The following is a 57671-nucleotide window of genomic DNA, read 5'->3' as shown; positions in this document are numbered from 1 at the left end:
GACCCGCCCGATATCCTGTTGCGGATCGCCGAAACGGCCCAGGGGGACACGTCTGAGCATGGCTTCCTCGACACCCGGATTCGCCTCGATATACGCGCTGACCCCTTCGGTGAGTGCCAGCGGCGAGATCACGTTCACGTTGATGTTGTCGGCGGCCCATTCGTTGGCTGCCACCCGGCTGACCGCGCGGATCGCTTCCTTGGCCGCGGCATAGGAGGCCTGTGTGGCCTGCCCCTCGATACCGGCGCCCGAGGCGAAGTTGATCACCGAGCCCGCTGTCGCCCGCAGATGGGGGTATGCGGCTTGCATCAGCCGCACCGTCGGATAGAACCCGGTGCCGAACGAGAGGTCGAACATCTCCTGAGTTGTCTCGACGAGCCGGGCCTGGCGCGAGGCGTGTGCGTTGTTGACGAGAATATGCAGTGCACCGAAGGTTTCGATCGCGGCCGCACAGATCTTCTCGGCACTGCCCTCCTGCGCGATATCGATGTCGACGTACTTCCCCTGGCCGTCGAGTTCCTGCTCGAGCGCACGCCCCGCCGCGCCGTCGATATCGGCGAAGACGATCGATGCTCCTTCGCCGGCGAAAGCCCGGACGATTCCGCGGCCGATCCCACCGGCTCCTCCGGTGACTATCGCGACTTTTCCGTCGAGTCTCACCTGTGCTCCTTCCGTCCCGGTTCCACAATTCGCCCGAACAACGTCGGTACCAATGTCATTCGGTCGGCGGCGGAAGCAGCTTCTTCGCCGAGGCCCGCGCCTCCAGCAGCAGCTCGGCCCGGTTGTGCCCGCTGTTCTTCTCGGCGACCGGTTCGAACTGCTTCACCACGACGACGGGGCCGTTGGCCAGATTCGCCAGGCCCTGTGCGGCGACATCGCGAGGTTCGGAGACCAGGAGGCCGGGCCGGTCCATTTTCAGCCCCGCCCGGTCCATGGCCGGCGTGCGGGTGAGTCCCAGCACCAGTTCCAGGACATCGACGTCGTAATCCTTCATCTCGAGCCACAGCCCCTCGGCGAAGATGCGGCCGAACGATTTGACCGCCGAGTACACACTGATCTGGGCCGATCCCAGATAGCCGCTGAGCGAACCCACCAGCAGGATTCCGCCGCGGCGTCGTTCCTTCATGGGCGCACCGAAATGCTGCACCAGTTTCAGCTGTGCGGTGATGTTCAGATCGATAACAGCCTGGAAGCGTTCGAGATCGCCGGTCACGAATTCGTGACCGTAGGTGTTGGCGCCCGCGTTGTAGATGAACAAGCCGACGACGAGATCGTCGGTGGCCTCCCGGATACGGTCGAAAGCATCCGCGGCGCACAGGTCGACCGATAGGGTACGAACCTCGGCGCCATGCGCACGGCAGGCTTCGGCGGTCGCCTCCAACGGTTCCGGTTTACGGGCCAGCAGCACCAGGTTCATCCCCTGCTCGGCGAGCTGGACCGCGAATTCGGCACCGACGCCTTCGGAGCCGCCCGCGATAACGGCCCATGGCCCGTACTTCTGCATATCCACGTGTTTCACTCCTCGTTCCGAGCCGATGCCGGGCTGGTATGTCGCCGATCCGGGTCGGCGAATCCCGGCAGAACCGTTCCCGAGGCTAGAGTCGGCGCACGGATCAGCGGCGCCGACTCCCACTCAATGGATCCGCCGCAGGACGCGGAGTGGGGTGGTGGGAGCGTCCGGCTCAGCGCTGAGCGGAGCGCATCGCCGCGACCCGGGCCCAGACCGCCGGGTCGGTGCGGGGACCGCCCGGAGTATCCGCGCCGTAGCGCTCGATCTCGGCCGTGAGGTCCAACGGTGCGGTCATCGCGGCACCGCGGAGGGATTCCTCGACGTGTTCGTCGGGCACGAGCCAGCACACCTCGAACTCGATACCGTCGGGGTCGCGGCCGTAGAGCGCCTTGGTCGACCCGTGATCACCCGCACCGGTCAACGCCCCGGCACCGGCCAGCCTCTGCCGGTACGCCGAGAGCTCGGCCAGCGTGCCGACCTCCCATGCCACGTGATAAAGCCCGACCGATCCAGGGGCCGGGACGGCCGCGTCCCGGGACTCGAACAACCCCAGATCGTGGTCGTTGGCCGAACCCGCGTGCCGCAGGAACGCGCCCCCGGGAAACCCACCGGGCAGGCGTTCGAAGCCGAGCACCTGCTCGTAGAAGTCGAGGCTGCGCGCGAGGTCAGAAACATACAGGACGATATGGTTGATTCCGCGCATATCCGGTAGACCTCCTCGGCCGTCGGTTTCGTCCGCCCGGCCCGCCCAGCGGTGACGGACCCATCGCCCACCATCATGCTCCACTCGCCGGTCGATCCGGCAGCCCCTTCCCGGCGGCCGGAACACCGCCGCGACGGGATACCGGGGCGGGCGAGGGGGTGCCCGAAAAAGTTTCCACTCAACGGTAACCGGAGAGACAACGCGACCGCTCGGTCGATACGTTCCGGAGTTGTCCACCGGGTTACGGCTGTATCGGATGGACCGGAGACGAAGGAGGCCCATGATCTCGGCGGAGACGATACCGCTCGACCGGGTGCCGCAGGGCCCGGTCACATCCTTCCGTTGCCGGGTGGAGGAGTCGTGGATCGACTTCAACGACCATATGAATGCCATGTACTACGGGATCATCGTCTATCGCGGGCAGGCGGAGTTCAGCGCGATGATCGGGATGGGCGAGGACTATGTCGACCGCACCGGGCTGGGAAAGGTCGTGGTCCAGTCGTCCCTCAGTTACGAGCACGAGGTGCGCCGCGGAGACGAACTCGAGATCCGCTCCTGGCTGCTGGGCGTCGACGATAAACGTATCCACGTCCTGCACGAGGTGTTCAGCCTGGACACCGGGCGCCGAGTGGCAGTGGGTGAGCAACTGGACCTGCATTTCGACCTGACCTCTCGGCGTTCCGCCCCCATGCCGGCCGAGCAGCGGCGCTACCTGACGGAGTTCAGCCGGATTCAGGCCGAGGCCGGACTTCCCGACGGAATCGGCCGGATCGTGCGCGGACCGCAAGCGCATACCTCCTCTGTGGTGTAGGCGCTCGCGCAGGCCCGGCACGATTACCGCGGAAACCCGGGTCCTGTCACGCGGCGGGACCCGGGTTCCGGCGTTCTCAGCCGAGGCTGAACGGCTGCCCCCAGACGGTGACGATCTCCTTGACGGCGGCGGTTTCGACCTCCACCTCGGTGAATGCCCGGGCCTGCGCGTAGCCCGCGCAGCCCGAGAGCCCGATGGTGCTGTTGGCCCAGCTCACGCTGCCGCTGGTACCGGTGATCGAGGAGAAGGGCCGATGCGATTCCGAACCGAAGGCGTCGGGGGCTTCCAGGTCCAGCAGGTAGAACTTCTTCGCCTGCCCCGGTCCCAGGCTCAGGTTGCCACCGAGACTGCCGCCGGCCGACTGCTTCTGGCCCGTCGAATCCGTGCTGTAGTTCGCGCCGCTGTTGGCACCGCCACCGGCGATATTGACCTGGCAGCCGACCACATAGCCGGGTTTGATCTTCGAACGGGCCGGGGCGGACAGTTCGACCTGGGCACTGGCCGACACCCAGGCATTGCGGTGCAGCGGGGTGGCGCCCATGGACGGGCTGATCGTGGCCGATTCCCCGACGATACGCAGCGTGACAGCTGTGCCGTCGGCGAGGGTTTCGGTGACCGCCGCCCCGGGCAGCGGTACGAAGGTGTCGGCGCCGGCGCTGCCGGTGGCCATCAACCCCACCGATGCGGCCGCCACGAATGCGGCGCGGACGAGTTTCTTGGGATCAATCATTGCGAAAAAACCTCTCCGGGTTCATGACTTGTCGAGAAGACGAGCGGTCGGAAATCGGACCGTGCTCATCCGATACTGAACGGCGCCCCGTAGAGAGTGGTCTTCGAATAGTGATCGCCGATGATTTCCACGACCGTGTAGGCCCGGGCCTGCGCGTAACCGCCGCACCCCTGGATCTCGATCTCGAAATCCCGGTATCCGACACTGTAGACACCGGGCTTCAGAATATCTTTGAAACCGACCCGGACGAATTTCACCTGCCCCGGGCCGAGCTGGATACCGGCCGAACCGCTCAATCCGCCACCGTTGGTGCTGACATTGCCGGAAAGTCCCGCGGAGATCGCACTGTCGCCGATGCTGACCTGGCATCCGACGATATAGCCGGTGTTCACCTGTGAAGCGCCGTGGGTCGACGAATTGTTGGTACCCGGCATATCCGCCGGCGTCGAATAGGGCCCCGGGCGTTCGACCGTCGGCGTATGGGTGACATCGGCGGTGACGGTGCCCGATACCCACACCACTCGTCCCACCCCGTTGGCGGCCATCGACGGGGATATCACGGCATGTTCGGCCGTCCGGGAGATCGTCGCCCCGGGGGCGGCCTGATGGCCGTCGGGTAGCGGTACGAAGGTATCGGCCGTGGCGTGGCCGGCGGCCAGCATTCCGACGGCCGCGAATACCGCACTTACTCCGCCCAGGCGCATACCGCGGGCATACGGGTGGCGTGGGACATTTGCTTTCATCTGTTGACCCTCATCTCGATCGAAAGCGGTCATGCCGGCATCGGCATTGTTTTCCGGAATGTCGCCGGAAGAATATGGACGGGTCACTACGCCGCGTATCGTGCCGATCGGCCGGGCAATGAGCACATGGGATTTCCCGAACTCACCCAACGGTGCGGGCGAAGTGAATCCGGTCGACCGAACGAGGCTGTTCGGCGATCGGCACAATGGATGCGGCGATATCGCCACGCCGATGATCAGGCCGTGGCGATATACCACCGCCCGGGATTACGGGCGGTGGTATGCACACCGCAACTACTCGGTTATAAGGATTGGGTTGCGGTCATGATGTTCCCTTCTTCATCCTCCGCCGGGCCGCGTGGCGCGCGGATATGCGCGTCGTATGCGGAGGTTCGCGACGACCGGCCGGCTGTTCCCGTTCGGCCGAATGCCGAGGCGGACGGAACAGCGCGGACCGGCCGCCGCGTAGCGGTCGGCAACCGTATGTCTCGACCGGTGCGGATACCGGCTCCGGGCGGTATGGACCGCTTCGTGAGGCCGGCGCGTTCCGGTCGATTCGATGTCGACGATAAGTCGCCGCCGTAAAAGAGACCATCGCCACTCCCGCTGAGCGAGAATCACCTTGGCGGGGCTGTCCTGGACACCGCAGAGCCTCGGCGTACCAGCCGTGTCGGCGTACCGAAAGGGACGCACCCGGCAGGTACGCCGGCCGAGTACCGCGGTTCGCCGGTGGACAGCGCGGCCCGGGCCAGGCTCAGAGCTTGAACCGCCCGGCGAAACTACGCAGGGGCAGGTCCGCGCTGGTGATGATGCCCGGACGGGCCGCCACCACGGACCGCAGCGAGTGCAGTGCGGGCATACCGGTGACGGTCATCCCGATGGAGGCGAAACTGGCGGGGTCGGACAGGTCGACGCCCTTGCGGGGAAACACCATATGCTTGCTGTAGATACTGGGGTCGCCGGTGATCTGGGTGATGTAGCAGCCCTTGATCTTCCAGGCCGGGTCGGTATGCGGGGTCATCTGCCATTCGAGATGGGATTCGACCCGCGGTACGCCGTCGACCATGCCCTGGTACTTGATGTAGTTGGCGCCGAGCGACCCCTTGGGCAGGAAATACCAGCCGAGATCGACATCTTCGGTGCAGGCGCCGAGTTCGTAGCCGAAGGTCACCTCGTCGAGTTCCAGACCGAAGGCGTCGGCCATCAAATACACCGAATCGGCGAATACCGCGGTGTATTTATGCAGCGATTCCGGAATGGTCGGATCGTCGACCGGGCGGCCGTATCCGACGGCTTTCCAGGTGTCGACGGAATGATGGCAGGAGACGTCGACCGATTCGGTGACGGTGACGTTCTCGATCTCGGCGACATCGGCGCTGTGCACGATCCCGAGGATCTGGGCCAGGCCCGGGTTCATTCCGGTGCCGTAGAACGTCGCGTTACCGCGCTCGCAGGCGGCCGCGATGACCTCGCTGACCTTGCGGCCGGAGGGATGCGGATGGTTGGTGTCGCGGTGGTAGCCGGTGATCCAGTCCGCGGTGGTCACCACGTTGATCCCCGCTTCGAGAACTTTCTCGTACAGCTCTTCGTCCGGGAAGACGCCGTGGAAGGTGAGCACATCGGGCCGGGCGGCGATGATCTCCTCGACCGTCCCGGTGGCGATCACGCCGACCGGGTCGATACCCACGATCTCGCCCGCGTCGCGGCCGATCTTCTCCGGGGTGTAGCAGTGCAGCCCGACGAGTTCGAGGTCGGGGTGGTTGCGGATCCGGCCGATCATCTCGGTGCCGAGATTGCCGGTCGCTACCTGGAATACCCGGATCTTATCGGTGCTCATGGGAGGCCTTTCGATCTGACGAGACTGGTTCTTCGAGCGGGCGGGTTACGAAGGGTCGGCCGCAGGCCGGACGGCACCGCTGTATTGCCGGTGCGGATCGGGGCCGGCCTGCCCGGCGCCGGGGTAGAACTGCCGTGCCCATTCCCGGAGGGCGGTGAACCCCTGGTACTCCTTGCGGGACAGCGCGGGCGGATCCGAATACCGCTGGTGGGACCAGATCTCGATATCGGCCTCGAACTGTTCGATGACGAAATCGGCCATCGTCTTGCCGTACCGGGTGATCTCCGGGGCATCGTCGCCGGGTTTGCGCCCGATCCACACCGTGAACCGGACGTCGGAGGTGGATTCGTCCACCGGCGTCACCGCCGGCATGGTGCGATTGTCGACCATGCCCCAGCTCTTGGTGATCGAACAACCCAGCCCGGCATTGATCGATTCGACACCGCTGTTGACCTGGTCCGCGGCCACCGATTCGTCGAAGGCGATGGTGAAATCGACGTAGGAGACAGGACCGGAGAAATCGTGGCGGGTGAATTCCGGGACGAACGGGGTTTTGTGCACGAACTTGAAATGGGCGAAATCGACACCGTTCTCCATGACGTACTGGGGATGCATCTCCAGTCCCGTCCGGAACAGGGTCGCCGCGGGGACCGGCGGGTAGTAGTCGGCGGCGGTGCGGCCGTCACCGAACGCGGTGAACATATCCGGCACCTCGAAATACGGCGGCCGGCCTTCGATATCGAACCAGATCCACACCGCCTCGTTACGTTCCACCACGGGATAGCTGCGGATCCGGCGGCCCTTGTTCGGATGGCTCTCGTACGGGATGCAAACGTTGCGTCCCTCGCGATTCCACTCCCACCCGTGGAAGGGGCAGACCAGGTTCTCGCCCTCCACCCGGCCGCCGTATCCGAGGTGGGCGCCGAGATGTTCACAGTAGGCGTCGAATACCGCGACCCGCCCGGATGCCGAGCGCCAGGCCACCATCTCGCGGCCGAAGTACTTCATCTTGTGCACCGCACCGGTGGTGATCTCACTGCACCAGGCCACCTGGAACCAGCCCGTCGGCTCCATCGACAGCGGCGGTTTCGCCATCTGCACCCTCCACGCCTTCGTGAGCTGCCCGGATCGGCCGATCCGGCCACGCGCCAACCGATGATAGAACCCTCTACGAAAGAATACAAGAGGCCTATGTGAAACTCGGCGGGGTCGATCGGCGCCGGTAGAATCGCTGCTCGTGACGGAAACGGCGGCAGGTGAACGGCGCGCCAACAGGCGTGGAATCCAGTCTCGGGAGAGCATGCTCGAGGCCGCGATCGTTTCGCTGGCCACCGGTGATCCCGCTGCCGTCTCCGGTAACCGCATCGCCCGCGATATCGGCGCGACCTGGGGCGTCATCAAATACCAGTTCGGCGATATCGACGGCCTCTGGGCGGCGGTGCTGCGGCGCACCGCGGACAAACGTGGTGATCTGCCCGCCGGCATCAAACCGGACGGCACCCTGCACGAGCGGGTCGCCGCCATGATCACCGCCATGGCCCGCGGCCTGCGCAGCCGGGAATCCCTGGCGATCGAAACCCTGCGCGCGGCCCTCCCTCGCGACCACACCGAACTCGAACGCGATTTCCCGCTCACCGCCGCCGAACTGGCCTCGTGGAAACCGCACTGGGATACCGCCTGCCAGAAGGCCTTCGCCGACCTCGACCTCGACCCGGTCAAGGTGCGCAAGGTGGCTGCCCTCCTCCCCGCCGCGATGCGCGGTATCACCTCCGAACGCACCCTGGGCACCTACGGCGACCTCGACGACGCCCTCGACGCCCTGATCGGCGGAATCGTCAGCTACCTCGAGGTATGACGGAACCGTCGACCGGCACCGCCGAAACCACGCCGAGAGTTCGGATCAGCGTGCGAATTACCGTTTCCCGACCGGCACCGGCGTTGCTGTAATGCGGCTATGCCACAACCTTCTCCTGCCGGGCGGCGTCAGCTCGCCCTGAACGCGTTCATCTATCCCGCGGGCCATCACGAGGCCGCCTGGCGGCATCCGTTCAGCCGCCCGGACCGGATCTACGATGTGCGCTACTACCAGGAGATCGCGCGTACCGCCGAAGCCGCGGCCTTCGATGCGGTCTTCTTCGCCGACGGTCCCGCCCTGCGGACCAGTGTGGCCTACAACGCCGCGCCCGGTCTGGAGCCGATCACCCTGCTCACCGCGATCGCCGCGGCCACCAGCCGGATCGGGCTGATCGCGACGGCGTCCACCACCTATTACGAGCCCTACAACCTGGCCCGGCTGTTCTCCTCGCTGGACCATATCTCCGGCGGTCGGGCGGGCTGGAATATCGTCACCACCGGAACCGATCTGGCCGCCGCCAATTTCGGTCTCGACCACCATCCCGGCCACACCGAACGCTACGCACGGGCCCGTGAATTCGTCGACGCGGTAACGGCACTGTGGGACAGCTGGGAGGACGACGCCGTCCTGCTGGACCGCACCGCCGGCCGCTACGCCGACCCGGACAAGATCCATCCCATCCATTTCGCGGGAGAACATCTGCGGGTGCGTGGCCCCTTCACCGCGGCCCGCACTCCGCAGGGTTATCCGGTGCTGGTGCAGGCCGGCGCCTCGAATGAGGGCCGGGCCTTCGCGGGCCGCTACGCCGAGGCGATCTTCACCGCACATCAGCGGCTCGGCGATGCCCAGGCCTTCTACACCGATATCAAACGCCGGGCGGCCGAATTCGGCCGCGACCCCGGCCATGTGAAGATCCTGCCCGGCCTCAGCCCGTTCATCGCGGCCACCGAAACCGAGGCGAAACAGCTCGAACGCGAGTTCAACGAGCTCACGGTTCCCGAATACGGTCTCGACCAGCTCGAAGGGCTGGCCGGTGAATCATTACCTCGCCTGCCGCTCGACGAACCGGTCCCGGCCGGCTTGTTCGCCGACGCCGGCGATGTCACCGACAACACGGCCAGCCGGCGCCAGGTCGTGGCCGGTATCGTGCGCCGCGAACGCCCCACCCTGCGCGCCCTGCTGCACCGTCTCGCCGGGGCCCGCGGGCATCGCGTATTCGCCGGAACCCCGGAGCAGGTCGCCGACACCATCGAGGAATGGTTCTGCTCGGGCGCCGCCGACGGTTTCAATGTGATGCCGCCCTACTACCCCGGTGGCCTGGAGACCTTCACCGCAACCGTGGTACCGATCCTGCGGGAACGTGGCCTGTTCCGCACCGAGTACACGGGTACCACGCTGCGCGACCATCTCGGTCTGCCGAAACCCGCGAGCCGGTTCGCGTCCGTACCGATACCCGGTTAGCGGGAACGACTCGCTGTACGACTCCTCCAGTAGGAGGCGCGCACAGCAACGGGCTCCACGGGCAAGAGCGCTACGCGACCGAGCCGATGTTTCTGTTCCGCTACTGCCGGTTGTCGGCGAACAGCAGAGTTCCGCCCAGACCGATCATCATCGCCCCGCCCGAGGCGCCCGCCATGGAAAGCCGCCGCGGCGACCCGGCGAACCAGCCCCGCGCGGCACCGGCCAGTAACGCCCACGCACTGTCACAGGCGAACGCGACCGCGGTGAAAACCGCACCGAGCACCAACATCTGAAACGGAACATTGCCCGCGTGGAAATCGACGAACTGGGGCAGGACGGCGACGAAGAAGACGATGGTCTTCGGATTCGTCGCCCCCACCGTGAAACCCTCACCGAACACCCGCCACGGAGAGAGCGCAGCGGTATCGCCGGCGCCGGGCGCGTCGAATCTGTCTCGGCGATGACGGATGGCCTGAACTCCCAAGTAGGCCAGATACAGTGCGCCGAACACTTTGACAACCGTGAACAATACGATCGATTTCGCCACGATCGACCCCACCCCGCCGGCGACCAAGCAGATCGGCACCAGGCCTCCCACCTCGTTACCCACCACGCTGAGCAACCCGCCCCTACGTCCCAGTGACAGCGACCGGCCGATCACGAAGAGCACACTGGGGCCGGGGATCACGATCAGGACCAGCGAAGCCAGTCCGAAGGTCAGCAGCGCATCGCCGTCGGGCACATTCCGAGGCTAGCACCGGACCGGATGGCCACGACACGCATTCCCGACGCCACCGGCAACTACGGCGGCTTCCGTCCGAAGGCCGGACGAAGCCGGGGGGCGGTGTGCCCGGGCGCGGATCACTCACCGGCCTCCCACATCTTCGGCCAATCCTTCGCGTGCAGTGCCGCATCGGTGCCGCCGTCGGCGAAGAGCACGGAGCCCACCAGGAACGTCGACTCGGGTCCCAGCAGGTACGCGATCAGCGAGGCGATCTCCTCCGGCCGGCCGCCGCGTCCGACCGGAATACCGGCCAGAAACTCCTTCATTCCGGCGCCGACGGCCGGGTCGTCGACGCTGCTGTCGGTCAGCGGAGTATGGATGAAACCCGGTGCGACAGCATTGATCCGGATGCCGTCTTTGATGTATTCACCGGAGTTCAGGCGGGCGTGGTATGCCAGGGCCGCCTTCGTCGCGGGATATGCCTGCATCGAGGCGAACTCGCCATACGACTCCGCCAGGCGGCAGGCCGCGGCTTCGTCGCCGGTCAGACAGGCGTCGGCGAGTTCCGTCGGCCAGCCGGGCTGGCAGGTCGTCGAGTTCGAGCTGACGAGAACGACCGAGGACGTCTCCCGCTGGGCGAGCAGAGGTCGCAGCCCGGCCAGGAGCTCGACGGCGCCGAAGTAGTTCACCGCGACCAGTAGTCCGGCCGGGCGCCCGGTGGCCGGGCCGACCCCGGCAATCGGCGCGAACCCGTCGATAGGGCCATCGGCCAGGTCGGTGATCGCCGTGATTGCCGCCGCCCGACCGGCCGGTGTCCCGAGATCGGCGTCGATATCGGCATTCTGCAGATCCACGCCGATTACGCGGTGACCGCCGGCCTCCAGCCGGGCTTTGGTGGCTGCTCCGATTCCGGAAGCTGTGCCGGTGAGAACGTAGGTGGACATGATATTCCTTGTCGTCGAATGGGGAGGGTGCGCCGCAGAACCTCGCCGGCACCACGCTTCGGGGGGAATCCTCTCGATTCTTCGGATGATGTTCAGTACGTACCGCCTCAACCTTTGGGCGCACAGTCCCGGCGTCCGCACAGTGGACATCGCACCAGTGATCTGGTGGACGCCGAGGAGCGGTGTGGTGGTACACGCCCGCAACGCGGTGCAGCCGGGCAGGGCCGGCAGTCGCATACGCTGCATACGTCCCGGCGTTCCGGTCCGGGCCGCACAGGTATCGAACGACCCGATCGGAAGGAGTGCGATGAGGCTCGCCGGAAAAGTCGCGATCGTGACCGGAGGCGCGGGCGGTATCGGCCGCGGGATCGTCCGGGCCTTCACCAAGGAAGGCGCACAGGTCCTCTTCGTCGATATCGACGATGACGCGGGTAAGGCACTCGAGACCGAACTGGCCGGAACCGGGAAGTTCCTGAACGCCGATATCTCCGAGGAGGCGAGCGCGCCGGCGATCGTGCAGGCGGCGATCGAGGCGTTCGGCAAACTCGATATCGTCGTCAACAATGCGCACGCCTCCCGGCAGGCGCCGCTGCTGGAGACCACCCAGAACATGCTCGACCTGTCCTTCGGGACCGGTTTCTATCCGACCTTCTGGCTCATGAAGGCGGCACACGAACAACTGGCCACCAATCAGGGCACGATCATCAACTTCGCCTCGGGGGCCGGTATCGAGGGGCAGGAGAACCAGGCCTCCTACGCAGCCGCCAAGGAGGCCATCCGGGCGATCAGCCGGGTAGCTGCGAACGAATGGGCGGTCCACAACATCAATGTCAACCTGATCTCGCCACTCGCGCTGACCGAGGGTGTCGAATCCTATATCGCCGCGAATCCCGGTATCGAGGATGTTCTGCTGGCGAAGACGCCGCTGCACCGGTTCGGTGATCCCGAGGCCGATATCGGCCGGGTCGCGGTTTTCCTCGCCAGCGCGGACGCCGACTACATCACCGGCCAGACCATCATGGTCGACGGCGGCAGCATCAAGCTGCGATAGACCGAGCCTGCGCCGACCTCCCCGGCCACGGCTACCACCGGTCACGGTGTGTGAACACAGCAGAGGAGTCGATAGGTGAAAGCGGCAGTGCTGACTCGCTTCGGCGGACCGGAGGCGCTGGAGGTTCGCGACGTACCCGATCCGGCCCCCGGGGCGGGCCAGGTGCTGGTCCAGGTCACCGCCGCGGCGATGAACAACACCGATATCTGGACCCGCGAGGGCGCCTACGGGACCGCGGAGGACCCGGACGCCCGGGCCGGCTGGCGTGGGCCGATCGATTTCCCGCGTATCCAGGGTGGCGATATCGCCGGAGTCGTCGAGGCCGTCGGCGACGGTGTGGACAGCTCCCTTGTCGGCCGTCGCGTCCTGGTGGACCCCGCCTTCTACGATGCCCGCGACCATCCGGTCGGGCTGCTGGGCAGCGAAGCCGACGGCGGCTTCGCCGAACGGGTTCTCGTCGAGAGCATCCGCGTGCACGACGTGTCCGATTCGCCGCTGTCGGACGATGAGCTCGCCTGCCTGCCCGTCGCGTACGGCACCGCGATGGGGATGCTGGAGCGGGGCGCAATCCGCGCCGGGGAAACGGTGCTGGTCACCGGCGCGTCGGGCGGGGTCGGGATCGCCCTGGTCCAGCTCGCCCGGGCCCGGGGTGCGCATGTCGTCGCCCTGACCACCGAGGCGAAGAGCGCCCAGGTCACCGCCGCCGGCGCCGCGGTGACCGTCGACCGGCACCGGCCGATCGGCGACGCGGTGCACGAGTATGCCCGAGACGGCCTCGACGCCGTCCTCGACGTGGTCGGCGCCCCGGTTCTGGCCGAGGTGCTACCGTATCTGCGCGACGGCGCCCGGTGGGTGATCGCCGGAGCGATCGGCGGCCACACCGTTCCGCTCGACCTGCGCCGGCTCTATCTGCACAACATCGCGATCATCGGTTCCTCGATGCACACCCCGCACCACTTCGAGCTACTCGTGGCCGAGGCGCGCCGCGGCACCATACGACCGCCGATCGCGGCCGTTTACGACCTGGCCGATATCCACCGGGCGCAAGCGGAATTCGGCACCCGCCGGCATGTGGGCAAGATCGTCGTCCGCCCGTAGCCGGGACGATCAGCGGCCCACACGTTTCGCGCACTCCGCCATTTCGTCGATCACGAGATCCATCGAGGTGGCGTGGCGGGACGCCGACAGTACGAGGCGGTCGGCGCCGAGCGCGCGGGACCGGTCCAGCTTGGACTCGTCCAGGCGCGGCAGGGTGGCGCCGAGGACCAGGGAGATATCCGCGGGATCCCGCTCGGCCGCCGCGGCCGCTTCGCGCATGGTGCCGATCGCCGTAGCGAGGTCGTCGCCGGCCAGCCCCAGTGGCTGGAATCCGTCGCCCAACCGGCCGGCCCGGCGCGCGGCCGCCAGGCTGTGGCCGCCGATATACAACGGCACCCCGGTGTCGCGGACAGGTCGGGGCCGGCTGTAGGCACCGGTGAACGAGAAGTATTCACCGCGGAAATCCACGCCGTCGCGACCGGCCCACAACGCCCGCATGACCGCGATGGATTCGTCGGCGATCCTGCCGCGGCGGTCGAACCGGCCGCCGCAGGCCTCGATCTCCTCCCGCATCCAGCCGACACCGAGGCATATGCGCAGGCGTCCGCCGGAGAGCCGGTCGAGGGTGGCCAGGCGTTTGGCCAGCACCACCGGATTGTGGTTGGGCAGCACCAGGACGCCGGTCGACAGGCCGAGGGTGGTGGTGGCGCCGGCGACGAACGACAGCAGCTCCAAGGGGTCCGGGATATCGCAATCGTCGGGCAGATGAGATCTGCCGGTCGGCGAGTAGGGGTATTCGCTCTCGGTATCGGCGATGACCACCGAATGTTCCACGGCGGAGATCTCGTCGAATCCGAGCGATTCCGCGGCCCGGGCGAACCGCAGGATCTCCTCCGGTTCCCCGCTCGTGCCCAGTTCGACCGGGATCACGACACCGAGTTTCATTCCCTGTCTCCTTCGCTGCACCTGCACCACCGGCCGGCCGTCATCGACGCGCGGTCTCCGGGTCGGGGAGGAACCGCGCGCGGCCGTAGGTGTGGAATTCCTGTTCGAGTTCCTGTTTACCGGTTTCGGTCAGCAGTTCGTAGGTCAGCGCACCGCGACCCACCCGGTGGTATATGGGGTCGCCGACCCGCCACAACTGTGCCTGCAGTTCGCGTTTGAGCACCTTGTTCGACCCGGTCACCGGGAGGTTCGCCGATACCCGCACGAACCGCGGCGCCGCCTTGGTCCCCAGATCGTCCTGGCCGCCGAGGAAATCCGCGAATTCGGCGGGGTCGAAATCGGATAACTGCGCAACCTCGATCGCGGCCATCACCTGATCCCCGGAACGCGGATCGGGTACCGCGTACACACCGGTCGCGATGATCTTCGGGTGCCGCCGCAGGATCCGTTCGATCGTCAGCGCGGAGGTGTTCTCGCCGTCGACGCGGATCCAGTCACCTTTGCGGCCGGCGAAGTAGATGAACCCGGCCTCGTCGATATAGCCGAGGTCGCCGGTCCAGTACCAGCCGTGCCGGATCCGCTCGGCCACCGCGGCCTCGTTCTTGTAGTACCCCTCGAAACGTTTCGCGCCGCCCTTGTCGACCATCTCGCCGATCGCCTCGTCCGGGTTCAGCACCCGGCCGAACCGGTCGAGCTTCGCGCGGGCGCATTCGGCCCGGGTATCGGGGTGCACGACGGCGATATCGGCGTGCGCGGGCCGGCCCATGGCGTCTTCGGGGGCATCCGGGTCGGCCTTCACCGATCCCGCGCCCTCCGACGATCCGTAGCCCTCGAACAGGTCGGCCCCGAAACGGCGGGCGAACTCGATCTTGTCCTCCGGTGAGGCTTCGGTGCCGAATCCCCGGACCAGGGTGTTGTCGATATCGTCGGGCTGTTCGGGGGTGGCCATCAGGTAGCTCAGGGCCTTGCCGACGTAGGTGAAGAAAGTGGCGCCGAAGAACCGCACATCGGGCAGGAAACCGGAGGCGGAGAACTTCGGGGTCAGGCAGACGGTGGCGCCGTTGGACAGCGACGGCGCCCACAGCGCCATCAGCGCGTTTCCGTGGAACAACGGCATACAGCAGTAGTCGACGTCCTCGCGGACGTGCCCGTATTTCTCGGTGTTCGCGTACGCGAGCCGGGCCAACCGGCCCTGGCTGCAGCGCACCGCCTTCGAGGTACCGGTGGTGCCGGAGGTGAACAGCAGCAGGAACAGCGTCGTTTCGTCCACTGCCGGCGCGGCGACGGGCTCTTCCGCCCAGTGCTCTCGGACCCGGCCGGGGTAGGACGGTGCGTCGACGAGGACGAAACGGTCCTCGTCGAGGCCGAGGTCCAGCTCACGCAGCTGTGCCATCCCGGCGGTATCGGTCACGATCAGCTGGCAGTCGACGTAGCGGATCTCGGCCTCGAGTTCGGCACCGCGCCGGGTGGGATTGATACCGACGATCACCGCACCGCTCAAGGCGGCGCCGCCGAGCCAGAACAGATATTCGGGGGTGTTCTCGAGCAGCACCCCGATATGGAACGGTCCGTCGACCCGCAACGCCGTGGCCAGCGCCCCGCGGGCGGCGCTTTCGCGCACCGTTTCGTCCCACGTCCAATCCCGTTCCCGGGTCCGCACTCCCAGGTGCGAATCGCCGAGACGGTCGAGCAGCATTCCCGCAATGGTCGCGTGTTCCAACTCAACTCCTGATCCCGTGCCACACGTTTCCGGCAACGCCGCATGTGCCGATCCGACGGTAGCCAAGTCCGTCACCGGCCCGCCGCAGCAGGTCTCAGCCAGTGGAAAGCGGGCCGGCGTTCAGTCGACCTGCGGCGCCCATTGCACGCCGTTGATATGCGCGCCGCCGTCGACGAACAGGGTGTTACCGGTGAGGTAGCGCGCCCCGTCACCGGCGAGGAAGGCCACGACCGGACCGATATCGTCGAGGGGATCCCCCACGCGACCCATCGGGTTCGCCGCATCGATCGAGGCCGCCATCTCCGGATTGGCATCGGCCATCCGCTGGTAGGCCGCACTGCGCGCGCCGGGGCAGATCACATTGCAGCACACCTGTTTCGGCGCCCATTCGCGCGCCGCCGTACGGGTCAGGGCCCGCAGCGCCTCCTTGGCCGCGTTGTAGGCGACCGAGTACATATGCGCGTTGACACCGTTGAGGCTGGCCAGGTTCACGACCCGCCCGGTTCCGTGTTCCGCCAGCGCTGGATACGCCCGCTGCATGGCCCAGAACGCGGCCATCACCGCCATATCGAAACCCGCGGACATCACCTCGGGCGCCGTCTTCTCCAGCCGGGCATAACCCGTTCCGCGCCAGGCATTGTTGACCAGAATGTCCAGCCGGCCGTATTCGGACACCGCGGCGTCCACCATTGCCTCGACCTGACGTTGTTCGGTGACATCGGTGTGCACGAAGTGCGCCCGCACGCCCCATGTCTCGGTCAGCCATTTCGCGGTATCCGCACCGGCGGCCGCGTCGATCTCGGCGACCAGCACATCCGCGCCCTCCCGGGCCAGCGCACCCGCGATACCGCGCCCGATACCCACCCCGGCGCCGGTGACGAGTGCGGCCCGACCGGTCAACGTACCCATATGTATGCCTCCTGTTCCGAGGGGCAGCGTGCGGTACTCGCGGGCGGTGCGGCCACCGGAGTCTCACCCAGCGAGAGGCCCCCTTGGGATCCGTGTCGATCAGGGCTGAGATACAACGATGGACCCTGCCGACCGTCTTGCCCTGAGCGCACTCGCCGCGCGCTATGCCCAAGCCGTCGACCGCCGGGACACCACGGCAGTCGCCGGCCTGTGTACCTCCGAGGTGGTGGTCGTACTGCCGCCCGAACTGAACCGAACGGACGCACCGGCGGAGCTCCGCGGCCGGGAGACAGTGGCCCGGTCGGTGGTGGGGGCGGTATCGCACCTGGTGGCGACCCGGCACGTCATCGGACAGCAGGTGGTCGAGACCGATACCGCCGGCCGCGCCCACGGCGAGACCTACTGCACGGCGCACCATATCTACGCGCGCGGTGAGGGTCACCGGGACAACCGGATCGCGCTGCGCTATCAGGACACCTTCGAGTTCTCCGACGGCACCTGGTTGTTCTCCCGCCGGGAACTCGTGGTCGATTTCGCCGAAGATGTGCCGGTGACCCGCTCGGGCCGCTGACTTCCCATTGACAGTCCAATCGGACTGTGAAACCGTTCTCGGTACCTTCGCCGACCAGATCGGAACACCGAGATGACCTTCACCGGAACGACGGTCGACTACGCAGTACGCGACCACCGCGCCTACCTCACCTTGAATCGGCCGGAGCGCCTGAACGCGATCACCGGCGAGATGGCTCGCGAAATCGGTGACGCCGTCGCTGCGGCGAACGCCGACGATTCGGTACGCGTCATCGTGGTCCAGGGGGCGGGCCGCGCCTTCTGCGCGGGCTACGACCTGAAGCTCTACGCCGAAGGCGGTGCGGAACATCAGGGCGCGGTCTGGGATCCGATCAAGGATTTCCGGATGATGAAAACCAATACCGACCACTTCTTCTCGCTGTGGCGTTCGGCCAAACCCACCGTCGCGAAAGTACACGGCTACGCCGTCGCGGGCGGTAGCGATATCGCGCTGTCCTGCGACCTCGTCGTCATGGCGGAGGACGCGCGGATCGGCTATATGCCGGCCCGGGTATGGGGTTGCCCCACCACCGCGATGTGGGTGTATCGCCTCGGCGCCGAACGCGCGAAGCGGATGCTGCTCACCGGCGACACCATCGACGGGATCCGGGCCCGGGAATGGGGGCTGGTCATCGATGCGGTCCCGGCGGCCGAACTCGATACCGCGGTCGAAGAACTCGTCGACCGGATGGCCGGGGTCCCCACCAACCAGCTGGTCATGCAGAAGATGATGATCAACCAGGCCTACGACAACATGGGCCTGCAGACGACACAGAACCTCGCGGTCCTCTTCGACGGCATCACCCGCCACTCCCCCGAGGGCCGCTGGTTCGTCGATTTCGCCCAGCAACACGGGTTCGAGGCCGCGGTCCAGTGGCGCGATACGGGCCGGTTCATCCCGGACGGCGGCGGCGCGATCCCGGCCGACGACGAGATCGAGCGGATGAAACGGGAGCTGGAGCAGCGGGCGGAGCAGCGGCGATGACGGCGCTCACCGAATCTTTGTGGCCGGTCGACACCAGCAGGCCGGTTCTCGAGGTCACGGTGGGTGAACTGCTCCGGCAGGCGGCCGCCGACGCGCCGGAGAAAGTCGCGCTGGTCTCGGTGGCTCCGCAACGTAATGCCCGCTCCTGGACCTACGCGCAGCTGCTCGACGATGCCGAACGCGCGGCAGCCTGGTTGCTCGACCGGTTCCGGCCCGGCGAACATATCGCGGTGTGGGCGCCGAATGTCCCCGAATGGCTCGTGCTGCAGTACGGCGCCGCGTTCGCCGGGCTGGTGCTCGTCACGGCCAACCCCGCCCTGCGTGGACCCGAACTCGAATACGCACTCGACCGGTCGCATGCGGCCGGCGTTTTCTACACCGACAGCTTCCGCGGTACCGATATGGCCGCCCAGATCCACGCCGTGCTGCCCGCAGTCCCCGCGGTGCGCGCGGCCGTCACCTTCGACGGCTGGCTCGACGATGTCCGCGGTACCGAGAAGCGCGCGGAACTACCGGTGGTCGATCCGCGTTCGGCCACCCAGATCCAGTTCACCTCCGGCACCACCGGCCGCGCGAAGCCGGCAGTACTGGCGCACCGGTCGATGGTGACCAATGCGGCCTTCGTCCGCGACCGCTGCGGTGCGGCACCGGGGGCGACCTTCGCCACCGCGTTACCGCTCTTCCACACCGCCGGGTGCGGGCTGGCGGCGCTGGGGTCGGCGTATCAGCGGGCCACACTGGTTCTCGCCGAAATATTCGACCCGGCAACGATGCTGGCGGCGATCCAGGATCACCGCGCCGAGATCTACGGTGGCGTGCCCGCCATGCTGCATGCCCTGCTCGCCCATCCCGGACTCGCCGAATTCGATCTCCGCGCCCTGCGGGTCGTGATGTCCGGTGGCGATGCCGTCCCGCCCGCTCTGATCGACGGCTGGGCGCAAACCTGCGGCGCCGCGATGAGCGCGGTGTACGGCCAGACCGAACTCGGGCCGGTCATCTGCCAGACGAGTCCTGCCGACAACCGCGACGACAACCTGTTCACGGCGGGCCGCCCCCTCCCCGGCGTCGAGGTATCCGTGCGCGATCCCGACACCGGTGCGGTGCAGCCCCTCGGGGCCGAGGGCGAGATCTGTGCCCGCGGCTACCAGCAAATGATCGAATACCTCGGGATGCCCGCCGAAACGGCGCAGACGATCGATGCCGAGGGCCGGCTGCACACCGGCGATCTCGGGACGATGGACGCCCGCGGCTACGTACGCGTCACCGGCCGGCTCAAGGATATGATCATCCGCGGCGGGGAGAACATCTATCCGCGCGAAATCGAGGAGGCCTTGGCCGCGCATCCCGCGCTCATCGACGCGGTCGTCCTCGGCCTGCCCGATGGAAGTTGGGGCGAGAGCGTGGCCGCGGTGGTCCGGCCGGACCCGACCCGACCGGCCCCCACATCGGCCGAGCTCCAGGATTACCTGCGGGAACGACTCGCCCCACCCAAGACCCCGAAATCCTGGTACGTCGCCGAGAGCTTCCCCGTGAACGCGATGGGCAAACTCCAGAAGTTCCGGCTTCGTGAGCAGATCGCCGACGGCCGGCTCGAAGCCCTGTGACCGGGAAGACGATAGGTACCGGGCGCGGCGCCGGCGCTACGTCGCAGAGCTCCACGCAACCGGTCCCGCGCACCACCGGCCTCTCCCGTAGAGAACAGCACGCGAAAACCCACGCCGCACTGCTCGACGCGACGATCCGGTGCCTGGTCGACCACGGCTACGCGGGCACGACCACACAGCGGATCCAGGAGGAGGCAGGCGTCTCACGAGGCGCGCTCCTCCACCATTTCGCGTCGAAATCGGAGTTGCTGGTCGCCGCGATCCACCATATCGCCGACCGGCGCCTGGCCGTTTTCGGCGAACACGTCGCCGGGCTGGGCGACGGGCCCGAATCCCTGCCGCAGATGGTGCAGGCGGTCCGGTCGGCCATGACCGGACCGGCCTTTCAGGCGGCAATGGAACTGTGGGCGGCGTCCCGCACCGACCCGCAGTTGCGCGACGCGCTGCTACCTGCGGAGAAACAACTGGGGTCCGCACTGCGTGACCATTTCGAACGGCACGCCGGTATCGCCGATCCCGAAGCCGCCCGGACGGCGTTCGAATCGCTGATGGCACTCGTTCGCGGGCTCGAACTCACCCGGCTCCTGCGCGCCGATTCGGTCCTCGCGGACCGGGTCGTCGACGACTGGCTGAACAACGTCGCCCGGCAACGCGAGACCTGACAGCTAGAGCGGTGACAGTGGCGGTGAGGGCGGGAAGACGACCGGCAGCGCGGTCAATGCCCGATGGAAAGCGCCTGTCCGCCAGGTCAGCTCATCGGCCGGCACCCCGAGCCGGATCTCCGGCAAGCCGTCGAGCAATTGGTCGATGGCGTCCTGCGCGATCAGGTAGGCCAGCGAACTGGCCGGGCACACATGGGGCCCACCGCCGAAAGCCAGATGCGCCCGGTTACCCGCGTGCCGGTTCGAGCCGATCACCGGATCGGTATTGCAGGCCGCCATGCTGATGATCACCGGCTGGTGGGCCGGCAACCACACATCGTCGATGAGAATCGGCTGCTTCGGGAAGGTGAAACAGAAATTCGCCATCGGCGGGTCGTTGAACAGCACCTCGTCCAGCGCGTCCCGGGTGGACAGGCTACCGTCGAGCGCGCTGTCGCCGAACTGTTCGTCGGTGAGCATCAACCGCAACGCATTGACGATCAGATTCTGCAGCGGTTCGATACCTGCCCCGTATATCGTTCCGATCTGGTTCGCGATCTCGGGTTCGGTCAATGCGCTCGGGTGCCGCATCATCCGTGTCGTCACATCGTCACCAGGGTGAACGCGTTTGAGCTCGATCAGTTCCGCCAGCGATTTCATGAGCAACTCGGCACCACCCTCGGCGCCGACACCTTCGAACATGGCGGCCATCCCGGTCGCGGCCCGCTGCGCGATCTCGGTGGGGCAGCCCAGCATCGCGTTCAGCACGGCGAAGGTGAGCGGGAACGCATACTGCTTGATCAGGTCCGCCGATCCGTCGCCGCAGAAGGAGTTGATCAGCGGAATGGCGACCCGTTCCACGGTCTCGTGCAGGCCGAACGGGTCGACCTCGCCCAGACCGGCGACGATCGCCTGCCGATAGCGTGCGTGCGCGCTGCCGTCGTTACGCCGGGCATTGGGCCGCCACTGCATGAGCGGCAGCACCGGGCAATCCGCGGGGATATCGCGCTGCCAGGTGCGCGGGTCGGCCGGGAAATGATCCGGATCGTTGTAGATCCGCAGCGCCGTGTAGTAGCCGATCACCAGCGTCGCGGGCACGCCCGGCGCCACCTCGACGGGCACCAGAGACCCGTACTGTTCCCGCATGGCGCGGTAGGTGCTGTGCGGATCGACCGCGAACTCCGGGACGTACAACGGAATCCGCGGGCCGTCGGTATCGGTGGGTGAACTGCGCGGAGCCCGGGGCGATGGATGCTCGGAAAGTGTCACCGGACGGATCCTAGGCACAAGATCGACAACTCTCGCGCGATATGGGCAAGCGTCGGCCCGGTCTCGGTGATCGGGAACAGCGCGATGACGGATTCGGCGGAAGGTCTAACTTCTACTCGTGACCCGCACCAGGACCTTCCCGCATCTGCTCGCCCCCGGGACCATCGGCCCGGTTTCGCTGGCCAACCGCGTGGTCTTGCCCGCGATGGATATGAATCTGTGCGAGGACGGCGAGATCGAACAGGGCGATATCGATCATTTCGCCGCCCGCGCGGCCGGTGGCACGGGACTCATCATCACCGGCGCCTGCGCGGTCGCGTACCCGGTCGGGTGCGCGAGCACCAAAGAGCCCGGGCTCTCCGAGGACCGGTTCGTTCCCGGGCTGAAAGCGCTGGCCGACGCCGTCCACGCCGCCGGTAGCAAGCTGTGTGTGCAGATGACCCATCACGGCAAGATCGCCCGGATCGACACCGTCCAGGATCGCCCGTTGCTGGTTCCGTCGCCGCCCGCCGGACCGGCGGACCTGTCCGCGCTGGCCGACAACACTCCCGGCGAGCTGCAGAAGATGGGCGCCGTCACCGGCGGGAAGCAGGCCACCTACCACGAGGCCACCCGGGAAGATATCGACTGGCTGGTGCGCTGCTTCGCCGAGGCCGCCGGACGGGTGCGCGATGCCGGCGGGGACGCGGTCGAGATCCACGTCGCGCACGGCTACGTACTCGGCGCTTTCTTGAACCGGGCGGACAACAAACGCACCGATGAGTACGGCGGGTCACTCGAGAACCGTGCGCGGCTGGCGGTGGAGGTGATCCGCGCGGTCGAGGCGGAGGTCGGCGATTCCCTCGCGATCCTGGTGCGCGTCGCGGGCCGGGAATTCGGCGAGGAAGGCGCGCTGACCACCGAAGAAGCCGTGCAGGCGGCGGCCCTGTTCGAAGCGGCCGGCGCCGATGCCATCCATGTCACCGGGTGGGGTCGTAACCCGTTCTCCAATTTCACCGACGGTCCCCTGCCCGACAAGGTCGGCGCCTACACGGACCTGGCGGCCGCGGTGAAGCAGGCCGTATCCATCCCGGTGATCGCCGTCGGCCGGGTACTGCCGGAGGTCGGCGAACAGGCGATCGCGGCGGGCACCACCGATTTCGTGGCCATGGGCCGGCAGCTGCTGGCCGATCCGGATCTGGTGAACAAGCTCCGGGCGGGGACGCCGGAACAGGTCCGGCCCTGTATCAATTGCTATGTGTGCGTTCAGGAGAACTTCTGGGACGACACTCCCCTCTGCGCGGTGAATCCCGCACTGGGCAACGAAAAGCTGCTTCCGCTGACACCTGCCACCACGCGCAAACATGTGGTCGTCGTAGGCGCGGGACCCGGCGGACTCGAAGCCGCCCGGGTCGCGGCCGAGCGCGGGCATCGCGTGACCGTACTGGACAAATCCGATCGGCTCGGCGGCACGCTCTGGTTCTCCGGTCTCACCACACCGGACAACCAGATGCTGCTGGACTGGCTGAAGGTGCAGACCCGGCGTCCGGATATCGATATCCGCTTGAAGACCGAGGCCACGCCGGCCTCGATCCAGGCGCTGCAACCGGATGCGGTCGTCGTCGCCACCGGCGCGGTGCGCGGACGGCCCGCGGTCCCGGGTAGCGATCTGCCGCATGTACACACCGGTGATACATTGCGCGCCTTGATGACCGGCTCCGGCGATGTGTCGCAGGTGCCGCTACTGCTCCGGACTATTGCCACACTCGGCAAACTGTCCGGTATCACCAAGAGCGCGGCCGCGATCCGCACCGTCACCCGTAAGTTCCTGCCGATGGGCAAGAACGTCGTCGTGATCGGCGGTTCGCTCGTCGGCCTGGAACTTTCGGAGTTCCTCGCCGAACGCGGCCGTAACGTGACCCTGCTCGAAGAAGGCGGCCGGCTCGGCGTGCCGATGGCGCTGCCGCGGCGCTGGACCGCGGTACGCCACGCCAAGGAGTCGGGCGTGCAGATACACCGCCAGGCCACCGTGCAGCGGATCACCGAGAAGTACGTCGAGTTCACCGTCGGAGACAAAACCTCGACCGCTCCGGCGGATATGGTTGTCGTCGCGTCGGAGGTTTCCGCGTCGGCGCAACTGGCCGAGGCGCTGGAGGGGGTTGTTCCCGAGGTGCATGTGGTGGGCGACGCCGTGCAGGTCGATTACATTCAGGGCGCGGTCCACACAGCGTGGGAAGCGGCCACGAAGCTCTGAACCCGCAGCGCGACCGGGCGCGGTCGATCGCCCTGGCTCCCCGCCGAAGACGCCGAGTCCGGTCCTAGCGGGGTCGGCGGCGATCGGTGAGCATATCCGCCAAGGTCTCCCGGACCGGCCGGAAGGTGAGGCCGAGATCGCGTTGGGCGGGGCCGTCGTCGGTGGGTGGAGAGTCGGTGAGGTAGCGGATCGAGGTCTCGCTGAGCTGGCTCACGGCGGCCGGCAGCACGCGCCGGAACCGGTCCGCGAGCTTACCGGCGGCGACGAGCACACCGTCGGGAACACCGTAGTAGCGGACCCGCCGGCCGGTGATATCCGTGAGCAGACCGGCCAATTCGGCGCCGGTCACATAGTGTCCGCCCAGGACGTAGCGGCGTGGCCCGCGGCCCGGTTCGAGGAGCCGGACGTGGGCCTCGGCGAGGTCGCGGACATCACCGATCGTGAAGGCCGCGCCGCGGCCCGGAATTCCGACGCGGACGAAGGCGGCGACGGCTTCACCGGATTCCCCGAATTGATCCCCGGCGGCCGGGCCCACGATGCAGCTCGGATAGGTGACCACCACGGGCGCGCCCTGCTGCTGCAGTTCCCGGGCGTACCGCTCCACGCGAGCCTTGGAGGTGGCGTAGCCGTCGTTACCGCCCGCCGGTGGCAGGTCGGCGTGCACCAGCGGGCACCGCGGATGCCACAGGGCCGTCATGCTCGAGACGTACACGATCGGGTCGATCCCGCGGGCGGCCGCCTGGCCGAGCACATTCCGCGCACCGGCGAGGTTGGCGCGGATCATCTCGTCGGCCGCATCGGCCCGCAGCGCCACCACCGCGGCGGCGTGCACCACCGCGTCACAGCCGTCGAGCGCTTCGCGGACTCGGTCCGGGTCGGTCATATCCCCGCGCACCACGTCGGTGGCGTCGAATCCCAGTGCCGCCGCGATCGGTGCCAGCCGGGCGGGGTCGCGGACCAGCAACCGCACCCGGTGTCCACGGTCGTGCACGGCTTTGGCGGTCCAGGCGCCCACGAATCCGGTGGCGCCGGTGATCAGCACCCGCATCTCCGGCCTCAGTACTTCAGCGCTCCCGCATCGACCGGGACCTGCGTGCCGGTGATGGCCACCGATGCGGGACCGGCCAGCCACGCCACCACTTCGGCCACATCCTCGACCGGCATGAAACCGCTCTGGCCGTCGTTGGCCGATTTCAGCGGCACGGGCGGGAAACTGTGCAGGAAGGACGGATGTTCACCGAACATGGCCATCATGTCGTCCGGCTGGATCATCGGGGTGTCCACCGAGTACGGGTGGATCGAGTTCACCCGGATACCGAATTCACCCGCTTCCAGCGCCAGCGTGTTGGTCAGCGCCACCAGCCCGTGCTTGGACGCCGCGTAGTGCCCGTTACCCGGTGTGGCTTTCAATCCGGCCGAGGAACTGACGATCACGACCGATCCACCGTTACCCGCCTCGATCATCGCCGGCAACGCCGCCCGGACGGTGCGCCAGGTGCCACTCAGATTCACGTCGACAACGGTGTCCCACTGTTCTTCGCTCATCTCCCACAGCCGGCCCCAGCTCAGCACGCCCGCATTGGCGATCAGCACATCGAGGCGGCCGAACCGGTCGACGCCGTCGGCCACCAGCTGCTGCATTGCCGCCAGATCCCGGACATCGACGGCGCGGGTGAGGATTTTGCGGCCCACCGATTCGACCAGCCGCGCTGTCTCCGCGAGATCCTCCGCAGTGGCGGCGGGGTAGGTGACGGTGCCGGAGATCGGCGCACACGCATCGATGGCGATGATATCGGCGCCCTGTTCGGCCAGCCGGACCGCATGCGCGCGACCCTGTCCGCGGGCCGCGCCCGTCACCAGGGCCACCTGTCCCAGCAGCGGCTCGGTCGGATTACTCATCGTGGCACCTTCGATCATCGTTGTCGGGCGGAGGGCCGGCTGCGGCCATCCGGGGTACGGGCATAGTCGCCGAGGGGTCCCGAGCGGGTTCCGACCGGCCCACTTCTCTCGGCGGCTGACACGAAGTTAGACGGGTGTCCATATAACAGTCAAGGGCGCTGGCAGCGGGCGAACCGCGGGCCGCTCAGGCGCGGTGGGTGGCGGGAATCGCGCGCTCGACCGCCATGCGGACGAGTTCATCGGCCTGCTCCTCGGTGAACACCCCGGGCAGGGTGAGGCGTTCCAGGATGAGCCAGTTCAGGGCGAGGAACAGCAGGACGACGGTGTTCTCGTCACCAGGCATCCCGTTGTCGACGTGGTTGCGGATATTGAAGTCCAGATCGGCCCGGACCCGTTCGGTGAGCAGGGCTTGCAGCTCGGGTCGCCGGGTGGCCTCCAGGCGCAGTTCGAGCAGCGCGAGATAGCCGGTGCGGAACCGGGTGACGCGTCCGACGACTTCGGTCATGAGTTCGGTGACGGTCTCGCGGGATCGGGGACCCTGCAGTTTCACCATGACCGATTCGTCGGGAACCAGCCGCTCGTAGTACCGGTGGCCTGCCTGAACCAGGAGGTCGTCACGGTTGGCGAAGTAGTTCGAGGCGGTGCCGGCAGGCACCTCGGCTTCCTTGTCCACTGCGCGGAACGTCAGTCCGCGGGCCCCTTCCCGGGCCAGGACCTCGATCGATGCGTCCAGCAACGCCTGGCGGCGTTGGGGATTCGTGCGGACCACTTGACACCACTCCATCTGTAGTACTACGGTTCAAATCACTTCGTCCAGAGTACTACAGACGAGGCGGTCTGGTACACGGGGTCATCCCCCGCTCTGCCGATTCCACCGTCCTCGCCGAAAGGCGGAACCGATATGCGAAAGTCCCACGGCACCTTCCCGATTCCGAATAACCATCAGCGTTTCGCTGCTCGGCCGGCGCCACCGCGCGCGGCCGTCACCAAGAAAGGGCTGCCCCGCAATACCAGACGCGGCGGGCGGTAGCAACGCCTGCCGGGGTCGGCGCACGACGAACTCATCGATGAACCGGCCGGGTCAGAACAGCGAATCAAGAGCAGTGCGAGGGAAGAGAACGATATGCGTGACGTGAAGATCTGGAGTGAAGAGTTCGGCGCCGCCGCGGATCCGCCGATCCTGCTGATCATGGGGTCGATGTCGCAGGGCATCCTGTGGCCGGAGGAGTTCATCGACCGGCTCGTCGCCGGAAACCGCCGGGTGATCCGGTACGACCACCGCGACACCGGGATGTCGGACATCGTCGATTTCGCGACCCACCCGTACACCTGGGAAGACCTCGGGAACGACGTGTACCGCGTCCTGGACGCCCACGGGGTCGAAAGCGCCCATCTGGTGGGCCATTCGGCGGGCGGCCTCCTCGCCCAGCTCATCGCGGTGGAACGGCCGGAACGGGTGCGCTCGCTGACGGTTATCGGCTCCTCACCACTCGGCGGCGGTGAGGGCCGGGTACTCATGCGCGCTCTGCTCGGCGAACCGCAGTCCCCGGGCAGCCTGCCCGAACCGGCACCCGAATTCGTCTCCTTCTACCGCGAGCTCATGGCCGCACCACCGGCGAAGGACCGGCACACCCGTATCGACGGCATGGTCGCCGAGCAGCGCGTACTCCACGGGACCGGCCTGCCGTTCGACGAGGCGGCGGCGCGCGAACTGCAAGAACGGATCTACGACCGGGCCCGCGACCTCTCGGCGGCCGCCAACCACCGGCTGGCCGCCGCCGCACGTCCCGACTTCGAACCGACCGGAGCGCTGTCCCGAATCCAGGCACCCACGCTGGTCCTCGAGGGCAGTCACGAACCGGTCAAACGGGGGCACGGCGCGGTGATCGCCGAACAGATACCGGGGGCACAGCTGCGGATCGTCGCGGGTATGGGCCATACGCTGCCGCCGCAGGTGCACGAGGAGCTGGCGGCTGCCATCCTTGCTCATACCGCAGGATGAGCCCGGGCGAGGACGACCGCCCGTCCGCGCACGGCGGCTCGGAGAATCCTCGTCGGCCCGGCAGGCTCTTCGCCGGAACAGCTGCCGACAGTGCCCTCGATACCGTGCTCGTCAGTAGTGGTCGTTCAGATACCCGAGCAACTCGTCGTGCAGCAGTCCGTTCGACGCGGCCGCGCTGTCGCCGAGCGGTCCCGGACTGCCGTCGAGGCCGGTGAAGGCGCCACCGGCCTCGGTGACGATCACGGCGTGCGCGGCCATCTCCAGCGGCGAGAGGTCCGGATCGGCGCAGATATCGACCACACCTTCGGCGACCATCATGTAGGGCCAGAAATCGCCGTACGCGCGCGTACGCCACACCTCCCGGGAAAGCGCCAGCAGACCGCTCAACCGGCCCTGCTCCTCCCAGCCTGCGAAGGAGGAGAACGAGAACGATGCGTCCGGCAACTTGGAAACGCCCGAGACACGCATGCGGGAGGCCGAGGAGAGATTGCGGCCGGTGAAGGCACCGTGACCCTGTGCGGCCCACCAGCGGCGCCCCAGCGCGGGGGCGGAGACGACGCCGACCACCGGCCGGTAACCGCCCTCGGAGGCTTCGATCAGGGAAATCTGGGTGGCCCACACAGGTACGCCGCGCGCATAGTTCTCGAGACCGTCGATGGCGTCGACCACCCAGCACCGCGGCCCGGTGCCCTCCAGCCCCTCCCCCTCGCCGAGAACGGCGTCACGCGGGCGGGAACGCTGCAACTGACCGCGAATGAGCTTCTCCACCTCGGTTTCGGATTCGCGCACCGACTCCAGATCCGGCTTCGACTCGATCCCGAGGTCGCGAGCCTTGAACCGCTCCATGCTCGCCGCGGCCGCGGAATCCACGAGAACATGGGCGAATCGGAGGTCGTCGAGATGGTCCTGCACCCAATGAAGCTATCCGCAGCAAACCGGCAGCGCCACCGGGCGTCGGCGAATGTGGCGTCGCCGATACGATTGCGGCCGGGTTCCGCGGCGGGGTTGCCGTCGATGCGGCCCGGCGGAGTCACCGAGCAACGAAACATTCACCGTTGGCACAGATCTCCGCACCACGCATGCGGCTGCACCGGCAGCAGCGATATCGTCGACAGCGTTGTACCGGTGTCGATCTCGGATCGGAGTGTGTCGTGGCGGGAAATTCGTTGGATCTGCAAACCGATAAACCGCACAGCGCCCGGATCTACGACTACCTGCTCGGCGGCAAGGACAACTATCCGGCAGATCAGGACGCCGCCGCCAAGGTGGAGCAGGCGGTGCCGAACGCGCGCAAGGTCGCCCGGGCCAACCGCGATTTCATGCACCGGGCCGCCCGGTTCGCCGCCGAGTCCGGGATCGGCCAGTTCCTCGATATCGGAACGGGAATCCCGACCGCACCCAATCTGCATCAGGTCGTCCAGGAGGTGAACCCGGCCGCACACATCGTGTACGTGGACAACGATCCGCTGGTCCTCGCGCACGCCCGCGCCCTCATGACCGGCACCCCGGAAGGGCGCACCGGCTATATCAACGCCGATCTCACCGCCCCGGATACGATCCTGTCCGCCCCCGCACTGACCGACACCCTCGATCCCGAGGTACCAACCGCGTTGAGTCTCATCGCCATCGCCCATTTCGTGCCGGGCGACACCATCTACGCCGCCGTCGCGACCCTGCTGGATGCCCTCGCCCCCGGCAGCTACCTGGCAATGACGCATCTCACCGCGGAGATCGATCCCGAGGGCGTCGCCGGCACCGTAGCCACCTACACCCAGAGCGGAATCGGCATGCAGCCCCGCAGCCGCAACGAATTCGAGCAATTCTTCACCGGCCTCGACCTGGTAGAACCGGGAATAGTCCCGCTACACCACTGGCGGCCGCGAATGGATCAGCCCGCCGCCTACGACCACACCCTCCCGCTGTACGCGGCCGTCGCCCGCAAACCCGCGCGCGCATAGGAGGAGCAGTCGGCACCGCCGGACAGGTCGTCTCGATCGGCGCGAAGTCAGTTACCGGGTGCGGACACGCGCGGCACCGAACCGAGACCGGCAGGCCGGCCACGCCGACCGGCACGTGAAGCGCCCTGGCCGACAGCGGCCAACCACTGGACCGACCCTCTGGCGTCGGCCCCCGCGGCGCCGGTCAGTAGTCGAGGGCGTGTTCCGGTTGGCAGACGTGCAGGGGCGAGGGCAGGTAGCGGACGATGGCGTCCAGGAGCGGGGTGATGTGGCTCCTGGGGGTTGTATCGCACAGGACGGGCGCTATATCGCCGATATGGGTGAGGTGGCGGACGCGGTGGTGTAACCGGCCGACCGGGATCTTCCACGGGCCGGGAACGCCGGTGTCGTCCTGATCCATCACCGTGTCGACCAGGTGGCGGTACCACTGCTCGGCAGCTCGGCGATGAATCCCGGCGAGGCCGGCGGCCACCGGTTCGAGCTCCCGCAGCGAGATCAGATCGACGGCGCCGTCGAACTCGGCGCCGAGTCCGCGCGGGATCTGCAGCGCCAAGGGCACGGCCCCGTGCGTATCCGCGATCGTCCGGAGGCAGTGGCCGAAGTCGGCGGCGGGCCGGTCGAGGCCGGTCACCAGGCACATCCGGGCTACCTGGTGATCGTCGGCGATTCGCAGCGCCGTCTCGAGCCGCGGGTCGCGTTTCGCGGTGGCGTCCATGACCGCGATCAGCCCGTCGGCCACCCGGATGGACCGTTCCAGGCCGGCAGTGGGGGCGTGGCTCGACAGCTCGGCGATGCGGATCGTGTGTTCGGTGTGGTCGGTGGTCCAGTGGACCGTGCCCGATACGCCGGTTCCGGTTCTGGTGAGATCACGGAGCAGGCGGTGCACGACTCGGGTGGTCGCGTCGGGGTCCCCGACGACCGTGACGTTGCGGATCGACTGCGGTTCGATGACTTCGCTGCCCATCGTGTGTGGTACTCCAGATCGACTCGAGGAGGCCGTTACCTCCCGATCCGGCCTCACCGTACCTCCGGTCACACTCCCATGGAGTGGGTTTCCGGCCCCAAAGTAGAACCTGTTCCTATACGGTCGGGGTTGTGCAGAAAGAACAACGCCCCGCCGTGGCCGACTGGTTCACCGCGGATGACGGCACGGTGCGCCTGAAGGGAAGTCGCTGCACTACCTGCGGCACGCCGTACTTCCCGCGGAACACCCTGGCCTGCCGCAACCCGCAGTGCACGGGCCCGAAGGACGGCTCCGAGCTGGCCGAGTACCTGTTCTCCACCCGCGGCCGGATCTGGTCGTATGCGGACGCCCGGTACAAGCCGCCACCGCCCTATGTCTCCCCCGAACCGTTCGAGCCGTACGTCGTCGCGGCGGTGGAGCTCGAGGTCGAGCAGATGGTGATCCTCGGTCAGGTGGTGCGTGGCCTCACGGTGGACGATCTGGCCGTCGGGATGCCGGTCGAGTTGACCCTCGGCGTGCTGTACGAAGACGAGGAAGCAGAACATACGGTGTGGATGTGGAGGCCGGTCGATGCCTGAGTCGAATGACCGCGATATCGCCGTCCTCGGTGCGGGGATGCACCAGTGGGGCAAATGGGGGCGCAATTTCGTCGAATACGGGCTGGTCGCGGCGCGCGCGGCGCTGGCCGATGCCGGGGTGGACCATCGCGACGTCGGCTATATCGCCGGTGCCGACACCATCCGCAACGGATATCCCGGATTCGTTTCCGGCGCGACCTTTGCCCAGGCGCTGGGCTGGTCCGGTGCACGGATCTCCAGCAGCTACGCCGCCTGCGCCTCCGGCGCCCAGGCCATCGCCAATGCCCGCGCTCAGATCCTCGCAGGTTTGTGCGATGTAGCGCTGGTGGTCGGCGCGGACGCCACCCCGAAGGGTTTCTTCCAGCCGGTCGGCGGCGAACGCCGCGACGATCCGGACTGGTTGCGTTTCCACCTGCTCGGCGCGACGAACCCCATCTATTTCGCGCTGTATGCCCGCCGGCGGATGGCGCTGCACGGTGCCACGCTCGACGATTTCGCCGCGGTCAAGGTGAAGAACGCCAAGCACGGCCTGAACAACCCGTACGCCCGCTATCGCAAGGAGGTCACGGCCGAGGACGTCGCGGCTTCGGCGGTCGTCTCGGACCCGCTGCGCCTGCTGGATATCTGCGCGACCAGCGACGGCGGCGCCGCACTGGTGCTGACATCGATGGAGTACGCGCGCCGCCACGGTGTCACCGATCCGGTCCGCGTCCGTGCGTTGTCGACGGTTACGCCGACATTCCCGAAAACCGTGATCGATCTGCCCGATTTCGCGACCGATTCCGCGGTGGCCGTCCAGCCACCGCCGCGCGAGTTCCGTTCCGCCGTCGCGCACGCCGCGTACGAAGAGGCCGGGATCGGCCCCGCCGACCTGTCGCTGGCCGAGGTCTACGACCTGTCCACCGCGCTGGAACTGGACTGGTACGAGGATATCGGTCTCTGCGAGACCGGCGGCGCGGAGGAACTGCTGCGCAGCGGCGCCACCACCTTGGGCGGGCGTATCCCGGTCAACCCCAGTGGCGGGCTGGCCTGTTTCGGTGAGGCGATTCCCGCGCAGGCGATCGCGCAGGTCTGCGAGCTGACCTGGCAGTTGCGCGGCGAGGCCGACGGCCGCCAGGTAGAAGACGCTCGGGCGGGTATTGCGGTGAACCAGGGCCTCTTCGGCCACGGCTCGGCGATTATCGCCACCCGCTGACCCCGGGCCGACCGTTCTGCTCGCCCGGACGCCGGCATAAGACGACTTCGGCGCTCATCGCGGCGAGAAACGAAACGCCGGGCGATGCGTATTCGCCTGCGGCCCAGCGGTTATCCGCTGGGCCGCAGGCGGCGGCCACCCCCATGCAAGGCGGCCCTGAACGTGTCGAGACGTCCATGCCCGGTTCCGCTCGAAGACCGGAAGGCTTCGCCGGCGCGTGATCGAGCCGTAAGAACGCGAGGGTAGCCGGTCAGCGATGGACTCGGCCCGCTCAGGACGGGAGCGCTGTGAACGGGCCTCCCGGCCGACTGCGCCGCCGACAGGGTTACCCGATTTTGTCCGGGTACCGGGTTATTGTCGCCTTCCGGCACGTATGCCGGTGTACTGACGGGGTCCGACGGCAGGGGCAGGTAGTGGTTCGGGACAGCGGGCGTCGAGGCGGGGTGGCCGGTCATGTACCTGTCGTTCCGGCCGTGAGCGCGATGCCCGCGACCCGCACCGCCCGGCACCGCACCAGGATCGTGCGCAACACCTACGGCAACGCGTCCGCCGAAACATTCCTCGTCATCGCGATCACCACCATCCTGGTGACCCGCACCTATCTCGCGCTCACCGATTACCCGCAGGTCGGCGGCGGTTCGCTCCATATCGCACACGCCCTGTACGGCGGTGCCGCGATGATGGTGGCGCTGCTGCTGGGCTGGTTGCTGCTCGGTTCCACTGCGCGGGCGGTGGCCGTGGTGATCGGCGGTATCGGGTTCGGTTTGTTCCTCGATGAAGTCGGCAAATTCGTCACTGCCGACAACGATTATTTCTACGGGCCGGCGGCCGAGATCATGTATGTGCTGGTGCTGGTGATCCTGGTCGCGAACCGGCTGGTGCGGATCGTGCGGGCGCCGACGGTGGACGAGTATCTCGCCAATGCCGCGGCGATCGCGGCAACCGGCATGGCGGGCGGTTTACCCGCGCATCGGCGCAGCGCGGCCCGTGCGATGCTGAATCGCGCCGAGGACGGCGGTGCCGATCCGCGTGCTGTGCACGGTATCCGGCTGCTGCTGGACGCGGCCGATCACCGAGTGGACCGGCTGTATTCGGTCCAGCAGTTCTTGCCGCGTCTCGTTCCCGGTTTCCTCCGCAGCCCCCGGTGGGTACCGATCATCGGCTGGTTGCTGGTCGTGGCCTCGGCAGCGGGAGTGATCATCGGGGTCGTCGCGCTGTTGACCGGCGGGCTGTCCCTGCGCGCCTCCGATACCGTGATCGATGTGGATCGGATGGGTATGGCCGAACTGATCCTCTTCATCAGTGCCTGCCTGACGCTCGCTACAGCGGCTCCGGCGACGATCTGTTACCGCCGGGCGGGCCCGCTGTGGCCGCTGCAGACGTTGCGCATCGCGGCGCTGATATTCACCGTTCTCAACGCCTTCGCCGAATTCGCGACTGAAGGTTTCGGTGCAGTGGCGGCCGTCGCGGTGGGTGTCTTCGCGATGGCTGTCCTGTCGCATCAGATCTCCGTGCGAGTCGGTATGCCCGCAGGGGCAGCCGATCGGTCGACCGCATAACCGAATTGTGCACACCCCGCGCGCCGACCCGCCGAGGCGATATTGACCTGGAGCGCGCTCCAACTTCTAGCCTGTCCTCATGCGATTCGCCTTCAAGACTTCCCCGCAGGACACGACCTGGGCCGATATGCTGGCCGTCTGGCGGGCCGCCGATGATATCGAGATCTACGAATCCGGCTGGACCTTCGACCACTTCTACCCCATCTTCTCCGATTCCACCGGGCCGTGCATGGAGGGATGGACCACGCTGACCGCGCTCGCGCAGGCCACCGAACGTCTACGGCTCGGCACCATGGTCACCGGCGTGCACTACCGCCATCCGGCAGTGCTGGCCAATATGGCCGCCACGCTCGACATCATTTCCGGTGGCCGTCTCGAGCTCGGTATCGGCGCCGGGTGGAACGAGGAGGAATCCGGCGCCTACGGTATCGAACTGGGCAGCATCACCGAACGCCTCGACCGGTTCGACGAGGCCTGCCAGGTCCTCATCGGGCTGTTGAGCCAGGAGACAACGGATTTCGACGGCAAGTTCTATCAGCTGAACAACGCCCGCAACGAGCCGAAAGGTCCGCAGCGCCCGCACCCACCGATCTGCATCGGCGGCAACGGTGAGAAACGCACCCTCCGGACCACCGCCCGGTACGCCCAGCACTGGAACTTCGTCGCCGGCACTCCCGCCGATTTCGCCCGCAAGCGCGAGGTGCTGGCCGGCCATTGCGCCGATATCGGCCGTGATCCGAAGGAGATCCTGCTCTCGGCGCAGAAGCGGCTCGACCCCGAGCTCGGCTACGCCGAAACCCTCGATTGGGCGGCGGCGCTGGACGCCGAGGGTCTGGAGCTCGCGATCATCTACCTGCCGCCGCCGCACGACCCCGCCGTACTGGAGCCGCTGGCCGAAGCCATTCGCGATTCGGGGCTCGCCGCTTGAACGGCCCTCGGTTCGTCATCCCGTGCCGGGAGTCAGCCCGTGTAATGCGCCGGGCCCGGAGTGCAGGGGCTCGGCAGGGCCGACATGGTGGCCATATCGCAGACACCGTCGGTCAGAATCTGGAACGGGGTGACGCCGAGTAGGACGATGATTCCGATGATATCGCCGTTGCCGGCGAGTATCCCTGCCGTTCGCGCGGCCGCCGATCCCGAGTCCAACGCCGAGGAGCCGGTTCCGGTTTCGCCCTCGGCGACCGGCATGGGGGCCGGTGAGGAGACGGGTTGGGCCGCCGCCCCGGCCGCGGCACCGACGAGGCTTGTCGCCGCGACGGAGGCGACGGCAAGACGGATGATTGTGGGCGTCATAATGTTCCTTCGGTAGTGAATGTGGTGTCTACCGGGCATGTGTTCATGTTCCGGTTACCGCTCACGGATTCGATGCGATCTCAGCGGCCAGCGGTGAGACAGCGGCGATGATTTCGGCCACCAGCTCCGCCGGCACTCCCGCACCGGTCAGCGCATCCGTGAGGTGGCAGGCCACGAGGTCGAAGTGGTATCGGGTGATACCGCGCCCCTGATGCACCTGCTTCATCGAGGCACCGATATAAGGGTCGGGCCCACCGAGAGCTGCCGCGAAGAACTCGACCTGCCGGCCTTTCATCCGGGACATGTTGATGCCGGTGAAGAACGGCTGGAGAACCTCGTCGGCGAGGACACGGGCATAGAAGTCTTCGACGACGGTCTCCAGGGCTTCGCGGCCGCCGATCCGGTCATAGATCGGCGGATCCGCGTCGGGTTCCGGCGCGGAGTCGAAAGATGCGGGGGAAGTCATGTTTTCGGCACCCTTCGATGGTTCAGCGTGGTGGCACGCTCATATCGCGGTTCATGGTGGGAATTTCGATACTGATCGGCATCCGCAGTTCGGACAGGTACATGAGTGCGGCTTTGCGGAGGAATTCGTCGAGCAGCCAGTAGGGATCGGCGGCCGGCGGGACCGCGGTGAGGATGCCCTCGCGTACGGCGATGAAAGGGCCCCAGCTGAACCGGAGCAGCGGATCCCAGACCGGTTCGCGCGGGATGTGCAGTCCGTCGGCGATGTGATCACCGAGCAGAAAACGGGTGAATGCGCCGAGAACGGGCTTGCTGAGGATCGTGAGGTCGATATTGGCGCCCAGGCTCAGCAGCCGGTCGGCCAGTTTGATCCCTTCGGGGGTCGGGGCCAGGATGGGGTCGAGGACCTGCGCCGCCTGGGAGTTGGCTTCCGGCCACGATTTCGGGATGTATTCGTCCCGAACTCCGAGCATATGCCCGGCAACCTGCCACGAGTGCAGGAAGGCCTCCGATTCGTGCACGGGGATCGGCACTTTCCACGACGTCAGGTGTTTCATCACGGTCGTGGGCAGGCTGTGCCAGGTGACCATGATGTCGTTCTGACTGATCGGGATATCTTCCGCGGCCGAGTGCACCCAGTGCGGTGACTGCGGCAGAAGGTGCCGGACCGCCGCATGGACGAGCCGGGTCTTGACGCAGGTGACGATCATCTCGCCGTCGGGGGCGTAGGCGTTGTTACTACCGATGTCGTAGCCGAGTTTGGCGGTTTTGGAGATCCGGTCCTCGAGGTCGTGCCCGCCTTTGGAGTAGTAGACCGCGCGGGCTTCTTTGGGGATGACGGTGCTCATCATGCCGCTGGCGAACCCGTACAGCACACCGAGATACAGTCCGCGTTTCTTGTTGAACTGGATCGCCGTATCCAGTTTTGCCGGATCGGTCCACGGCGGCAGTTGCCGGGCGTACTCCATGAAATCCCGTAATTCCGGTGGCAATCCGGCGGGCAGTGGCTGGCCGTTCTTGGTCCAGGTCCGCAATGCGTCGTTGATCCGGGGCACCTCGCCCCGGTCGATCAGTCCGCCGACCAGCTCGTCGGCCTCGGGGTCCCACACCGTCATCGGGTCGGCACCGGATCCGGATCCGGCTACCGAACCCTGCGGTGACCATGTCCACGGTTGCGCGCGCCCCGTAGCGGTCGCCGCTATCACCGCGAACGCCCCGGCAGCCCCGGCCACCCCACCGGCTTTCAACGCGCTGCGCCTGTTGAGTCCGTCCATGCCGCCACTCCTCATTGAGTTCGATCACCGCCGCAACGGTGAAACCTGGCACTCCACATCCGTGGAATATCGAGTAACTTACCAGCTGTACCAGACAGCTGTCCAGGTTTCGGAATCCGACCGGCTTGACGGATAGCCTCTATATGGGGCGCAGAACGACCTGGCAACCGGCACATTTCACCGCACTCACCGACAGTCGCGACCCCAGGACTGTTCGACCGCGCGACAAACAACCAGGCACTCGCACCGCGGCTTGCATGAAAGAATTACTGGTTACATCAAGTTGCATTGACGACCACGGCCGATATGCCGGTACGCAGCCGATCACATCGATCGCCCACCGGGCGACTTCGGACTCGGGCCCTACACGGGCGACAGCCTGTTCTGCGGGTCATCCGCTCACCGCGTACACGCGCGGCACTGGGGCATGGTTCCCGGACGGGTTTCTCACCGCCCGCCAGCTCAGCGAATCAGGCGCGCGCGACACCCGCTCCCGGGGTGATAACGCTGCATCGATCTATGATCAACTGTAGGTGCTCTCGCCGGTGACGGACGACAGTGGATCTCGGTCACCGCACCGGCTCGACCGACCGATCACGAAGCACGCGGATACCCGAGCCGAAGGAACCGCGCCGATGGACAGTTCGGCACCATCCCCAGGGCCCGACGCTCCTATCGTTGTCGGAGTCGACGAATCCGCGGCCGCCACGGCGGCCGTGCACTGGGCGAGCCGCGAAGCCGCACTCCGGCAGCGCACGTTGCGCATCGTGCACGGCGACAACACTGCCGCCCGACCCGGTTTGCCTCCGCCGGTCGGCGAGGCCCTCGCCCGGCATGGGCAGGATTGCCTCGACCGTGCCCGCGCGGCGGCGCTGCATATCGATGCGTCCCTGCCGGTGGAAACAGAACTGTCCGGCGCGGCGCCGGCGCGACTACTCATCGACGAATCGGCCGCCGCGGAGATCACCGTGATCGGCTGGACGGGAGAAGGGTCTTCCCTCGCCCATCTCGGTTCCACCGTGCTCGCCGTCGCGAGTAGCGGGCACGGGAAGGTCGTCGTGGTCCGCGGCGCCGGAGCCGACGGCCGCCGCGAACGGCCGGTGGTGGTCGGAGTCGATGGGACCGCAGTGAGCAACGCCGCCGTGGGCGCTGCCTTCGCCGAAGCCGCCCTGCTGCGGGTGCCGCTGGTCGCGGTACACACTTGGCACGATCTCCGGAAACACTGGTTCGCGGGGATGCCGGAGACGATCGACGATCCCGCGATCGCCACCGCGATGCGAACCCGGATGATCGAATGGCTCGCCGAGTGGTCGCCGAAGTACCCCGAGGTCGAGGTGACCCGGAAAATGTATCTTGCGGGTCCCGATCTGCACCTGCTCCACTGGTCGGAGTCCGCGCAATTGGTGGTGGTCGGAAGCCGCGGTCGGGGTGGATTCCGCGGATTGCTCCTGGGTTCCACGAGCAATATCCTCGTCCAGCGCGCCCATTGCCCAGTTCTCGTAGCTCATAAAGCCTGACCGGGCCGATCGCTCCGCGATAGTGCCGCACAGAGGTTTGTCACGGCTCCACACGGGCATTCGCGGCGGGATCCGGTTGCCGATTCGCGAGACGGTCTTGCGAAGACAGCGGGAGGGAGGACGAGATCATGTCGAATCCCACCAGTTCTACCCGCACTGCCCGTTCACCGGTTCAGCTCGCCGCCATGGCGGTCGGCGCGGTATTTCTTCTGGCAGGCGTGCTCGGCTTCATTCCGGGCATCACCACGAATTACGACACCATGGAATGGGCCGGACACCATTCCGAAGCGCAACTACTCGGGCTGTTCAACGTTTCGATACTGCACAACATCGTGCACCTGGTCTTCGGTGTGGCCGGCCTCGCCGCGGGAACGAGTGCGGTGCTGGCGCGCGCCTACCTGCTGGTGGGCGGGGTGATCTATCTGCTGCTCTGGGTGTACGGCCTGCTGATCGACCAGACCAGCGACGCCAATTTCGTCCCGCTCGACACTGCCGACAACTGGCTGCACTTCGGACTCGGCCTCGGCATGGTCGCGCTCGGGGCGATCCTCCCGCGAGCGATGAACACCCCCGGCAGGCACCTGTCCGGACGACAACCCGGAATCATCGAGTAACTCTGCGGTAGAGCTGTGATGAGGTCGGGCATCGGGCCTCAGGAGTCCGCGGTGCGGTAGATGACAATCGGGCGGTCGGCACGGTGCAGTAGGTTCTGGCCGGTCGATCCGAGCAGGGCGCCGCGGACGCGTCCCCAGCCTTTGCTGCCCACGATCGCCATCTGGGCATGATCGAGCGCGTACAGCAGTTCTCGCGCCGCCGACCCACGCCGCGACCGCAGTTCCACGGCAATGTCGGGGAACTGCTCCCGGTACGGGGCGATGATTCTTGCAAGTTCGCCTTCTTCCGAGCGCGCGATCGCCTCCCAATCGATGACCAGCGCGGTCCGGCCCCGTTTCTGTACGGTGCCCGGGTCGGCGGACGCGACCGCCGAGCTGCCGGTCCACGTCCGCACCGCCGTCACCCGCACGGACAGTAGCTCGGCCCATTCGAAAGCCAACCGGGTCGCGGCCTCCGATATCGGACTTCCGTCGGATCCCACGGCGATCGGGCGGTCGTCGAGGGCGGTCTCGGCGAGTTCACCTCGCCAGACCGCGACCGGGCACACTGCCTTGTTGGCCACCCGTAGCACGGTCGACCCCAGCAGCCAGCGTTCGACCGAACCGGCGCCTGTCGCTCCCAGCACGATCATCGCGGCCTGACCTGCCGCTTCGAGCAACCCGGCTGCGGGTGCTTTGTTGTCGGCGATCGATTTCAGCTCGACCTCGGGCGCCCATTCGCGAAGTGCGGTTTCGGCCGAATTCAACAGATCGGACCGATAGGCCTGCTGCAGTTCTTCCAGTTCCTCGGCACTGAATGCCACATCGGGTATCGGGCCTGTGGCCGGGGACGAATGCACCAGGTGCAGCGGTAGCCCGAGTCTGCCCGCGAACGCAGCTGCCCATCTGGCGGCACCCAGCGATGCCTCCGAACCATCGATACCGGCCACGACGTGTTTTCCCGGGAGAACCATTCCTTGCCCCTTTCGTGCAGCGGTCCTCGATCGGAGGCCGCCGTAGCGGGAACCGGCGCCGGTGGCGAGATCAACGAGAGGCCATACCGGTCGTACACATGAGCGTCCCGCTGCCGAGCCGGTCATCCGGCCGGCACGAAACGACACTCGATCGTGATGAGCTTCAGGATAGGAGGCGAGGCACTCGTGACGTTCGGCCGACACACGTGAACTCGGCACTTCTCCCACCCGGAAATTCCTGGTGAGGCCGGGATCGTAGGAGCTGCCCGAGCCCCGATCCGCCTCGCTCCACCATCGAGAACGGGCCGCGTGTGGTGGCGCACCCGGTGCCTGCGGATAGGTATGGTCGGGATATGAGCGCTGGTCCCAGCGGGTCGACAATCGCGGACGCAGTCCGCCTCGCGGCACGGGCTCCTTCACTGCACAACACCCAGCCGTGGCGGTGGCAGTCCGACGGCGAGGTATTGCGGCTGTTCGCGGTACCCGAGCGAATGCTGACCACGACCGATCCCGGCGGGCGCCAGATGCTGATCAGCTGCGGTGCCACCCTGGACCATCTCCGGGCGGCCATGGCGGCTGCCGGTTGGCGTCTGTCCGTGGCGCGTTTTCCCGACCCCAACAACAAGGCACACCTCGCGGACATCACCTTCGATCGTTCGCCCATCGTGACCGATGCCGACCGTGCCCGCGCCGACGCGATCGACCGGCGTTACACGGATCGCCTGCCGTTCGGGCCGCCGCCCGGCTGGCCGGAGTTCGAGCCGATACTTCGATCGGCAATCGATTCCGCAGACACCGCCGTGGAGATCCTGCCCGAAGAAAGCCACCCCGCGCTCGCGCACGCCACGCGGTTGACGGGCGCGCGCCGCCGTTACGATTCGAACTATCACGCGGAGCTGCACTGGTGGACCGGGCACGTGATCGGCGCCACCGGTGTACCGAAATCCTCACTGGTTTCGCCGCGAGAACATGAGCAGGTCGATATCGGCCGCAGCTTCCCGACCAGATCGTCGGATACCGGGCACACCGATGACAACTCGTCCGATCATGCTGCGGTGCTCGTGGTTTCCACGCCCGGAGATTCGCCCACAGAACACGTTCGATCCGGTGAAACGGTCTCGGCCGTACTCCTGGAGTCCACCCTTGCGGGATACGCGACCTGTCCGCTCACCCATCTGACCGAAGTCCCGGACAGCAGACGCGCGGTCCGGCGGTTGCTCGACAGCGACCAGCTGCCCCAGATACTGGTCAGAGTGGGTGCGCCACCGCACCGCGACCGGCCGCCGGAACGCACGCCGCGGTTGCCGCTCACCGAAATCCTGTCCGGCGCGAAGTCCGGGAACTGACCGGCGGGCGCACCACCGGATCGGTGGACTGCGGGGTGGTGAGGTCGGCTCCGTATCGCCACCGGGTTGTCTCGAATCGGTCGCGGCCCGTCTCAATCTTGTGACGTAGCACTGCCTCCGGCTCCCGGTCACGTAACCTGGGCGCAGGTCCCGGTACGACAGGGGACGTTTCGGGCGACGGAACTCCACATCGCCTCGGGTGCCGCTTATTTCGACGTCGCATCCAGGGGCGTGTGCCATGAGATGTTTACGTGCCGGCGCACTCGCGTTGCTCGTCATCGTACCGTTGCTCATGGGGCAGGCCGCGGCCCAGCCGCCGGCACCACCCGGCCCTCCCCTGCCTGCACTACCGGTGTTTCCGCCGCTCGCGGAGGCGAACGGCGGGTTCCTCCCCGGTGTTCAGCAGTGGATCGACCGGGTGCTTCCGCCGCCACCGATCGCCTCCGGTCCCTATCCGGTGCCGAAGGTGGAAAACAACCATCCGGCACCGGAACTGGCTGCGCTGCATCAGGCGGTGCTGCCCGCGCCGTCGGGCGACCCGATATTCGATCGGTGGCCGCCGGGCCTCGCCGACTTCGCTCCGGGTGCGGTGATCGAGGTCCGTGATATCACCACCACGGCCGCACCGCTGGTCGCGGTGCCGATCCGCCAGGCGGAGCTGGTCAAATACCGGACCACCGATGCGCACGGCCGCCCGTCCTTCGCCACGGCAACGCTGGTGATTCCGGCGACCGCATCCCCGCTACCCGGGGCTCGGCCGGTGCTGGTCAACAATCTCCCCATCGACGCTCTCGGTCGTCGATGCACACCGGGTTACACACTCTCACACGGCCTCTCGGTCCACAGCGCGGTCACCGATTTCCTCCCGCCCACCACACAGCTGGCGGCGTTACGTGGCTACGCGGTACTCATCCCGGATCACGAGGGACCGTCGATGGCCTATGCCGAACCCTACGTCGCGGGTCACGCGGTGCTGGATGCGATCCGGGCGGTGCGAGGCTGGCGGCCGGCCGAGTTCGGCGCGAGCAGGTTCGCAATGACCGGCTACTCCGGCGGTGCGATCGCCACGCACGGTGCGGTGAAACTGATCGAGAGTTACGCACCCGAACTCGCACCGTCCCTGGCCGGTGCGGCGCTCGGCGGGGTGCCCGCCGACTACGAGATCCTGTCCCGCAGCATGAACGGCAATCTCGCGTCGGGCGTGTTCATGGCGGCCGTGTTCGGTATCGCGCGTGAGCGGCCCGAACTCCTGGCCCGGATGAACCACCTCGCCCAATGGGTGAGCACCTCACCGATCAAGGACCAGTGCATCAGCGTTATCGCGCTACCCGGTGTGCTGCACCTGCCGATCGATATCGCGGCGAATATCGCCGACCCGCTGCACTCGGCCGTGGCACGCGATATCTACGAGGTGACCCGGATGGCGGGACTCGCGTCGGCGACACCGCTCTACATCTACAACGGTGAACAAGAGTTCTGGATCCCGGCCGAGGGCGCGCGCAATCTCTACCGTGAGCAGTGTGCGCTGGGGGTCACCGCGGTTTATCGCAGTGTGCCCGGCGAACACCTGATCGCGGCGGGTCTCGGTTATCCCGAGGCCATGATCTGGCTGGACGAGCGCCTGCGTGGCATACCGGCGCGCAGCGAATGCTGAGCTCCCCGGAACAATTCTGCGCGGACGTTCCGTACCGCAGGATCATGCAGGCGGCCTCGTCCGGTCACAGGCGGCCGGCACAATGTGGCGGACGGCGGGCCACCACACATACGCCGCTCCCCAGACGAGCCGACCCGGACCGGGTGCCCGGAGGTTGTTCACCTCCCGACACGATCGACCCCTTACTGCTCCGCCGATTGCCCGTAGCCGGTGTCCGTGCCAGGCTGTTGACGTGCTGTTAGCCGAGGTCGCCGCCGCGTCCGCCGAGATCGCCTCCGCGTCGGCGCGGCTGGCCAAGACCCGGCGTCTCGCGACATTGCTCAACGGCATCGCGGCAGACGGTGACGCGCGACTGGTAGCGGTGACCGCGTCCTGGCTCTCGGGTGAGCTACCGCAACGCCAGATCGGTGTGGGCTGGGCGGCATTGCGAACGCTGCCGCCGCCCGCCGCCACTGCGACCCTCACCGTCGCCGATGTCGACGCACGCTTCTCGCGGATCGGCGCGGTCGCCGGGAAGGGGTCCCGGACCGCACGCGCCGATCTGGTGCGCGATCTGTTCGAGTCGGCGACCGGCACCGAGCAGGTATTCCTGCGCCGGTTGCTCAGTGGTGAGCTGCGCCAGGGCGCGCTGGCGGGCGTGATGTCCGATGCGGTCGCCGAAGCCGCCGGGATTCCCGCGGCCGAGGTCCGGCGCGCGGCGATGCTGGCCGGCGCCCTGCCCACCGTGGCAGCCGCGGCGCTCACCGGGGGCCGGCCGGCGCTGGCGGAGTTCCGGCTGAGCGCCGGGCGACCGGTGGGGCCGATGCTCGCCCAGACCGCGTCCGGGGTCGATGACGCACTTCAGCGACTCGGCGGGACCGCGATATTCGAAGCGAAACTGGACGGCGCGCGTGTGCAGATCCACCGCGCCGGATCGGCGGTCTCGGTGTATACCCGCAGTCTCGACGATGTCACCTCTCGCCTCCCCGAAGTCGTCGCGGCCGCCCTTGCCCTGCCCGCCACCGATCTGATCGCCGACGCCGAGGCCATCGCATTACGACCCGATGGGCGGCCGCAGCGGTTCCAGGTCACCGCGGCCCGGTTCGGCCGCAAACATCCGGGCGAACTCGAACCCCTGTCCGTATTCTTCTTCGATCTGCTCCACCTCGACGGCAGTGATCTCCTGGATCTGCCCACCCGGGACCGCCTCACCGCACTCGACGCGCTCGTCCCCGCCGCCCAACGCGTGGACCGCCTGGTGACCGCCGATCCCGCTGCGGCACAGGATTTCCTGGAACGCACGCTCGCCGCCGGGCACGAAGGTGTGATGGCGAAGTCGCCATCGGCACCCTACGAGGCCGGCCGCCGCGGCTCAGGCTGGCTCAAGGTCAAACCCGTACACACCTTGGACCTGGTGGTTCTCGCGGTCGAATGGGGTTCCGGCCGCCGCACCGGCACCCTGTCGAATATTCACCTGGGCGCCCGTGATCCGGCCGGTGGTTTCGTGATGCTGGGCAAGACCTTCAAAGGGATGACCGACGCCATGCTGGCATGGCAGACCGAACGCTTCACCGAACTCGCCGACGGCCCGACCGACGGGTATGTGGTGCGGCTGCGACCCGAACAGGTCGTCGAAATCGCCTTCGACGGAGTCCAAACCTCGACCCGCTACCCCGGCGGCATGGCGCTGCGATTCGCCCGCGTGGTGCGCTACCGCGACGACAAATCCCCCGCCGAGGCCGATACGGTCGACGCCGTTCGCGCGCTCTACGAGCGGGGCGGCTGAGCGGACCGCATTCCCGTCCAGCGACACAGCCAGGTCCTGTCTCCCGGCCGCGGGGCAAACAGCTGACGCAGCCGATACACGTGCAGACCCGCACCGGATTCGAACTTCACTAAGTTTGGTAATTTAACGTCAATCGACTATTCCGATCGGAAGGATGTGACCGCGGTGCCCTCACCGGGACACGACCGCAAGTCTCCGGTTCCCGACCCGGGCAATCTGCGCTGGCGGCGGTTGGCCGAGATGGTGGCGGACCAGATCCGGGAACGGATCCTTCGGGGCGACCTCGACGAGGGCGATGTCCTGCCGAAGGAAGCCGAAATGCGCGACCAGTACCCGGTCAACGTCCAGTCGCTGCGGGAGGCGATGCGGATCCTCGAAGCCGAGGGACTACTGCGCGTCCGTCGCGGCAACCGTGGTGGAGCGGTGGTGCACCGCCCTACTCCCGGCAATGTGGCCTACAGTCTCTCGATGGTGCTGGCGATGTCCGATACCGATATCACCGATGTGGGCCGGGCGCTGCATGAAGTCGAACCGATGTGCGCGGCCCTGTGCGCCGAACGTGACGACCGCGCCGAGACAGTCGTGCCCGTGCTGCGTGCCCTGCACGAACAATCACTGCGCGAGCTCGACGATCTCGTGGCCGCTACCACACTGTCGCGGCGGTTCCACGAATCCGTCGTACAGCTGTGTGGCAACCGCTCGTTGATCGTGCTGGCGGGCGCCCTCGAATCCCTGTGGTCGAGTCATGTCACGGATTGGGCCAGCGAACGAGCCGATCCCACAAGTATTCCACTCACCGAGCGGGCGCAGGCGCTGGCGGTACACGGACAGATCCTGCAGTGCATCGAAGATGGTGACGCAGCATCGGCCCGGGTGATCGCGGCCCGCCACCTGCGGGATGTGCAGACGTATCCGCACGATCCGCAGCGCGCCCGTGTTCCCCTCGATCCGGCGGTCGCCCGCGATCGCCTCTTCTTCGGCTGACCGGACCGGCGCACAGTAACCGGGCCCGGTACGGCCGCTCCTCTCAGAAGCTGTTCGGGTCGTCGATCACGCTCTGCGGCACCGGATGCCGGTAGAGCAGCGACGCGTTCTCCCATGTGATCTTGCGCAGTTCCCCGGCCGAAAGGCCTTTCATGGACTCGTTGACGACCTCCATGGTCCGCGGCCACAGACTGTCGCTGTGCGGGTAGTCCTCTTCGAGCAGGATATGGTCGACACCGATCCGTTCGCGCAGCACCATCGTGCTGGGATCCTCCACGGCACAGAACCAGAAGTTCCGTTTCAGTACATCCGCCGGCGAAATATCGATACCGTCCCACGTGCCGTACATCGAGGAGTACGTGGTCATATGGTCGAGCCGGTCGAGAAGTGCGGGAACCCAGCCGATTCCGCCCTCCGACATCACGATCTTGATGTTCGGAAAGCGCACCGGGATCCGCGAGAACAGCCAGTCCACCGTGGCGAACATGGCGTAGCCGAAGAACAGCGTGCCGGATACATCCGGGGGTGCGTCCGCCGAGGTACTCGGCGATGTGCTCGACGAACCGATATGCAGATTTATCACGGTATCGGTTTCCTCGCAGGCACGCATGATCGGATCCCAGTGTCCCGAATGCACGGACGGCAGGCCCAGGGCGTGCGGACCCTCCGAGAAGGTCACGGCCTTGAACCCGCGCTCCGCGTTGCGGTAGATCTCCTGTGCGCCGATCTCCGGGTCGAGGAAGTACGGGATCTGGCACGGGATGACGCGATCGGGGTAAGGCCCGGCCCACTCCTCGATATGCCAATCGTTGTATGCGCGCGTCGCAGCCAGGGCCAGTTCCTGGTCATCGGTGCTCAGCTGTAGACGCTGCCCCGCGAAACCCGGGAGGAACGACGGGAAGTTCAAGGACGCGTACACACCCGAGAGGTTCATATCCCGCACCCGATGGTGGATATCCCAGGATCCGCGACGCATATCCTCGAAACGCTGCGGGTCGAACCCCCACTCGTCGACCGGGCGACCGACCACGGCATTGAAACCGACGTTCGGGATCTCCTTGCCGTCGTATACCCACAGGTCGGCGCCGTCCCGATTGATCACGCGCGGTGCCCGGTCGGCGAACTTCGCGGGCAGGCGGCCCTCGAATGTGTTCTTCGGCTCCACGATGTGGTCGTCGACGGAAATGAACGGGAAGGGCCGGTGCGCCTTCTCCGGCTCGGGAAGGAAAGTTACCTTCCCCTTGACGTTCTGGGTGAAGTCGGTGTTGTGCATCAATTCGTCGAGATCGGCCATCGTGGAAATCCTTGGAGTTCAGGGGTCGGAAAACCCGGCCGCACCTACGCAGCCAGGACGAGGGGGAAGATGTGCTCAGTGGAGAACGTCGGGATCGGTCCGGAGCAGTTTGCGTACCGCACCGGCCCAGTAGACGCCGGCGGCGCGCTCGACGAGCGCTTTCTGCATCGCCACGCGAATGCTCTTCTCGATCGGCAACGGATCCCTGCCGAGCAGCAGGATGTCGTAGGCGAGCCGGCAGAACCGGTCGATCGAGGCCGCGCGGTAGACCGCGAGTTCGATGGTGTCGGCGGTGGTGATGATGCCGTGACTGGCGAGGATCACGTTGTTGCACTCGCCGATACGCACGGCGAGATCCCGGCCGAGTTCGGCATCGCCGACCTCGCCGTCGTATTCGCTGACCAGGGACAGGTCGTCGTCGTACAGGCTTCCGGTCTGGTGGGCGATCATCGGTAGGACACCCACGGCGGCGAGCAGGGTCACGTAGTACGGGTGGTTGTGGACGACTACGCGGGCGTCCGGTCGCCGCCGGTGCAGTTCGGTATGGATGTGGTACGCGGGTGTCACATCCCATTTACCCTCGATCACCACACCGTCGGCGTCTACGCGGCATACGTCGGAGGCCGAGACCTCCTCCCACCACAGCCCCCACGGGTTGATGAGAAGACTGCCGTCGTCACGATCCGCCCAGGTGATGTGGCCGGCCATATTTTCGCTGAATCCGCCGTGCGCCAGGGTCCGGAACGCACAGGCGAGCGCCTGCTCGTTCGTGAGGTCGACCCCGATCGGTGGTGTGGCCCGCGGCTTCCCCCCGCCCACAGGATCGCTCTCACGCCCAGCGACGGCCGGTTCGTCGTACATGGTCACGATGCCTCCACACATTGAGATCGGGATCACAGAGCAACTCGAACTCTAACTTACAAAAGATAGTGATGTAAGCCATTCTGCGACTTCCGCGCCGGACGAACCCCGACAGCGACCACCACACGCCGGAAGTACTGCCGTTCGGCCGAATAGCCAACGCCCGCAATCCCGCAGCACCGGGCGAATACGCCGACCTGTGGCAATGCGGAATCCGGCAGCTCGCCAGCAGCCACTCAAACGATTGATTGACTTCGTCGGCAAGTCGGCCTAGATTGTGATTCACGCCATATACGTGAGTGACCCTCTCCTCACCTCGCGTCGCACGGTGACCACCTCCCCGCCCGGGCCGAAACCGTTGAACGCCAGCCCCATAGAGAACCAGCACCGGCAGCCGGTCCCGATGCGCATCACCTGGCCATCCATCGACGCTGTCGCCCCAAGGAGTACGCGAAATGACCTCGTCACCACCCCCCAACGACACTCCACAGGGCCCCGGAACAGCGTCCTCGGCCACCCCCGGCACAGTCCGCGCGAATGCCCGGATGATTCTGGCCGTGAACATGGGCAACGCCTTGGAGTGGTTCGACTGGACCATCTTCGCGATCTTCGCGGTCTACTTCTCCAACCAGTTCTTCCACTCGGCCGACCCCGTATCGAACCTCCTCTCGACGATGGCCGTTTTCGCCGTCGGGTTCGTCATGCGCCCGATCGGCGGCCTGCTCTTCGGTCTGGTCGCCGACCGCCGGGGGCGGAAATTCGTCATGGTCCTGACCATGACGCTCGTTGCGGCCTCGAGCGTTCTGATCGCGGTCGCACCCACCTACGAACAGATCGGTGCGTTCGCGTCGCTGTGGCTGCTGCTCGTCCGATGCGTCCAAGGCGTGGCGCACGGCGGCGAACAAGGCGGTTCATACACCTACATCGCCGAAGTAGCGCGCCCGGACAACCGCGCACTGTGGGGCAGCACAGTCATCATGTCCACCGTCGGCGGAACCGTCCTCGCCACACTTCTCGGCGCTGTCATGCGCACGTGGATCGACGCCTCCGCCATGGCCGACTGGGGTTGGCGCATACCGTTCCTGATCGGCGGTGTTCTCGGCTTCTTCGCGCTCTACCTGCGCCGGGGACTGCGCGAATCGGCGGCATTCACCGAGCACACGCCCGACACCACGACTTCGTCCCCGTTGTCATCGGTACGCACGGCGATCCAGGACATCTGGGCCCAGCGCGGTTCGATCCTGCGAGTCGTCATGCTGGTCGGCGGCACCTCGGTCTTCTCCTACACCTGGTCGGTGAGCGCTCCGGCGTACGCCATCAGCTTCCATAACGTGAACGATAAGCTCGCGATGTGGGCGGGGGTCGTCGCCAACCTCGTCTTCATCGCCGCCCTCCCGCTTGCGGCACTGCTCGCCGACCGGTTCGGACGCCGATGGAACAACATCGGATGGGGACTCGGGGTCGCGATCCTGGCCTTCCCATTGTCGGGCATGCTCGACTCCTCGGCGGCGACGCTGACCCTGGCAATCTCGCTCGCGCTCGTCATTCAGGCCTTGGCCGCCAGTACCCAGGTTGCCTGGTTCGCCGAACTGTTCTCGACCACATCGCGCGCAGCGGGCACCGGTATCGCCGTCTCCCTCGCAGCCGCGATCTTCGGCGGCACCGCGCCCTATCTCAATTCATGGCTGACATCCCGCGGTACACCCGACATCTTCACCTGGTACGTCATCGTGCTCGCGGCGGCCGTCGCCATCGCTGCCTTCTTCACCCGGGAGACCAAGGGCATCCCGCTCGCCGAAGACCCCGCAGTCATGCCCCGGAGCGCCGCGCACGCGGCGTGATCCTCTCACCACCAATCGCCTTGACAGCCGAAATATCACAGAACACAAGGAGTTGGCATGCCCGAAGAAGCACGCACCGTCGATTTCACCAGGATGGACGACGCGACAGTTCAGGAGATGGAGCTGATCAAGTCCGAGGCCACGCAACACCGGCGTGACCACTGGCTCGATTCGGTCCTGCGGCTGCTGGAATCGATGAAGGGCCACACCTTCGGCTACCGCGTCGACCGCTACGAACATTCTTTGCAGTCCGCGACCCGCGCGTATCGAGAAGGCGCTCGGACCGATCTCGTGGTGGCCGCCCTGCTGCACGATATCGGTGACGATCTGTGCCCCGACAACCACAGCGAAGTCGCCGCTGCGATTCTGCGGCCGGTACTCGACGACGAAGCGGTATGGATCGTCAAGCACCACGGCGTTTTCCAGACCTACCACTACGGGGACAAGCTGGGCATGCCGACCGACAGTCGTGAACGGTATCGGGACTCACCGTACTTCGATTCGTGCGCACATTTCTGTGCTGCCTGGGATCAGGAGTCGTTCGACCCGGACTACGACACCGAACCCCTGGAGTTCTTCATGCCGATGCTCGAGGAAGTCTTCGCACGCCCGGCGCGCGCCTGGGGCGACCAGGACCTGGCGTGGTCACGCGAGACGTAGGCGGGTACGGAGTCCCCGCGCAGGGATTCCCCAGGTGCCACGGCGACACATCCCACCCCGTACAGGAGGAGTAATCACATGAGCCTGATCGATGCCGCGACTGCACGACAGTACGTCGAATCCGGCTGGTGGGGTACCGAACCGCTGCACGAGATCGTCCGGGCACAGGCCGCAGCCACACCCGATCTGCCCGCGTTCATCCAACCGTCCGAACGCATATCGTGGCGCACATACGACCGTGTGGCGAATGATCTCGCTGCCGCGCTCGTCGCCTTGGGTATACCGCCCGGGGCCCGGGTCGCCGTCCGCTTACCGGATTCGTTCCTGGTCCACGCAGCCCTGGTCGCGGCGGCACGCGCCGGCGTCGTCGCGGTGGGTATCGGTGCGCGATCCGGACCACAGGAGATCGCCCACCTCGTCGGGAAGACCGGGGCACGCGCACTCGTCGGTGTCGATGGGCTCGACGGCCGGGCGTCGGCGGAGCTGGTACAGGAGCTGCGCAGCCGCGGCGCGGCGCTCGATTTCGATATCGTGTTGTCGGCTCGGGGCGTGGACCGGATCGTGGATATCCGGGGTGCTGTCCCGGTCCCGGTTGAACCGGGACGAGCGAGCCGGGCAGCGGTCGCAGCACGCAGTATCGGGCCGAACGATCTGGCCATGCTCAACTCGACCTCCGGCACGACCGGCCTCCCGAAATGCGTGACACAGTTCGACAATCGATGGGTCGCGTTCAGCCGCCTGGCAATCGAAGCAGGAGAGCTGGGTGCGGACGAGGTGTTCTTCGGCGCTGTTCCGGCACCGTTCGGGTTCGGCTTGTGGACCTCGCACTATGCCCCGGCGATACTCGGCGCGCCCACCGTTGTCCTGCCCAGGTTCGATGTGGAAACCATGATCCGGATGATCGACCGGGAAAAGGTGACAGTCCTGTGCTGCGTGAGCACCCAGTTCCGGATGTTGCTGAACTCACCGGCGGCCGACCTGTTCGACCTGTCGTCGCTGCGGGTGATGTTCACCGGCGGTGAGGCCGTCCCACCGGACCGGGCGGCGGAGTTCGAGGACCGCACCGGTGCCACCGTTCTCCAGTTCTTCGGGTCGAACGAGAGCGGGGCGTTCAGCGTGACCCGGGTATCGGACACTCCCGACCGCCGGCTGAACACCTCGGGGCGGCTCATCCCCGATATGAACGTGCGGTTGTTCGACGATTCGGGAACCGACGTCACCGCCGGCGGCGGTCCCGGCCGGCCGGGGGGACGCGGCCCGCTGACCTGCGCCGGTTATTACGAGGACGAGGCCGCCAACAGGCAGTTGTACACTGCGGGCGGCTGGTTGCTGATGGGCGATATCGTCACGATCGAAGACGGTTTCCTGACCCCCGTGGGCCGCACATCGGACATCATCATCCGCGGCGGCAAGAATATTTCCGCACCGCAGGTCGAGCGGGAGGTCGAAACCCACCCCGCGGTGGATCTGGCCAGTGTGGTCGCCGTGCCGGACCCGGTATTCGGCGAACGGGTCTGCGCGGTCGTCAACCTCCGGCCCGGCCATGAGCTCACTCTCCCCCAGCTCACCAGGCATCTCGCCGATCGTGGCGTCTCCAAGGAACTCTTCCCCGAGCATCTGCTGGTCCTCGATCACCTGCCCCGCTCGTCCGGAGGAAAGATCGCGAAGGGCGAGATACGTGAACTCGCCGCCGAATCCGTGGCCGCTGCGTCGAATGCGCCTACGCCATGACCGGGGTCGAACTGGGGCACCGGGGCTCGGTAGTCGAGCACTACCGAGCGCGGCATTGTCACTATCCAGTGGCCGGCCCCTCCTTTCCGGCCGCGGGCATTTCCGCCCCCAGCCGAGCGGGTAGGAATGCTGCACAGATACCTCCGACGAGGGCACACGCAGCAATCACGCCGAACGCCCACACGAATCCCGCGCCCGCATATATCGGCGCGCCCGCTACCAACGTGCGGACATTGGCGTTGAGCAGGAAGAACACCACCGTCGTTCCGACGCCGGCCAGGAGAGTGCGGCTGACCTCGGCGATACTCGAACTCACTACCTGCGAGTCGGCCGGCACGGCCGCGATGACGAGGTTGGGGATGGCGGCGCCGGCCAGACCCACACCGAGGTGCACCACACCGGTGGCGATCAGCACGATCAGCTCGTCGCCGCGACCCACTCCCATTGCCAGGACACCGATCCCGATAATTGCCGCCGCGGCGACCATATGCAGCTTGGCGCCCGTTCGACGGGCGGTCAGCCCGACGATCAATCCGCCCAGGACGATGCCGAGGCCGTTGATCACCCCGAAGATCGCGTACTCACTGGCCGTCATCCCGAATCCGTAGTCACCGCCGGACTCGCGCGGGGTCATCGCCATCACCGCCAGGATCGAACTGGTGGTGGTCCCCACCCCGTATACGAGGCCCGAGGACAGCACGGTGCACAGCAGCGCCGGCCGGCGGAGCTGCCGGATGTTGATCAGTGGCTCAGGGGTGCGACCGGCCTGCACGAGCCAGGCGGCGAACATGGCACACCCGAGCAGTAAAAGCACCACCGTTGCTGCGCTGGACCAGCCCCACTCCGGTGCCTTGCTCACCGCCAGCAGGACCGCCGCCACCGAGCCACCCAGCAGAACCGCACCCACCAGGTCGGGGCGGGAGTCCGCGGAGCGTACCGGCGACTCCGGAATGACCAGCAATGCCGCGGCGGCCAGCACCGCGGTCAGCACCGTCACGAACCAGAAAGCACCCGTGACACCGTGATTGTCGATCAGCCAGCCCGCGAGGAACGGCTGCAGGACAACCACGATACCGGTGCCGGTGATGGTGACGCTGACCGCGAACGGAACGATTCTCGGCGGAAAAACGTCGCGCACCAGCGAATAGCACAGGAATGCGACCGAGAAGATCGCCCCCTGCAACGCACGTCCGATCAGGAACACGGGGAAGTTCGGCGCCACCGCCGACAACACTGCTCCGGCGACCGTCACCGCGAGCACGATCAAGAGCAATCGTTTCTTGCCGTACATATCGGCGAGCTTGCCCACCAGCGGCATCCCGATACTGGCGGTCAGGAATGCGATCGTCATGGTCCACCCGGCCTGGGTGGTGGCGAACTCCGCGGTGATGGCCGGCAGGGCGGTACCCGCGAGAACCGACGAGACGGGAATGATCTCGGATATCGAGATCAGCACAACGAGTACGGTGACCAGTCTCGGTGTCCATTGGTGCGTTTCGCTCGCGGCGGCTGTTTCCGGTCTTCCGCCGTCGAGTGTACCGGTCACCGCGGAAGCCCCTTCGCACCGTCGGGCGGCGGCGTGAATCGGTGTCCCCACACAGCACCCTCGGTGATCCGGTAGGTGGGCTCCGGGCCCTCGATACGTTCTCCACCCCAGCCGATTTCGGTGGCATGACCTTCGGGAGAGTAGACGTAGAACGACAACATCCGGTCATTGGTGTGCTTGCCGAGCGACTGCATCATCGGGATCCCGAGATCGACGGCACGATCGAGCGCCTTGCCGACATCGTCGATATCCTCGGTCTCCACCATGAAATGCATCAGCGCGGGCCCCTGCGCGGGGCTGAGCCCGAGCGTGTGCTGCCGCGGATTGCAGCCCAGAAAGTAGCTGACGCCGCCGGGCAGAGCCAGCGAGTTGCGTTCGACGAATCCCAGGACGCCCACGTAGAATTCGTAGGCTTTCTCGGTGTCGAGCACGTTCACGATGACATGTCCCATGCCCTGGTCACCGGTGACGAAACCGGATACACCGTTCAGTTCCACCGGACGGTGACTGAGAACGGGGCCGTAGAACAACTCGATCCGGTTTCCGGACGGATCGTCGAAAGCGGCGAACCCCGTCACCTGACGTAGCTCGCACTCCGCCGGAGTACCGATATGGGTCTCGACACCCGCGGCCTCGACCCGCTCGACCAACTCTTGTAGATCTGTCCGGTGCAGGACCTCGAGACCGATGGCCTCCAGCCCCGGGGTGGAGGACTCCGAGAGCACCAGGCGCGGCGGATAATCGTCCATCCGGTAGTGCAGGGCATCGGGCAGCGGGCCGTCGACTCGCATCATGCCCAGGAAGTCGCCGGCGAAAGTCCGCCACGACTCGGTGGACTCGACGCGCACACGCAGGTATCCCAGGGAGAGGATGGGCATAAGAGCTCCTGAATCAGTAGAGGCCGTTGAGCGCGCCGGACAGCAGATACTCGCCGTACTCGTGATCGACCTTGTCCGGCAGATTGATCGCATGGTGCTGGCCGGCGTGGACGTCACGCCAGACCGCCTGCAGTGCGCACGACGACGCGATGGAACGCGGCCCGCCGACCTGGTATGCCTTATCGGCCGCCGAGACGACCAGTCGCACGGCAGCGATGTGATCACGCTTGCTGCGCTGCCGTATCGAAATCGCCACCTCGTCCCCGCGTACCGCCGCCGCGTACGCATCGCCCAGGTCGGCTTGCAGAATCCGGTAGGCGGTGTCGACCTCGAAATCGGCTTCGGTCAGCCGCGCCAGCGACGCCGGATGCGGTAGCTTGGCCGGATCGACCGCCAGCCGGGACCGGTGGATGCCCGCCGCCTCGTCGACAACCCGCCTGGACATCCCGGCCAGCGGCACCACAACCGCGTTGATGAATACCGTGTACCAGGGCATACGGAACAGGGGCCCGGTGTTGACGGCGTTGCCGGGATAGCGGCCACCGTACAGATCCACGACATCGTGGACGCGATGTTCGGGCACGAACGCCTTGTCGACGACGATATCGTTACTGCCGGTGCCCGCCAGGCCCGCGGTGAACCAGACATCGTCGATCGTGTAATCCGTTCGGGGAAGCAGGAGATGGACCTGCTGTCCGGTGCGGCGCCCGTCCTCGTCGGTCACCATCGCGCCCACGAAAACCCAACCGCAGTGGTCGCTTCCGGAGGAGAAGCCCCACCGGCCGGTCAGCTCGTAACCGCCCGGCACTATCCTGGCGGTGCCCGCGGGGCTGTAGGACGAGCTGATCCACATATCCGGATCCTCGCCCCACACGTCCTGTTGCGCCTGATCGGGAAAGAGCCCGAGATGCCACGAATGGACTCCGACTACGCCGGTCACCCACCCTGCCGAACTCGACAAGCGGGCGATCTCGTACATCGCGGCATTGAAAAGGCAGGGATCGGCCTCGAACCCGCCGTATCGCTTCGGCTGGATGAGCCGCATGATGCCCGCGTCCCGGAGGATTTTGGCTGTTTCGTCGGTCAGTTTGCGTTGCTGCGTGCATTCCGCTTCGAGCTCGATCACCCTGTCGCGCACTGCGAGAACCGCATCGATTGCTTCGTGCTGATATTGCATGTTCTGGTTCCTTCGATCTTCGGGGAACGGCCCTAGCGGGTGAGGAACGCCGTGGCCAGCGTTTCGAAGTCGTGCTTGCGCTCGACCTGGGCCCAATGCCCGCACTCGCCCAGAATGTGCAGATCGGCCTTCGGCATACGCCGCAGCGCGAAGAACGCGCCGTCCGGCGGGAGCATCCGGTCGTCGCGACCCCAGGTGACCAGAGTTTCGTGCGGGATCTCGGCGGTGCGGGTCCACAGTGGCGCCTTGCCGGGCAGGCCCAGCGAGGCCATCACCGCACGCATACGTTCGATGGCGCGGGGTGCGGTGGCATTCTTCCAGCGCTCGTCGAGGAGTTGCGGTGTGATCGTCGCCCGGTCGTAGACCATCGAATCGACCCATGCCTCCAGGGCCTGGCGACTCGGTTCGGCCAGGAACTCGTGCAGCCGGCGGGCCCCCTCGCTCAACATCGGGCCGAGTAGTGGTGCGTACAGGCCGCCCGGACCCATCAGCACCATGCGTTCGACCCGTTCGGGCGCGAGTGCGGCCGTTTCGAGCGAGACCCATCCGCCCATCGAATTGCCGAGCAGATGCGCCTTCTCGATGCCGAGGTCGTCGAGCAGGGTGACGATCGCCTGCGCCGCTATCTCCGGGTACGGCCGGTCGTACTCTCCGTCGGGACTCGCTCCGAAACCTGGCAAATCGACCACGATCGTGCGGAAGGTACGCGCGAAGACCGGCAGGTTCTCCGCGAAGTTCGACCAGCCGGATACGCCCGGACCGGACCCGTGCAGCAGAACGAGGGGATGCCCGTCTCCGGCTTCGTGGTAGTGCAGTCCGTCCGAGGCGGACGGGCCACGAGTGGTGTCTTTGTAGTCGTCCGTGAGGGTCACAAGTCTCCGATGTTCGCTGAAAGGCCCCGCAAGCTGACCAGGCCCGTATTGGGCAGCGCCGGTTGGTGTTCGGGCCACTGATGCCTCTGATGTCGGCCGAGGATCGGCACAGGGGGCACGCGCTCAATGGTGACCCCGGTCACTTATTTTGTCAACCATTCGATTGGGTTATTGATCAATTGATTGATTGACTTCCGGTAGTTCCCTGTTCACGATGGGACAAGGTCCCCCGATGTCCCCGATTCCGATCAGCGCCTGATGGCCGTGCGGAATCAGATCGTCACCGTGGTTCACCCGATGGGAGAACATGTCCTGAACCGAGAGCGGGCGGCGCGATATCGACGGCTCCCGCGACACCGCCCATATCGTCACTAAGAGGACGTCTTACGTGGGTGTAATTCGTTGTGCGGCATGATGTGACCCGTGGTCGACAGGCTTGCTCAACGGCTGGTCCCGGATGCGTTGTGGGACATCGTGAAACCGCTGCTCCCCGAGTTCACGCCGAGAC

General features: G+C 66.7%; 53 protein-coding genes (1 of these 53 running past the window's edge). 25 read left to right on the top strand and 28 right to left on the bottom strand.

Annotation, left to right across the window (positions count from 1 at the left end):
• The 3 genes from QH196_RS20150 to QH196_RS20140 form a co-directional block, all read right to left on the bottom strand.
• Positions 1 to 660, bottom strand: the 5' portion of a protein-coding gene (locus QH196_RS20150) for an SDR family NAD(P)-dependent oxidoreductase (RefSeq protein WP_280417360.1). It extends 84 nt beyond the left edge of the window; 660 of the gene's 744 nt are visible here — the first part of the coding sequence; its start codon is at positions 658 to 660; its stop codon lies off the left edge, out of view.
• A 55-nt stretch (positions 661 to 715) separates the two neighbouring features.
• Entirely contained in the window at positions 716 to 1504 is a 789-nt protein-coding gene (locus QH196_RS20145; protein ID WP_280417371.1) for an SDR family NAD(P)-dependent oxidoreductase, read from the bottom strand.
• 178 nt (positions 1505 to 1682) lie between these two features.
• Positions 1683 to 2213 carry a VOC family protein gene (locus QH196_RS20140; protein WP_280417359.1) on the bottom strand — a complete coding sequence of 177 codons (531 nt, stop codon included), beginning with the start codon at positions 2211 to 2213 and terminating at the stop codon, positions 1683 to 1685.
• A 280-nt stretch (positions 2214 to 2493) separates the two neighbouring features.
• Here QH196_RS20140 and QH196_RS20135 point away from each other — a divergent pair, with 280 nt between their 5' ends.
• Positions 2494 to 3024: a thioesterase family protein gene (locus QH196_RS20135; RefSeq protein ID WP_280417358.1), complete on the top strand. Its 531-nt coding sequence runs from the start codon at positions 2494 to 2496 to the stop codon at positions 3022 to 3024.
• Positions 3025 to 3100: 76 nt separating this feature from the next.
• Here QH196_RS20135 and QH196_RS20130 read toward each other — a convergent pair whose 3' ends face one another.
• From QH196_RS20130 to QH196_RS20115, 4 genes are all read right to left on the bottom strand, one after another.
• A complete protein-coding gene (locus QH196_RS20130; RefSeq protein WP_280417357.1) occupies positions 3101 to 3754 on the bottom strand; it encodes an MspA family porin in 654 nt (217 codons plus the stop codon).
• A 65-nt stretch (positions 3755 to 3819) separates the two neighbouring features.
• Positions 3820 to 4497, bottom strand: a complete 678-nt coding sequence (locus tag QH196_RS20125; protein ID WP_280417356.1) for an MspA family porin — start codon at positions 4495 to 4497, stop codon at positions 3820 to 3822.
• 754 nt (positions 4498 to 5251) lie between these two features.
• Positions 5252 to 6334 (bottom strand): NAD(P)H-dependent amine dehydrogenase family protein, encoded by a 1083-nt coding sequence (locus tag QH196_RS20120; RefSeq protein WP_280417355.1) that lies wholly within the window; start codon positions 6332 to 6334, stop codon positions 5252 to 5254.
• A gap of 45 nt (positions 6335 to 6379) precedes the next feature.
• Positions 6380 to 7429, bottom strand: coding sequence for a Rieske 2Fe-2S domain-containing protein (locus tag QH196_RS20115; RefSeq protein ID WP_280417354.1), 1050 nt, complete (start codon positions 7427 to 7429; stop codon positions 6380 to 6382).
• Positions 7430 to 7571: 142 nt separating this feature from the next.
• Between QH196_RS20115 and QH196_RS20110 the strand changes: the two genes are divergently transcribed.
• Together QH196_RS20110 and QH196_RS20105 are read left to right on the top strand one after the other, a co-directional pair.
• Positions 7572 to 8189 (top strand): TetR/AcrR family transcriptional regulator, encoded by a 618-nt coding sequence (locus QH196_RS20110; RefSeq protein ID WP_280417353.1) that lies wholly within the window; start codon positions 7572 to 7574, stop codon positions 8187 to 8189.
• Positions 8190 to 8288: 99 nt separating this feature from the next.
• On the top strand, positions 8289 to 9650 hold the full coding sequence (locus QH196_RS20105) for an LLM class flavin-dependent oxidoreductase (protein ID WP_280417352.1): 1362 nt from the start codon (positions 8289 to 8291) through the stop codon (positions 9648 to 9650).
• Between the two features lie 100 nt (positions 9651 to 9750).
• Here the strand turns inward: QH196_RS20105 and QH196_RS20100 are convergent, their stop codons facing one another.
• A complete protein-coding gene (locus tag QH196_RS20100) occupies positions 9751 to 10392 on the bottom strand; it encodes a LysE family translocator (RefSeq protein ID WP_280417351.1) in 642 nt (213 codons plus the stop codon).
• A 119-nt stretch (positions 10393 to 10511) separates the two neighbouring features.
• Positions 10512 to 11318: an SDR family oxidoreductase gene (locus QH196_RS20095; RefSeq protein ID WP_280417350.1), complete on the bottom strand. Its 807-nt coding sequence runs from the start codon at positions 11316 to 11318 to the stop codon at positions 10512 to 10514.
• A 307-nt stretch (positions 11319 to 11625) separates the two neighbouring features.
• Here QH196_RS20095 and QH196_RS20090 point away from each other — a divergent pair, with 307 nt between their 5' ends.
• Together QH196_RS20090 and QH196_RS20085 are read left to right on the top strand one after the other, a co-directional pair.
• Positions 11626 to 12369, top strand: coding sequence for an SDR family NAD(P)-dependent oxidoreductase (locus QH196_RS20090; RefSeq protein ID WP_280417349.1), 744 nt, complete (start codon positions 11626 to 11628; stop codon positions 12367 to 12369).
• 75 nt (positions 12370 to 12444) lie between these two features.
• Positions 12445 to 13467 (top strand): zinc-binding dehydrogenase, encoded by a 1023-nt coding sequence (locus tag QH196_RS20085; RefSeq protein ID WP_280417348.1) that lies wholly within the window; start codon positions 12445 to 12447, stop codon positions 13465 to 13467.
• A 9-nt stretch (positions 13468 to 13476) separates the two neighbouring features.
• On the opposite strand, the gene QH196_RS20080 is transcribed toward QH196_RS20085, so the two are convergent.
• The 3 genes from QH196_RS20080 to QH196_RS20070 form a co-directional block, all read right to left on the bottom strand.
• Entirely contained in the window at positions 13477 to 14352 is an 876-nt protein-coding gene (locus QH196_RS20080) for an LLM class F420-dependent oxidoreductase (RefSeq protein ID WP_280417347.1), read from the bottom strand.
• 40 nt (positions 14353 to 14392) lie between these two features.
• On the bottom strand, positions 14393 to 16048 hold the full coding sequence (locus QH196_RS20075) for an AMP-binding protein (RefSeq protein ID WP_280417370.1): 1656 nt from the start codon (positions 16046 to 16048) through the stop codon (positions 14393 to 14395).
• Between the two features lie 144 nt (positions 16049 to 16192).
• Complete coding sequence (locus QH196_RS20070; RefSeq protein ID WP_280417346.1) at positions 16193 to 16981, bottom strand: SDR family NAD(P)-dependent oxidoreductase; 789 nt, start codon at positions 16979 to 16981, stop codon at positions 16193 to 16195.
• Between the two features lie 118 nt (positions 16982 to 17099).
• Here QH196_RS20070 and QH196_RS20065 point away from each other — a divergent pair, with 118 nt between their 5' ends.
• The 4 genes from QH196_RS20065 (at position 17100) to QH196_RS20050 (ending at position 20802) form a co-directional block, all read left to right on the top strand.
• Positions 17100 to 17552: a nuclear transport factor 2 family protein gene (locus tag QH196_RS20065; RefSeq protein ID WP_280417345.1), complete on the top strand. Its 453-nt coding sequence runs from the start codon at positions 17100 to 17102 to the stop codon at positions 17550 to 17552.
• 72 nt (positions 17553 to 17624) lie between these two features.
• Positions 17625 to 18536: a crotonase/enoyl-CoA hydratase family protein gene (locus QH196_RS20060; protein WP_280417344.1), complete on the top strand. Its 912-nt coding sequence runs from the start codon at positions 17625 to 17627 to the stop codon at positions 18534 to 18536.
• Positions 18533 to 20140, top strand: coding sequence for a class I adenylate-forming enzyme family protein (locus QH196_RS20055; protein ID WP_280417343.1), 1608 nt, complete (start codon positions 18533 to 18535; stop codon positions 20138 to 20140). Before QH196_RS20060 ends, QH196_RS20055 begins: the two co-directional genes overlap by 4 nt.
• Positions 20137 to 20802 (top strand): TetR/AcrR family transcriptional regulator, encoded by a 666-nt coding sequence (locus QH196_RS20050; protein ID WP_280417342.1) that lies wholly within the window; start codon positions 20137 to 20139, stop codon positions 20800 to 20802. Before QH196_RS20055 ends, QH196_RS20050 begins: the two co-directional genes overlap by 4 nt.
• Positions 20803 to 20805: 3 nt before the next feature.
• Here the strand turns inward: QH196_RS20050 and QH196_RS20045 are convergent, their stop codons facing one another.
• A complete protein-coding gene (locus QH196_RS20045; RefSeq protein WP_280417341.1) occupies positions 20806 to 22050 on the bottom strand; it encodes a cytochrome P450 in 1245 nt (414 codons plus the stop codon).
• A 118-nt stretch (positions 22051 to 22168) separates the two neighbouring features.
• Here QH196_RS20045 and QH196_RS20040 point away from each other — a divergent pair, with 118 nt between their 5' ends.
• Positions 22169 to 24283, top strand: coding sequence for an FAD-dependent oxidoreductase (locus QH196_RS20040; protein WP_280417340.1), 2115 nt, complete (start codon positions 22169 to 22171; stop codon positions 24281 to 24283).
• A gap of 64 nt (positions 24284 to 24347) precedes the next feature.
• On the opposite strand, the gene QH196_RS20035 is transcribed toward QH196_RS20040, so the two are convergent.
• From QH196_RS20035 to QH196_RS20025, 3 genes are all read right to left on the bottom strand, one after another.
• Positions 24348 to 25331, bottom strand: a complete 984-nt coding sequence (locus tag QH196_RS20035; RefSeq protein ID WP_280417339.1) for an SDR family NAD(P)-dependent oxidoreductase — start codon at positions 25329 to 25331, stop codon at positions 24348 to 24350.
• Positions 25332 to 25339: 8 nt separating this feature from the next.
• A complete protein-coding gene (locus QH196_RS20030) occupies positions 25340 to 26182 on the bottom strand; it encodes a mycofactocin-coupled SDR family oxidoreductase (RefSeq protein ID WP_280417338.1) in 843 nt (280 codons plus the stop codon).
• Between the two features lie 184 nt (positions 26183 to 26366).
• Positions 26367 to 26951 (bottom strand): TetR/AcrR family transcriptional regulator, encoded by a 585-nt coding sequence (locus QH196_RS20025; RefSeq protein WP_280417337.1) that lies wholly within the window; start codon positions 26949 to 26951, stop codon positions 26367 to 26369.
• 354 nt (positions 26952 to 27305) lie between these two features.
• On the opposite strand from QH196_RS20025, the gene QH196_RS20020 reads away from it, so the two are divergent.
• Positions 27306 to 28184: an alpha/beta fold hydrolase gene (locus QH196_RS20020; protein WP_280417336.1), complete on the top strand. Its 879-nt coding sequence runs from the start codon at positions 27306 to 27308 to the stop codon at positions 28182 to 28184.
• A gap of 111 nt (positions 28185 to 28295) precedes the next feature.
• Here QH196_RS20020 and QH196_RS20015 read toward each other — a convergent pair whose 3' ends face one another.
• Entirely contained in the window at positions 28296 to 29096 is an 801-nt protein-coding gene (locus tag QH196_RS20015; RefSeq protein ID WP_280417335.1) for an inositol monophosphatase family protein, read from the bottom strand.
• Between the two features lie 254 nt (positions 29097 to 29350).
• Between QH196_RS20015 and QH196_RS20010 the strand changes: the two genes are divergently transcribed.
• The gene (locus tag QH196_RS20010; RefSeq protein WP_280417334.1) at positions 29351 to 30142 is read left to right on the top strand and encodes an SAM-dependent methyltransferase; all 792 of its coding nucleotides are present in this window, start codon (positions 29351 to 29353) and stop codon (positions 30140 to 30142) included.
• A 184-nt stretch (positions 30143 to 30326) separates the two neighbouring features.
• Here QH196_RS20010 and QH196_RS20005 read toward each other — a convergent pair whose 3' ends face one another.
• Positions 30327 to 31106 (bottom strand): GTP-binding protein, encoded by a 780-nt coding sequence (locus QH196_RS20005; RefSeq protein WP_280417333.1) that lies wholly within the window; start codon positions 31104 to 31106, stop codon positions 30327 to 30329.
• A gap of 155 nt (positions 31107 to 31261) precedes the next feature.
• Between QH196_RS20005 and QH196_RS20000 the strand changes: the two genes are divergently transcribed.
• The 4 genes from QH196_RS20000 (at position 31262) to QH196_RS19985 (ending at position 35366) form a co-directional block, all read left to right on the top strand.
• Positions 31262 to 31684 (top strand): Zn-ribbon domain-containing OB-fold protein, encoded by a 423-nt coding sequence (locus QH196_RS20000; RefSeq protein ID WP_062980267.1) that lies wholly within the window; start codon positions 31262 to 31264, stop codon positions 31682 to 31684.
• Positions 31677 to 32879, top strand: coding sequence for a lipid-transfer protein (locus tag QH196_RS19995; protein WP_280417332.1), 1203 nt, complete (start codon positions 31677 to 31679; stop codon positions 32877 to 32879). The genes QH196_RS20000 and QH196_RS19995 overlap by 8 nt, the downstream gene beginning before the upstream one ends.
• Before the next feature lie 482 nt (positions 32880 to 33361).
• Complete coding sequence (locus QH196_RS19990) at positions 33362 to 34438, top strand: hypothetical protein (RefSeq protein ID WP_280417369.1); 1077 nt, start codon at positions 33362 to 33364, stop codon at positions 34436 to 34438.
• A gap of 79 nt (positions 34439 to 34517) precedes the next feature.
• A complete protein-coding gene (locus tag QH196_RS19985) occupies positions 34518 to 35366 on the top strand; it encodes an LLM class F420-dependent oxidoreductase (protein ID WP_280417331.1) in 849 nt (282 codons plus the stop codon).
• Between the two features lie 32 nt (positions 35367 to 35398).
• On the opposite strand, the gene QH196_RS19980 is transcribed toward QH196_RS19985, so the two are convergent.
• From QH196_RS19980 to QH196_RS19970, 3 genes are all read right to left on the bottom strand, one after another.
• Positions 35399 to 35731 (bottom strand): hypothetical protein, encoded by a 333-nt coding sequence (locus QH196_RS19980; RefSeq protein ID WP_280417330.1) that lies wholly within the window; start codon positions 35729 to 35731, stop codon positions 35399 to 35401.
• Positions 35732 to 35792: 61 nt separating this feature from the next.
• Complete coding sequence (locus QH196_RS19975) at positions 35793 to 36197, bottom strand: group I truncated hemoglobin (protein ID WP_280417329.1); 405 nt, start codon at positions 36195 to 36197, stop codon at positions 35793 to 35795.
• A gap of 22 nt (positions 36198 to 36219) precedes the next feature.
• Positions 36220 to 37470 (bottom strand): oxygenase MpaB family protein, encoded by a 1251-nt coding sequence (locus QH196_RS19970; RefSeq protein WP_280417328.1) that lies wholly within the window; start codon positions 37468 to 37470, stop codon positions 36220 to 36222.
• Between the two features lie 635 nt (positions 37471 to 38105).
• On the opposite strand from QH196_RS19970, the gene QH196_RS19965 reads away from it, so the two are divergent.
• Together QH196_RS19965 and QH196_RS19960 are read left to right on the top strand one after the other, a co-directional pair.
• The gene (locus QH196_RS19965) at positions 38106 to 38987 is read left to right on the top strand and encodes a universal stress protein (RefSeq protein ID WP_280417327.1); all 882 of its coding nucleotides are present in this window, start codon (positions 38106 to 38108) and stop codon (positions 38985 to 38987) included.
• 128 nt (positions 38988 to 39115) lie between these two features.
• Complete coding sequence (locus QH196_RS19960) at positions 39116 to 39601, top strand: DUF4383 domain-containing protein (RefSeq protein WP_280417326.1); 486 nt, start codon at positions 39116 to 39118, stop codon at positions 39599 to 39601.
• 38 nt (positions 39602 to 39639) lie between these two features.
• On the opposite strand, the gene QH196_RS19955 is transcribed toward QH196_RS19960, so the two are convergent.
• The gene (locus tag QH196_RS19955) at positions 39640 to 40554 is read right to left on the bottom strand and encodes a universal stress protein (RefSeq protein WP_280417325.1); all 915 of its coding nucleotides are present in this window, start codon (positions 40552 to 40554) and stop codon (positions 39640 to 39642) included.
• A gap of 353 nt (positions 40555 to 40907) precedes the next feature.
• Here QH196_RS19955 and QH196_RS19950 point away from each other — a divergent pair, with 353 nt between their 5' ends.
• The 4 genes from QH196_RS19950 to QH196_RS19935 all read left to right on the top strand — a co-directional run bounded on the left by QH196_RS19950 (position 40908) and on the right by QH196_RS19935 (position 46303).
• Positions 40908 to 41900: an Acg family FMN-binding oxidoreductase gene (locus tag QH196_RS19950; protein ID WP_280417324.1), complete on the top strand. Its 993-nt coding sequence runs from the start codon at positions 40908 to 40910 to the stop codon at positions 41898 to 41900.
• A gap of 238 nt (positions 41901 to 42138) precedes the next feature.
• Positions 42139 to 43554: a lipase family protein gene (locus QH196_RS19945; RefSeq protein ID WP_280417323.1), complete on the top strand. Its 1416-nt coding sequence runs from the start codon at positions 42139 to 42141 to the stop codon at positions 43552 to 43554.
• 232 nt (positions 43555 to 43786) lie between these two features.
• Complete coding sequence (locus QH196_RS19940; protein ID WP_280417322.1) at positions 43787 to 45319, top strand: ATP-dependent DNA ligase; 1533 nt, start codon at positions 43787 to 43789, stop codon at positions 45317 to 45319.
• A 165-nt stretch (positions 45320 to 45484) separates the two neighbouring features.
• Complete coding sequence (locus QH196_RS19935; RefSeq protein ID WP_280417321.1) at positions 45485 to 46303, top strand: FadR/GntR family transcriptional regulator; 819 nt, start codon at positions 45485 to 45487, stop codon at positions 46301 to 46303.
• A 43-nt stretch (positions 46304 to 46346) separates the two neighbouring features.
• On the opposite strand, the gene QH196_RS19930 is transcribed toward QH196_RS19935, so the two are convergent.
• Both QH196_RS19930 and QH196_RS19925 read right to left on the bottom strand, forming a co-directional pair.
• Positions 46347 to 47597, bottom strand: coding sequence for an amidohydrolase family protein (locus QH196_RS19930; RefSeq protein WP_280417320.1), 1251 nt, complete (start codon positions 47595 to 47597; stop codon positions 46347 to 46349).
• A gap of 75 nt (positions 47598 to 47672) precedes the next feature.
• On the bottom strand, positions 47673 to 48458 hold the full coding sequence (locus QH196_RS19925) for a class II aldolase/adducin family protein (protein WP_280417368.1): 786 nt from the start codon (positions 48456 to 48458) through the stop codon (positions 47673 to 47675).
• Between the two features lie 455 nt (positions 48459 to 48913).
• On the opposite strand from QH196_RS19925, the gene QH196_RS19920 reads away from it, so the two are divergent.
• The 3 genes from QH196_RS19920 to QH196_RS19910 all read left to right on the top strand — a co-directional run bounded on the left by QH196_RS19920 (position 48914) and on the right by QH196_RS19910 (position 52690).
• Positions 48914 to 50299, top strand: coding sequence for an MFS transporter (locus QH196_RS19920; RefSeq protein ID WP_280417319.1), 1386 nt, complete (start codon positions 48914 to 48916; stop codon positions 50297 to 50299).
• Positions 50300 to 50356: 57 nt separating this feature from the next.
• Entirely contained in the window at positions 50357 to 50959 is a 603-nt protein-coding gene (locus QH196_RS19915; protein WP_280417318.1) for an HD domain-containing protein, read from the top strand.
• A gap of 78 nt (positions 50960 to 51037) precedes the next feature.
• Entirely contained in the window at positions 51038 to 52690 is a 1653-nt protein-coding gene (locus tag QH196_RS19910) for a class I adenylate-forming enzyme family protein (protein ID WP_280417317.1), read from the top strand.
• Between the two features lie 61 nt (positions 52691 to 52751).
• Here the strand turns inward: QH196_RS19910 and QH196_RS19905 are convergent, their stop codons facing one another.
• Genes QH196_RS19905 through QH196_RS19890 form a run of 4 tightly spaced genes read right to left on the bottom strand, consistent with a single transcriptional unit; the run spans position 52752 to position 57163 of the window.
• Complete coding sequence (locus QH196_RS19905; RefSeq protein WP_280417316.1) at positions 52752 to 54236, bottom strand: MFS transporter; 1485 nt, start codon at positions 54234 to 54236, stop codon at positions 52752 to 52754.
• On the bottom strand, positions 54233 to 55114 hold the full coding sequence (locus QH196_RS19900; RefSeq protein WP_280417315.1) for a VOC family protein: 882 nt from the start codon (positions 55112 to 55114) through the stop codon (positions 54233 to 54235). The genes QH196_RS19905 and QH196_RS19900 overlap by 4 nt, the downstream gene beginning before the upstream one ends.
• Positions 55115 to 55127: 13 nt before the next feature.
• Positions 55128 to 56291 carry an acyl-CoA dehydrogenase family protein gene (locus QH196_RS19895; protein ID WP_280417314.1) on the bottom strand — a complete coding sequence of 388 codons (1164 nt, stop codon included), beginning with the start codon at positions 56289 to 56291 and terminating at the stop codon, positions 55128 to 55130.
• A gap of 32 nt (positions 56292 to 56323) precedes the next feature.
• Positions 56324 to 57163, bottom strand: a complete 840-nt coding sequence (locus QH196_RS19890; protein ID WP_280417313.1) for an alpha/beta fold hydrolase — start codon at positions 57161 to 57163, stop codon at positions 56324 to 56326.
• Between the last annotated feature and the right edge of the window lie 508 nt (positions 57164 to 57671).

This window comes from Nocardia carnea (assembly GCF_029868325.1).
Taxonomy (GTDB): Bacteria; Actinomycetota; Actinomycetes; order Mycobacteriales; family Mycobacteriaceae; genus Nocardia; species Nocardia carnea_C.
Note: the sequence above shows the minus strand (reverse complement) of the source record. Positions and strands in the feature narration are given on the sequence as shown.

Bases quoted from the DNA above. Each gene is read 5' to 3' on its own strand.
- QH196_RS20130 (WP_280417357.1), bottom strand. From the start codon at position 3,754: ATGATTGATCCCAAGAAACTCGTCCGCGCCGCATTCGTGGCGGCCGCA.
- QH196_RS20135 (WP_280417358.1), top strand. From the start codon at position 2,494: ATGATCTCGGCGGAGACGATACCGCTCGACCGGGTGCCGCAGGGCCCG.
- QH196_RS20060 (WP_280417344.1), top strand. From the start codon at position 17,625: ATGACCTTCACCGGAACGACGGTCGACTACGCAGTACGCGACCACCGC.
- QH196_RS19985 (WP_280417331.1), top strand. From the start codon at position 34,518: ATGCGATTCGCCTTCAAGACTTCCCCGCAGGACACGACCTGGGCCGAT.
- QH196_RS20120 (WP_280417355.1), bottom strand. From the start codon at position 6,334: ATGAGCACCGATAAGATCCGGGTATTCCAGGTAGCGACCGGCAATCTC.
- QH196_RS19960 (WP_280417326.1), top strand. From the start codon at position 39,116: ATGTCGAATCCCACCAGTTCTACCCGCACTGCCCGTTCACCGGTTCAG.
- QH196_RS20140 (WP_280417359.1), bottom strand. From the start codon at position 2,213: ATGCGCGGAATCAACCATATCGTCCTGTATGTTTCTGACCTCGCGCGC.
- QH196_RS19955 (WP_280417325.1), bottom strand. From the start codon at position 40,554: ATGGTTCTCCCGGGAAAACACGTCGTGGCCGGTATCGATGGTTCGGAG.
- QH196_RS19950 (WP_280417324.1), top strand. From the start codon at position 40,908: ATGAGCGCTGGTCCCAGCGGGTCGACAATCGCGGACGCAGTCCGCCTC.
- QH196_RS19895 (WP_280417314.1), bottom strand. From the start codon at position 56,291: ATGCAATATCAGCACGAAGCAATCGATGCGGTTCTCGCAGTGCGCGAC.
- QH196_RS19925 (WP_280417368.1), bottom strand. From the start codon at position 48,458: ATGTACGACGAACCGGCCGTCGCTGGGCGTGAGAGCGATCCTGTGGGC.
- QH196_RS20005 (WP_280417333.1), bottom strand. From the start codon at position 31,106: ATGGGCAGCGAAGTCATCGAACCGCAGTCGATCCGCAACGTCACGGTC.
- QH196_RS20080 (WP_280417347.1), bottom strand. From the start codon at position 14,352: ATGAAACTCGGTGTCGTGATCCCGGTCGAACTGGGCACGAGCGGGGAA.
- QH196_RS19975 (WP_280417329.1), bottom strand. From the start codon at position 36,197: ATGACTTCCCCCGCATCTTTCGACTCCGCGCCGGAACCCGACGCGGAT.
- QH196_RS20075 (WP_280417370.1), bottom strand. From the start codon at position 16,048: ATGCTGCTCGACCGTCTCGGCGATTCGCACCTGGGAGTGCGGACCCGG.
- QH196_RS20065 (WP_280417345.1), top strand. From the start codon at position 17,100: ATGGACCCTGCCGACCGTCTTGCCCTGAGCGCACTCGCCGCGCGCTAT.
- QH196_RS19900 (WP_280417315.1), bottom strand. From the start codon at position 55,114: ATGCCCATCCTCTCCCTGGGATACCTGCGTGTGCGCGTCGAGTCCACC.
- QH196_RS20095 (WP_280417350.1), bottom strand. From the start codon at position 11,318: ATGTCCACCTACGTTCTCACCGGCACAGCTTCCGGAATCGGAGCAGCC.
- QH196_RS20125 (WP_280417356.1), bottom strand. From the start codon at position 4,497: ATGAAAGCAAATGTCCCACGCCACCCGTATGCCCGCGGTATGCGCCTG.
- QH196_RS20030 (WP_280417338.1), bottom strand. From the start codon at position 26,182: ATGAGTAATCCGACCGAGCCGCTGCTGGGACAGGTGGCCCTGGTGACG.
- QH196_RS19920 (WP_280417319.1), top strand. From the start codon at position 48,914: ATGACCTCGTCACCACCCCCCAACGACACTCCACAGGGCCCCGGAACA.
- QH196_RS20055 (WP_280417343.1), top strand. From the start codon at position 18,533: ATGACGGCGCTCACCGAATCTTTGTGGCCGGTCGACACCAGCAGGCCG.
- QH196_RS19990 (WP_280417369.1), top strand. From the start codon at position 33,362: ATGCCCGCGACCCGCACCGCCCGGCACCGCACCAGGATCGTGCGCAAC.
- QH196_RS19910 (WP_280417317.1), top strand. From the start codon at position 51,038: ATGAGCCTGATCGATGCCGCGACTGCACGACAGTACGTCGAATCCGGC.
- QH196_RS19995 (WP_280417332.1), top strand. From the start codon at position 31,677: ATGCCTGAGTCGAATGACCGCGATATCGCCGTCCTCGGTGCGGGGATG.
- QH196_RS19965 (WP_280417327.1), top strand. From the start codon at position 38,106: ATGGACAGTTCGGCACCATCCCCAGGGCCCGACGCTCCTATCGTTGTC.
- QH196_RS20090 (WP_280417349.1), top strand. From the start codon at position 11,626: ATGAGGCTCGCCGGAAAAGTCGCGATCGTGACCGGAGGCGCGGGCGGT.
- QH196_RS20115 (WP_280417354.1), bottom strand. From the start codon at position 7,429: ATGGCGAAACCGCCGCTGTCGATGGAGCCGACGGGCTGGTTCCAGGTG.
- QH196_RS20035 (WP_280417339.1), bottom strand. From the start codon at position 25,331: ATGCGGGTGCTGATCACCGGCGCCACCGGATTCGTGGGCGCCTGGACC.
- QH196_RS19980 (WP_280417330.1), bottom strand. From the start codon at position 35,731: ATGACGCCCACAATCATCCGTCTTGCCGTCGCCTCCGTCGCGGCGACA.
- QH196_RS19930 (WP_280417320.1), bottom strand. From the start codon at position 47,597: ATGGCCGATCTCGACGAATTGATGCACAACACCGACTTCACCCAGAAC.
- QH196_RS20020 (WP_280417336.1), top strand. From the start codon at position 27,306: ATGCGTGACGTGAAGATCTGGAGTGAAGAGTTCGGCGCCGCCGCGGAT.
- QH196_RS19970 (WP_280417328.1), bottom strand. From the start codon at position 37,470: ATGGACGGACTCAACAGGCGCAGCGCGTTGAAAGCCGGTGGGGTGGCC.
- QH196_RS20105 (WP_280417352.1), top strand. From the start codon at position 8,289: ATGCCACAACCTTCTCCTGCCGGGCGGCGTCAGCTCGCCCTGAACGCG.
- QH196_RS20070 (WP_280417346.1), bottom strand. From the start codon at position 16,981: ATGGGTACGTTGACCGGTCGGGCCGCACTCGTCACCGGCGCCGGGGTG.
- QH196_RS20145 (WP_280417371.1), bottom strand. From the start codon at position 1,504: ATGCAGAAGTACGGGCCATGGGCCGTTATCGCGGGCGGCTCCGAAGGC.
- QH196_RS19915 (WP_280417318.1), top strand. From the start codon at position 50,357: ATGCCCGAAGAAGCACGCACCGTCGATTTCACCAGGATGGACGACGCG.
- QH196_RS19945 (WP_280417323.1), top strand. From the start codon at position 42,139: ATGAGATGTTTACGTGCCGGCGCACTCGCGTTGCTCGTCATCGTACCG.